Below are 57,671 nucleotides of genomic sequence, written 5' to 3'. Positions count from 1 at the left end.
TGAAGAGGTACGGGCAGAACTCAAAAAGATACTGCAGTTCCTCCCGGGATTTGGCACAGTAAGCGAAGGGAACGGGCATCCCGTCTATGTGCTGGAGAAGCCTGTCTCGGCAGAAGCGCGCGGTTCTGAATGGAAGGTGGACGGCATCATGATCGGGGAGCAGGAAGCCTCGATCAGGCTGAGGGGAACAGGCGGACATGCCCCCGACAAGATCACCCTGTCTACGGGCCAATCCGATAAGGAGCGCTATGAATTTAAGCACGGCACGTTCACCAGCTCAAGCAATGGGTGGAAGGCATCATATACGTATCGGGGAGCCATTCCGTTTTCCGGTCATGAGGCCGTATTCGTAGAGCTGCCAGTGGCTGTTATCGGTCCCTTGCCGCTTGTGTTGGCCAAGCAGGCTGGCAATCTAGACGGTCTTGGCCCGACCGCAGCAAAAAACGGCGTCACGATTACGGCAGTGACGACCCCGATGGCGCAGAAACGGATCAGGGTAAACCTGCTGTCCATCCTGCCTGACGGTCTTGAACTAGACTCCTTCGGCATAGATCCGCTCAATAAAAGCGAGGAGACAAGGCTGAAGCTGACAAATGAACGAGGCGGCAACCTCGAGATCCAAAAAGATTCAATTTTTGCCAATCAGAACGAGTTTTTCTTCACAGGGTCACCGCAGGATTTAGAGCGTTACCGCTTGTCGATCCCGTATATTCGCGTCGCCGATAAACATGCACCGCAACAGCAGGTAACAGTGCCTGTTCCTTTACAGGAAGGATCGGCAAATATTGATCAAACAGTGCTCCTGGCAGGCTTTCCTGTCGATTTTACAAAAGTGGAGCGAGTCGATTCCGAGACTGTCCGCGTGCACGTAAATGTCCGCTTTGATTCCGGTCTGGCGAAGACGCTGCAAAGCTTCAAGGTCTATACACAGAACGCCGACCGGATGTCCTATATGTGGAAAGCAGCCGAAGATACGGGAGCGATCGAATACTTGGAGCTGGAGGTGCAGCCTGGCATGGAGGAGCTGACCTTTTCCATCGGGGAACCGCGCTACCTCTTGAAGGGCCCGTGGCAAATGGTGATAGAATAAGAGCCTGCCCTTTCATCTTCCCCCTTCTGCAACGCAAAAATGGGTGCCCATTGTCAGATCTGACTTGTGGGACACCCATTTTATTCAGATTGTACTGTACAGTGAAACACTATTTCGTTCCTTGTCGTACATGACGCCCTTCCACTTTTACCCGGCCTGTGAGCAATTTGTCGATGACGTCGACGAGCAATCCATGCTCCACCTGATGAATCCGGGCGCTCAGGCTCTCGGCTGTGTCATCCTCCAGCACCTCTACAGGTGTCTGCGCGATGATCGGACCGGTATCCAGTCCGGCATCGACCATATGCACCGTTACCCCCGTTATCTTTACCCCGTAGGAGAGTGCCTGGCCGACGGCATCCTTGCCCGGAAACGCGGGGAGCAGCGACGGGTGAAGGTTGATCATGCGCCCCTCGTATGCCTGAAGCAGCGTATCTCCGACCAGCCTCATATATCCGGCCAATACGACAAGCTCTACTTCTCTCTTCTGCAGCTCGGCGACGATTTCCCGCTCGAAAGCGGCCTTGTCCGGATATGCTTTCGGATCGAACACAAACGCATCTACGCCAAGCCGAGCAGCCCGTTCCAAAACGCCGGCGCCCGGTTTGTCGCATACGAGCAGGGCAATCTCGGCTCCCGCCAGACGGCCGCTTTTTGCCGCTTGCACGACCGCTTCAAAATTGGAGCCGCTGCCAGATGCAAAGACGGCTATCCGCTTCACCACGCCACCCCGTTGTATACGACCTTTCGTTCCCCGGCAGCGATATGGCCGATCCGGTACGGCTGCTCGCCCGACTGCTTCAGCGTCTCCATCGCCCGCTCGGCATCCTCCGGCTTGACGACCGCGATCATGCCGATCCCCATATTGAAAGTGCGGTACATGTCGCTCCAGGAAATATTCCCGGATTCCTGCACCAGGGAAAAGATCGGCAGCACCGGCCACGTCCCGACGTCGATGACCGCCTGCGTCCCTTCCGGCAATACGCGCGGAATGTTTTCCGTAAAGCCGCCGCCGGTGATGTGGGCCATCGCTTTCACCTCGACCGCATCCAGCAGCGACAACATCTGTTTTACGTAGATGCGTGTAGGAGTCAAGAGCTCCTCGCCCAATGTTTTGCCGAGGACGTCCATATGCTCGCTCAGAGAAAGGCCGCGGTCAGCCAGCAGAACCTTGCGGACAAGCGAAAAGCCGTTGCTGTGGACTCCGCTTGCGGCCAGCCCGATCAGCACGTCGCCCGGCTTCACCGAAGCGCCGGTAATCAGCTTGTCTTCGTCAGCCACGCCTACCGTAAACCCGGCGATGTCGTACTCGCCTTCCGCGTACATGCCTGGCATTTCCGCCGTTTCGCCGCCGATCAGGGAGCAGCCTGCCTGGGCGCAGCCGTCGGCAATCCCCTTGACGATGGCTTCGATTTTCTCCGGAACGACCTTGTCGCACGCCAGATAGTCGAGGAAAAAGAGCGGTTCCGCTCCTTGCACCACTACGTCGTTGACGCACATGGCCACCGCGTCGATCCCGATCGTGTCGTGTTTGTCCATGGCAAAAGCCAGCTTCAGCTTGGTGCCGACTCCATCCGTTCCCGAGACGAGCACCGGCTTTTTGTATTTGGTCGTATCGAGACGAAACAGAGCGCCGAACCCGCCCAGATCAGTGAGCACCTCCGGCCGGAATGTCCGTTTGACGTGCTTTTTCATGCGCTCGACCGCCTGATTGCCCGCCTCTATATCTACTCCCGCTTGCTTGTATGCATCACTCATGGTTTCTCCTCCATCGGTAGAGGTTGGTTGTTGGCTTTGCAAAAACACGCAGCTTGCCTGTCAGCACTTATCTGCAGGCAGCGCCGCTTCGTATTCCACTTCTGTCGGGTAGTCTCCGTTGAAACATGCCAGACAGTGACCGCGGTTGGGAGAGCCATCCTCGCGGCCGATCGCGTCGATCATGCCTTCGATTGTCAAAAAGCTGAGCGAATCGGCGCCAATGAATTGGCGGATTTCTTCCACCGATTTGGACGAAGCGATCAGCTCGTCGCGCGTCGAGGTGTCGATGCCGTAAAAGCAGGAGTTCATGACCGGCGGCGAACTGATGCGGACGTGGACTTCCTTTGCCCCCGCGTCTCGGAGCATTTGCACGATCCTGCTGCTCGTCGTCCCGCGGACAATCGAATCGTCAATCATGACCACCCGCTTGCCTTCGACCACCTTGCGAACGGCTGACAGCTTCATGTACACGCCGCGCTCGCGCAGCTCCTGGGTCGGCTGGATAAAGGTGCGTCCCACATAGCGGTTTTTGATCAAGCCCAGCTCGTAAGGAATTCCCGTCGCCTCCGCGAAACCGATTGCGGCAGAAATGCTCGAATCGGGAACGCCGGTCACGACGTCGGCTTCCACAGGCGCTTCGAGAGCGAGCTGTTTCCCCAGACGCTTGCGGGCCATGTGGACGTTGATGCTGTCGATGTCGCTGTCCGGACGGGCAAAGTAAATATATTCAAATGTGCAGATCGAGCGTTTGGTGTTTTCGGCAAATGTGGACTCGCGGACGCCGTCCTCGTCGACCACGATCAATTCGCCCGGCTGAACGTCCCGCCAGTACTCTGCGCCGATGATGTCAAACGCGCACGTCTCCGACGCCACGCAAATCGCATCGCCGAGACGCCCCAGCGAAAGCGGACGCAGGCCGTTGGGATCGAGCGCGATGATTAGCTGTTTTTCATTCATGACGAGAAGTGCGTAGGCTCCCTTGATATGCTGCAGCGCCTCGCGGACAGCCTCGGTCAAATCGCTGCTTTTGGAACGGGCGATCAAGTGCGCGATCACCTCAGTGTCGCTGGTCGTCTGAAAGATCGAGCCTTTTGCCTCCAGCTCCTTTCTGAGAACCGAAGCGTTGACCAGGTTGCCGTTGTGAGCCACAGCCATGCTGCCGTGAGCGTAGCGGAAAAAGAGCGGCTGCGCGTTCTCGATCTTGCTCGAACCCGCAGTGGTGTAGCGTGTATGACCGATGGCAATGTTGCCGCGAAAGGTTTGCAGATCCACACCGGCAAACGCTTCCGCCACCAGCCCCATCCCCCGGTGTTTGTACCAGCGCTCGCCGTCGGAGGCGCAGATGCCTGCGCTCTCCTGACCGCGATGCTGCAGGGCGTGCAGCCCCAGATACGTCAGCGGGGACGCTTCCTTGTGGTTGTAGATGCCAAAAACGCCGCATTCTTCGTTCAGTTTGTCCCAGATTACCCGATCAAACATGGAATCGCATCCTTCCATGCGGCCTTCAAAGCTGTCAGCGGTGCGTGTACAGCTTCGACCCCGTTGATGTTCACCACCAGTTGCTCTCCGCCAGTCTGTCCGATTGCCTGCGCAGGCACGCCCATTTCGCCGGCCAGAGCCAGCACCTCATCGGCCTTTTCCGTGGCGACACTGATCAGGATGCGGGACTGCGATTCGCTGAACAACAGCACATCCGCTCTCAGATCAGAGGACAGGGAAACTGTCGCGCCGATGTTTTCGCCAAAGCACGCTTCCGCAAGAGCCACGCCGAGGCCGCCTTCCGACAAGTCGTGTGCCGATTTGACCAGCCCGTTGCGGATGGCGTCCAGCACCAGCTTCTGCACAGCCGCCTCTTTTTTCAAGTCCAACTGAGGCGGACGGCCGGAAATCGCGCCAGTCGCATATTTTTGATACTCGCTTCCGCCCAGCTCGGCAAAGGTTTCGCCGAGCAGGATGACGACATCTCCCTCAGCCTTGAAATGCTGCGTGGTGATATGATCCACATCCGTGATCAGGCCCACCATCCCGATCGTCGGGGTTGGGTAGATGGCATCGCCGCTCCGCTCGTTGTAGAAGGAGACGTTTCCTCCGATGACAGGCGAATTCAGCGCCAGGCACGCTTCGCTCATGCCGTCAACGGCTTTTTCAAATTGCCAGAACACTTCCGGCTTTTCCGGGCTGCCGAAGTTCAGGCAGTCTGTGACCGCGAGCGGCTCGGCACCAGAGCAAACGACGTTGCGCGCCGCTTCCGCCACGGCGATGGCACCGCCCACCTGCGGGTCCAGATACACGTAGCGTCCGTTGCAATCCGTGCTCATCGCCAGCGCCTTGCGGGTACCGCGAACCATCACGACAGCGGCGTCGGAGCCTGGCTTGACGGCTGTGCCTGCCCGGACGATGTGATCGTATTGTTCATAAACCCATGCTTTGCTCGCGACCGTCGGCTGGGCCAGCAAAGCCTTGAGCGTTTCATTCAAATCCTTCGGCTCGCTGATCGCCGCCACCGGGTCCACCTTGGCATTCGCCTCGTAATAGGCGGGAACCCTGGAAGGGCGATGGTACACAGGAGCGTCATCCGCCAGCGTTTTCACCGGCACCTCTGCGACCACCTCGCCGTGATGGAGCAGTCTGAGCAGGCCGTCATCCGTCACTTTTCCTACGACGGCAGAAGCCAATCCCCATTTGTCAAAGAGAGCGATTGCCTCTGCTTCTTTGCCCTTTTCCACGACGACGAGCATGCGCTCCTGGGATTCGGACAGCATCATTTCATACGCGGACATGCCCGCCTCCCGCTGCGGCACCAGATCGAGGTTCATCTCGATTCCATTGCCCGCCTTGGAAGCCATCTCCGCGCTGGAGCAGGTCAGGCCGGCCGCCCCCATATCCTGGATGCCGACGACGATTCCGGTGTCGATCAGCTCCAGGCATGCCTCGAGCAGCAGCTTTTCCATGAACGGATCGCCTACCTGCACAGCGGGGCGCTTTTTCTCCGATTCTTCATTCAATTCCTCGGAAGCGAAGGTAGCCCCGTGAATGCCGTCACGGCCGGTGCTCGCTCCCACGTAAATGACCGGGTTGCCGATGCCGCTGGCCACCCCTTTTTGAATCTTGTCGTGGTCGATCAGACCGACGCACATTGCGTTGACGAGCGGGTTTCCTTCATACGTAGGGTCGAAGTTGACTTCGCCGCCTACAGTCGGAATCCCGATGCAGTTGCCGTAGCCGGCAATCCCGGCGACTACGTTTTCAAACAAGTATTTGACGCGCGGGGTTGTCAGTTCCCCGAAGCGCAGCGAATTGAGCAAAGCGACCGGACGCGCTCCCATCGAGAACACATCGCGGATGATGCCGCCTACTCCTGTTGCCGCTCCCTGGTACGGTTCGATGGCAGAAGGGTGGTTGTGGCTTTCGATCTTGAAAACGACAGCCTGATTGTCGCCGATGTCGACGATGCCGGCGCCTTCACCCGGTCCTTGCAGGACGCGCGGGCCGGTCGTCGGGAAGCGGCGCAGGACAGGGCGGGAGTTTTTATACGAGCAGTGCTCCGACCACATCACGCTGTAGAGCCCTGTTTCCGTCCAGTTGGGCTGGCGTCCCAGAATGTTGACGACGCTCTTGTATTCTTCGTCTGTGAGACCGATTTCGCGATAAAGCTTTTCTTCGGCAATTTGCTCGGCAGTCGGTTCTTTATGAGTGAGCTTGGACACTGTTTCGTTCCCTCCATGTCTGTAGAATCGAGGTAAACATGCGCCGTCCGTCGGCAGAACTCATCCATTCGTGAACAGCGCGCTCCGGATGGGGCATCATGCCCAGCACGTTGCCTTTTTCGTTGCAGATGCCAGCGATATCCTCCAGTGAGCCATTCGGGTTTTCCCCGTGATAGCGGAACACGATCTGATTGTTGGCTTTCAGTTTTTCCAGTGTTTCTTCGTCACAGTAGTAGTTGCCCTCGCCGTGTGCGATCGGGATCTGGATGACTTCACCCGCCGCGTAATCGCGGGTAAAGGCGGTGTCATTGTTCTCGACGCGGAGCGCGGACAGCTTGCAGCGGAATTTGAGCGAACGGTTTCTCAGCAGCGCTCCCGGCAGAAGCCCTGCTTCGGTGAGAATCTGGAAGCCGTTGCAGATGCCCATGACCAGCTTGCCTTGCTCGGCCGCCTTGATGACCTGCTCCATCACCGGGGAAAAACGGGCGACGGCGCCGCAGCGCAGATAATCGCCGTAGGAAAAGCCGCCCGGCAGCAAAATGACATCGTAGCGGGACAAGTCGTTTTCTGCGTGCCATACGTAGTCGACCGGCACTCCCATCACGTCTTCCACTGCATTGTACAAATCCACGTCAGCATTGGAACCGGGAAATACGATAACGGCTACACGCATCGCTCAGCCCTCCACAATCTCGAAGCGATAGTCTTCGATGACAGTGTTGGCAAGCAGCTTCTCGCACATTTCGGAAACCCGTTCCTCCGCTTTGCTCAGGTCGGAAGTATCCAGCTCCACTTCGAGATACCTTCCGATGCGAACGTCCTTTACCTCGTCGAATCCAAGCGAATGCAGCGCTCCTTTTACTGCATGGCCTTGCGGGTCCAATACGCTTTGACGCAATGTAACGTAGACGACAGCTTTATACATGTGCCTCTCCTCCCAATCGTTTGAGCATTTCCTGATACGCTTCCTCTACTTTGCCGAGATCGCGGCGAAAACGGTCCTTGTCCAGCTTTTCTCCCGTCTCGGCATCCCAGAACCGGCACGTGTCCGGCGATATTTCATCGGCGAGGAGAATCTCTCCTTCCGGTGTACGACCAAACTCCAATTTAAAATCGACGAGAAGGATGCCCCTCTCCCGCAAATACGGCTGCAATACGTCGTTGACCATCAATCCCAAACGCTCCAGTGCAGCCAAATCTTCTTCGCTGGCGATACCCATCACCTTGATGTGAGAAGGATTGACGAGCGGATCTCCGAGCGCGTCGTCCTTGTAGTAAAACTCGACGACCGGCTGAGGAAGCACAGTGCCTTCCTTCATGCCCAGGCGCTTGGCCAGAGAACCGGCGGCGATGTTGCGCACGACAACTTCCAGCGGAATGATCTCCACCTGCCGTACCAGCTGCTCCGTGGGCGACAACAGGCGTATGAAGTGATTGTCGATGCCGCGCTGTTTCAACATCGTGAAAAAGATTGCGGTAATCCGGTTGTTCAGTTCTCCCTTGCCGGTGATGGTCGCTTTCTTTTCTCCGTTAAAAGCAGTGGCGTCATCCTTGTACTCCACCCAATACTGATTGTCCAAAGACGTACGATAGATACGCTTTGCCTTGCCTTCGTAAAGTTGTTCTCGTTTTTCCACTTCCGGAGCCACCTTCCCCCGATGATATGGGTTTGATCAAACCAATTCACGAACGATTCAATTTCATTTAAACATAATTATACGCCATTATCAACGGGAATTAACAAATATACCTTCGACAAACGTTCGGGAATTATTGTATAAAAACATCATTTTCTCTCTTAATATTCGTTTACATTACATCCACACCAGCTTTACATTCCTTCACTACAATGGAAATGGGACTATCTGACTACGCAATTTTTCAGGGGGACAAACATGATCAAGAGACAATCCGTTTTTACGCCTCTCGCAGCTCCATTCGCCCGCCTGCACAGGAACATACGGCTACAGACAAAGATCACCGTTCCGCTGCTGTGCCTGCTGCTTTTTTCCTCCATCATCATCGGCGGCGCGTTTTATTCCCAAGCCAAACAGATGATTATCTCCCAGATGGAAGCAAGACTGGACTCTGAAACCGAAAAGATTACGGAAAAAATCGCGCTGATGAAGTTCACGTTTGCCTCCGACGACAAAACATACAAAAAACGGCTGCAGTACGAGCTGCGACAGCAGCAGGCCGGTCTGGCCCAAAAAGGATTGGACATCCAGCAGTTTGTGGTCCGTGACGGCCGTTTCGAACCGATTGAAAACATTACGAAACGGGCGATTGACTTTCCCGGGGAGCTCGCCGCGCAAATACAGGCCCAGCGCTTTGGCGTTACCCATATAAATGCAGGCGGGGCCGTACATACACTGGCTTTCAGTCACTCGCCCGAAGAAAATTTCATCTACATCATTGCCGTTCCGCAAAAGCAGTACCTCGCTCCCCTGGACCAAACAGGGAAATTTATCTTGTTTACCATCGCAGTTTGCCTGATCCTTTCCTTGATTCTTTGCTGGTTCATTGTTCGCGGCATCACGGCACCCTTTCAGACTCTGATTGCCAACATGCGCCGGGTTAGCTCCGGAGATCTGACCCAACGGACCGACCTCAGCCATGAAGGGCCGGAAATCCGCTCCATCGCAGACAGCTTCAATCACATGGTCGAACAGATGGCGGATATCGTGACCGAGATCAAGCGGATGATTGTCGAATTAAACAGAGACGGTCATGAAATTCGGCTCGCTGCCGAGGAGGCCGGAGAGCGCTCTTCGCTGTTGGCCCTGCGCCTCGATACGGTGAACAAGGGCGTCGAGGAAACGGCCAGCTCCACAGAATCTGCCACCGCCTCTTTTCAACGGATGAAGACGGACATGGATGAACTGTTTAAGGAGATCGCCTCTGTCCTTGCATCAGGAAAAGAGATGGAGCAAGTGGCGCTCAACGGCCAGGAAAGGATCGACGATCTAACCTCCATGATCCGCCGCTTTTCCGGGAGATACGAGCAGCTTTACAACCGGATGTCCGCCCTTCGGGAGCAGTCTGAATCGATTGGAGCCGTCGTCGGGCTGATCCAAAACATTTCCAAGCAGACAAAGCTGCTGGCGCTGAACGCCACGATCGAAGCGGCAAGGGCAGGTCAATACGGCCGGGGCTTCGCCGTCGTCGCGGACGAAGTAGCCAAGCTGGCCGGGGAGTCGGAAACAGCAGCGGTCGAAATCTCCCACATGATGCAAAGCATCCGGGGTGAAGCGCACTCCGTTTCTGCGGAAACGACAGAGGCTGCCGGACAATTGCAGCAAAGCATGGAAAAGCTGCACGAAGCGGAGAAAGCCTTTCTTCTGCTCAGGCAGACGATCGACCGGACCGCCGTACAGCTGGAGGCTGCAAGCAAAGGCTTGTCCGGTATCTCAGATGATTTGGATGAAGTCGATGCTACACTCGAAACGTTCGTCGCTGTCTCCCAGGAGACCAGGACAAGTACGGAAGAGATGCTGCACACGTCCAGGGAGCAGCTGGCCTCGATCGAAAAGTCGCGCAGACTGGCAAGCGAACTGTTGGCCCTGTCTGGCCGCCTGCATGAGCTGAGCGACAAGTTTCGGGTTGCGTCATGATAATTTCGCTTCCAACTGCAAACAGTAAGAGGGAAAATGGACAGATCGGGAGGGAATATCATTGCGGGATACCTATATTCCGGTTACTTCGGCGGCAAGCGGCATCGGCCAGGAGATCGCCTCTGACGTGTTTGCCCTTTGCATACAGGTCGTAAACCTCTGCTTTGTCGGAGAACCTCACTCCGGGCAGTGGGTGCTCGTCGATGCCGGGATGCCCAAGTCGGCTCCCGACATTGCGGCTGCGGCTGAAAAACGCTTTGGCTCGGGAGCGCGACCAAAGGCAATCGTCCTGACCCACGGCCATTTTGACCACGTCGGCGCGGTGATCGATCTGGCCGAGCGGTGGGATGTCCCTGTATATGCCCACGAGCTGGAAAAGCCTTATCTAGATGGCACCTCCGATTATCCCGAACCGGATCCGGGCGTAGAAGGAGGTCTGGTCGCGAAGCTGTCGCCGCTGTTCCCGAACGGAGGCATCGATCTGGGCAGCCGGCTGCAGACCTTGCCGGCAGACGGAACCGTTCCGTTTATGCCGGGGTGGCGCTGGATTCATACGCCCGGCCACTCCCCCGGCCATGTCTCTTTGTTTCGGGAGCAGGACCGGGTGCTGATCGCCGGGGATGCTTTTGTCACAGTGAGACAGGATTCTCTCTATAAAGTGCTGACGCAAATGACCGAGATTACCGGCCCGCCCCGGTACTTTACGACTGACTGGGAGGCCGCCCGGGAGTCAGTGGCAAAGCTGGAAGCGCTGCGTCCGTCGATAGCCATCACGGGTCACGGTCTGCCCGTCTCGGGTGAAGAGCTGGCAGAAGGACTGGCGCGGTTGGTGCGCGACTTTGACAGCATAGCGCTTCCCGATTACGGGCGGTATGTGCCTGAGCGCTCCGTTCAGACCGACTCTGCGGGCCAGGGGGATCATGCGCTTTTTTAGCAAACAGAAAAAACGCGGGGAATTTCCCGCGTCAGATTCAAAAAGCCCCTTTCGGATGGTCTTACCCCTGTCAAGTAGACAGACTTTAATAAGCCCTTTCATTTCAATGTTAGTTAAGCTGCTTGAGCTCGGTATTGTACCGGGCTCAGGTTGTTTAAGCGGGTCTGAAAACGTTTGTGATTGTAAAAACGAATGTAGTTATGAATGGCGTTCTGTACTTCTTCATCCGTTTTGAAGTTGTGTAAATACAGACACTCTGATTTCAGATGGCTGAAAAAGCTCTCGATACAAGCGTTGTCCAAACAATTTCCTTTTCTGGACATACTCGCCGTGATGTTATATTGTTGGAGTAGTTGGTTATATTGTCGGGATGTGTATTGGAATCCTTGGTCGCTATGCAACAGGACTCCGTTCACATCTCCTTTTTTTATGGCAGCCTTGACCGTATCGATCACCAGCCGCAGATCGTTTCTTTTGCTCAACTTGTAGGCAACAACTTCGTTGTTGAACAGATCGTAAATAACAGATAAATATAGTCGACGTCCGCTGAAAATTACGTAAGTAATATCGGTTACCCATTTTTCGTTCGGACGTGAAGCAGTAAATTCACGGTTCAGTTTATTTTCGGAAATCACGACCTTCTCTTTGTGGCCGAAATGTTTTCGCTTCTTCCGAATACAAGCCTGGATGCCTAGTTCTCTCATGAGCCGATACACCCGCTTATGATTCACGTGAATCCCATACTTTTGACGAAGCCACACCTTCACTCGCGGATAACCGTATATTTTGTTTACCTCTTGATGACACTCCAAAATCTTTGTCTTCAAATCCTCATCCTCCACCAACTTGCTAGACAGACTCTGTTGTCGGGCTACCCACTTGTAATAACCACTTCGCGAAACACCTGCGAGAGAGCACAACATAAGAATCGGATATCTTTCAGACAGTTCCTTTATAATGGCGTAGGCTTTGGCTTGTTCTCTTTGATTCTTCACCGCCTTTCGAGTCCGAGCCACTTTTTTAGATACTCATTTTCTGCTCGTAACCGAACATTTTCCTCTTCCAAACTCATGGGGTGTTTCCGCGGCCTTCCTTTCCGAAATCCTCTGGACTTGCCTCGTTTTTCTTCAAGCCCCTCCAGCCCTTCATTCTCAAAGTGTCTGACCCATCTCATCACGATTTTATGACTCGGTATACCAAGCTCTCTTGCGATTGTGGTGCTTCCAACTCCCTCTTCGAAATAGAGCCGAACAGCTTTTTCTTTGATTTCTTTGGAATAAGTCGTACGTATTTTCCCCATAGAAAAATCCCCTCCAAGTAATGAAGTGCACCCCTTAGAATGGACATTGGATTAAACCCCTGGTAAATCCGATGAAATTTAAGGGGTGCATTTTTTATGGTGAAAAAGGGGCAAACGTTTAGAAGTTATTCTCACGAATTAAAGGTGGAAGCCATACGACTGCATATCGAAGAAGGATGGACATACCGTCGAATCATGGAGCATCTGGGGATTCCGGACCGCCACCGGCTTAAAGTATGGATGAAAAAATATAAACAGTTAGGCGAATTTGGGTTGATGGATCAACGAGGTAGACGTGAAGAATATGTTGATCAAGATCGATATGTTAAAAAGCTAAAACGAGAGAACTCGATGCTAAAAAAGTGTTTGAAAATCTGGATGCGGGAGGTGCAGCCCATAAGTATGAGGCGATCAAGCAAGTAGCTGGTGAGTATACGACTAGTGAACTTTGCAAGCTGTTTGGAGTCTCAAGAAGTGGATACTATGCATACTTGAAACGGCAACAAGCGGACCGGGACAAGCCCGTGAAAGACCTCATCAAAGTAGTTTATAAGAAGTATGATGGTAAATATGGGTATCGACAAACCCAGCTGTTTCTCTTACGAGATCACGGGGTATGGGTCAACCATAAGAAGGTACTACGTCTGATGCAAGAAATGAAGCTCCGTTCTCGAATACGCCGCAAATATCGAGGTCACTATGCTTCAACCGAAGGTGGACGAGTCGCTGAGAATGTGATGCAGCGGAATTTCAAAGCGGATGCACCTAATCGAAAATGGGTAACCGATGTCACACAGTATCGTGTCGCGGATACGTGGCTCTACCTGTCTGCTATTAAGGATTTGTTTAATAATGAGATTGTGGCTTACCACATTGGAGTTCGCAACGACAATCAGTTGGTCCTACGGACCTTTGAGAAAGCCTTTAAAAAGACGAAAGACGTGACTGGACTGATCGTTCACAGCGATCAGGGATTCCAGTACACGTCCTACGCTTACCACGACATGTTGCCGAAGGTTGGCGCCCAAATCAGCATGTCTCGGAGAGGCAACTGTTATGATAATGCCTCGATGGAGAGCTTCTTCTCGCATCTCAAAACGGAAGGGCTCTACCCTTATGATATCCGAAGTGTGGATGAGGCACAAAGGCGAATTGAGGAATATATTCAATTCTACAACCAAAGTCGACCACAACGAAAATTAAAAAGGCTGACGCCTGTTGAATTCAGACGTCAGCTGTCGGTCTAACGGTCGGGTTTTTTCTTACTGTCCACTAAATGGGGTCTTGACCATAAACAGTAAGGGACTTGCTTTTTCCTGTCTACTTAAAGGGGATAATATCAGGATGAAACGGGGCTTTTCAATGGTTTAGTATGAATCTGTTTTGATTACAAATCCAAATGGGTGTTCTTGATCATCCTTATAGGCATTGATTCGAAAACCTCTGTAAACTGTTTTACTCTTCTTAGGATTCGAATCCAGCGCAGAAGCGAAGTGCTTCTCTAATTTGAATTGATAGTGATTGTCTTCATGGGTATAGGGCACCTCCTTGATCTCTTTATCCGTATATAATTGTTTCCCCTCTGAATCGAGGAGAACGTCCAAAATCGCTATATGATCGAATTCTGTACCGCCAAAATCAATGGTAACTGTCTCGCCGCTTTTGTAGTATGCAATCTCTGGATGAACCGTTGGATCAAACGCAAATGTGAATTGGTCTTTGAAATTTTGTACACCTTTCAAATCATGCAAGGGAAAAGTATCCTCTCCGATCATTATATTTTTTGCCTCTTTCCCGACTGGATTCTCAACGACTGCACTGTTTTCTTCCTTCGTCTCAGAGGCATCCCCGCATCCGCTGATTCCTGCCAGGATCAAAGCCACTAGCAGGAAGCCTTTGAAGCTGTTCATTTTTTTCATCTCCCCTTCTATTAATTTATTCCGAATTGAAATGAGCCCCTGCGATAAGTCTGGCGACCTATCTGTTTCGATTGCGTCCCACGATATCCAAAGCTGTACCGTTACCAGAATCATGCTCCAGAATTTTTTCCGAATTTCTATGGCTTCCTCGCCACTGATGTATTGTCCCGGCAGCTCGTGAAACAGCAGGAGATATTCCAGAAGCTCCGGATCGTCCGGCGACAACTCTGCTGCCTTTCACGTGTGAGAAAGAGCCGACTCATAATCGCCCTCATAATGATTGAGTGCCATCGTTCTCCAAGCCCGCTCCCTTTTTGTGATACACTATCTAATAGAAAGAATGCGTGAAAGGATGGGATTTGTCATGTTGCCGTTTGAATTGTCGTTTCCGACTCGCATATTGTTTGGAACCGGGGAAATCGCAAAGGTTGGACAGGAAGCAAAGAGTCTCGGGCAAAAGGCGCTGCTCGTCACCGGCGGAAGCTCCGCAAAGCGAACGGGCTTGCTGGACAGAGTGCAGGCCTTCTTGAACGAACAGCACGTTTCCCATGTGCTCTTTGACAAAATCGAACCGAATCCCCGTACTTCGACCGTCGATCAAGGAGCTTCCCTTGCCCGCGAGCACGGTTGTGATTTTATCATTGCCCTCGGCGGAGGTTCGGTGATGGACGCGTCGAAGGCGATCGCGGCTGCCGCTTTATCCGGCCGCCCGATTTACGATTACATGCGCGGAAATCCGAGCGGAACCGCAAAGGATCTGGTCCCTGTACAGGAGGCCTTGCCGCTCATGGCGATCCCGACAGTCGCGGCGACCGGCTCCGAAGCCAACAACATCAGCGTACTGACGCACTGGGACACACATGAAAAATCGTCGATCAACGGGCCTGCCCTGTACCCGCGGGTAGCGATCCTGGACCCCGCCTTGACGTACACCGTACCCGCGCATGTGACGGCTGAAGCGTGCGCCGATATTTTTTCGCACATGTTTGAATCGTATTTGATCAGCGCCCCGGGCACACATGTGCAGGATGGAATCACCGAGTCGCTCATCCGTCTCGTCGTCGAGCACTCGCTGACAGCGATTCGCCAGCCGGATCACGAAGAGGCCCGTGCGACGCTGCTATGGGCCAGCACCCTTGGGATCAGCCCCTTTGCCATCGGCGGACGCGGGGCAGGCATGCCGCTCCACCAGATCGAGCATCCCCTGAGCGGCCATTACGACATGGCTCATGGACGCGGGCTGGCGATCCTGTCGCTGCCTTATTTTGAGCAGATCATTCTGCAAGACCGTCCGGAACGGCTGGCGCGAATGGGACGGGAATGCTTCGGCGTATCCGAAACGGATGAGCTGGCAGCAGCGCGGGCAGCGATCAAGGCCGTACAACGTTGGTATGAGGCGATGGGCATCACACAGCGTCTGTCCGATTTCGGCGTCGACAAACATGCTCTGGAGGAGCTCGCCCGCGAGTCGATCGTCATTGGCGGCAGAGGAGCCGGCTATCTCCCAAGCTCCCGCCCTCTGTCCGAGCAGGATGTAATCTCCATCTACGAAGCATGCTTGTAAACGCCTGACGCTGGCGTTCGGACCAGGGCCGCTTCGCTATGCATACCTCACGAGCGGTTTTTTAGCGGCCCGGTAAATCGTAAATATGCTCGTCCTAACGACTGGCACGGCTGTTTCGGCTATGCGATAATATGATGGATAAAAATTTTTTTACTATGGAGGTTACACACAATGGCAGATCCGCGCATTAACGAGCTAGCCAGTCGCCTCATCCGTTACTCGCTCAACCTGCAAAAAGGGGAAAAAGTCCTCATTGAAAATACCGGCATCCAGGTGCCGCTGGTGCGCGCACTGGTGCGGGAAGCGTTCGCTGTAGGCGCACTCCCTTTGGTAACGCTGAAGGATCAGGAGATTTTGCGTGCCTTGAAGCAAGGGACAAGCAAAGAGCACATGGAGCTGATCGCCAAGCATGAGCTCGCCCGCATGAAGGACGTCGATGCCTACATCGCCGTTCGCGCTTACGACAATATCAACGAATTTGCAGACGTGTCCGAAGAAAAGATGGGCCTGTATTCCCGCCACTGGTATCAGCCAGTTCACACGAACGAGCGTGTACCGAACAAGCGCTGGGTCGTGCTCCGCTACCCGAACAAATCAATGGCCCAGCTGTCCAACATGAGTCTCGAAGGCTTCGAGGACTTCTACTTTGATGTGTGCAACCTGGACTACTCCAAAATGTCCAAGGCGATGGACCCGCTCAAAGCGCTGATGGAGCGCACAGACCGCGTCCGGATCGTCGGACCGAAAACGGACCTGTCCTTCTCGATCAAAGGCATCCCCGCGATCAAGTGCGACGGAAAGCGCAATATTCCGGACGGCGAGGTATATACCGCACCGATCCGCGATTCTGTGGAAGGAACCATCTTCTACAATGCCGCCTCCAACTACCACGGCATCTCGTTTACCGATGTCCAGTTTACGTTCTCCAAAGGAAAAATCGTCGAGGCCACCAGCTCCAACACGAAGGCCCTGAACGAAATCCTGGATACGGATGACGGTGCCCGCTATATCGGCGAATTCGCGATTGGCTTTAACCCGCACATTCTGCACCCGATGCTCGACATCCTGTTCGACGAGAAGATTGCCGGCAGCTTCCACTTCACCCCCGGCAATGCCTACACCGTGGCAGACAACGGCAACCGCTCCTCGATTCACTGGGATTTGGTGCAAATCCAGCGCCCAGAGTACGGCGGCGGTGAAATCTGGTTTGACGATGTACTGATCCGCAAAGACGGACGGTTTGTCTTGCCGGAGCTGGAAGGTCTGAATCCGGAGAATTTGGTGTAAAACTTTTTTACACAGCAGAAGACTGCTCGCTTGAGGTGGCGAGCAGTCTTTCTTATTCTCTTTCTTCTCCGTTTCTTTTGGCTTTTTTCGGGCCTTTTGCTTTTTTGAGGCCTTTTTCTTTTTTGGGGTCTTTTTCCTTTTCGGGGGGTCCTTTGCCTTTTTTTAGCTTCTTTAGCTCTTTTAGCTTTATTGGCTCTTTTGACTCTTTTGGCCCTTGAGGCCCGCTAAGGCCACTTTTGCTTTATTCCTTCCCTTCCGTCTGAACCAGCTTGCTCCCTTGACTTACCTGCTCCTCCCCCGCGCTTGCCTCTGACACCGCACCGGGAAACATGCTTGCCAGCTTCTGATAGGTCGGCGGAAACTCTGCCTGGTAGCGAAGGTAGGTGGGAATCGGGTAGCGAATGCCGCCCCGGTTCGTACCCTCCAAGCCCTCGACCAGCTCCGCCGCGTCGCGGAAATGAAAGCTGAAAGCCATCTCGTGATCCTGTGTTTGCGCAAACAGCCTGTCGCCATAGCAAGGGACGATCACCTGCGGCTCTCCGGTCTGCAGCGGCTTGATCGCTATATCGGCGCAGTCGGCCCGGCTGGAAAACGTCGACGGGATCGATCCGCCCCGTTTGTACAGCATTCCCGCCACCAGACGCATGACTTGGGCGGAGTTTCCGTAAATGACGACCACGTCCGGGTCAAAAGGAGCACGCTCCAGCGGAAACGAGACGTAATACCCGCTCTCTTCCCGCGAAAGCTTGGGTACATCCTGCTCGCTTTTGGCGCCAGCCTCCAGAGAATCCGTGTACATGCCACAGGCGAGATGACCTTCGGAATAAAACGGAAGCTGCTCCTCATAGCCGAATGCCACCTGGGCGATCGGACAGGAGAGATCCGCGCCGTTCATGGCAATCGTCCAGCCGTAGCGACGGGAAAAGCTGACCGCCTGGCAGATGGTGATGAGATAGCCCAGATCCTGTGACGGGCGCTTTGCTTTTGCAGGCAGCTCGCTCTGGCTTTTGACAATTTTAATCCCCACCGGAAAAGTGTCAGGACGAATAAACGATTGGATGGCTTCACGCAATTGCTGTATGCTCATAACTTTTCCCCCCGGTCGCTTTTTTTGAATATTTCTGCAATGTTAGTCAAAAAACCTGTTTCTTCCCCACAAATTACGGGATGATGCCAAAACATATGCACATTACAGAATTGTAAGGTGAGGGAAAGGTAAATCGATTTATTGTCGGCTGTTTGTATAGTACCTTTGTTAGTAGAGAAAGTTTGACACTTGGTGGAGGAAACGAAAGAAATGAAGAAGTTGGGGATTGTCGTAATAAGTATCGTATTGTTGCTGCTGACCGGCTGCGGGCGCCAGTCCTCCCCTGAGCAGGTCCAGGGCCTTGGAAAGGCTGAGGCTGCCGCCATCGCCCAAGCGGCGGTGAAGAAATTCTTTCAAGCCGAAGTAGATATAGAGGACCGGGAAGTGACTTTGGAAGATCCCGACTCCTTGATTGACAGCGATACGCACCAGCCTATCTACCGAGGAGTGCCCGTCCATGCCGTTCTCAAGCGAAAGCCGCAGGACGGAGAAATCGCGGCCTTCCATGCGGTTATAGACCCAAAGACGAAGCAAATCCTTTCCCTTTCCATAGATCGAATGAACAAACAGACAACACAGACAACATCGCTGTCGACCGAAGAGCTGGAGCGGATCGCGGCTGATTACGTCCGCTCTCGGGCGCTTTTGAGCCCGCAAGCCGTGAAATTGGTGAAGTGTTCTCCCGTCAGCACGGGCGACCGAAAGCAGTACTTTTATTTTACAGACGATCAGTATACCGTGGCTGTCGGGGTTGATACAGAATCGCGGCAGATCGTAACCTTTACGTTTGACTGACGGCTCCCGGAGGGCCGTCAGTCGTTCACTTTCCAATAGCGATCCTATTTTTTTGAAATCCACGGCTCGATAAGCGCATTTACCACAAAGTCTCATCACCTCTCCTCTGCACTACGCATCCTGTACAGAAAAAAGGACGCGACTGCTCGCGCCCCCTCCCTTTTACTTTGTTTACCACGACGCGATGCAGCTGTCCGTCCGCATGTCGGTCCCGCCGATCAAGACGCCGTTTTCATCCCGCCAGATGATCTGGCCGCGGCCAAATCCGCCGAAGCCCGTCACCCGCTTGATGTCATGGCCCTTTTTCTTCAGCTCCTGTGCGATCTGTTCGGGAAAATGCTGCTCGACCTCCACCGTTCTTCCTTCCACCCAGCGCCATCGCGGAGCATCCAGGGCGGCCTGCGGATTCAAATGAAAGTCGACAGTGCTCATCACCACCTGCACGTGACCCTGCGGCTGCATGTATCCGCCCATGACCCCGAATGGTCCAACCGGTTTCCCGTCTTTGGTCAAAAAGCCAGGAATGATCGTATTGAACGATTTTTTCCCCGGCTCCAGCCGATTGTCGTGCGCGGGATCAAGCGAGAAGTTGTTCCCCCGGTTTTGCAGAGCAATTCCCGTACCCGGAACGACAATCCCTGATCCGAATCCCATGTAGTTGCTCTGGATAAACGAAACCATATTTCCCTCGCCATCCGCTGTCGCCAGGTAAACCGTACCGCTGGCAACCGGTTTGCCGGGTTCGGGTATTCCGGCATGCTCCCCGATCAGGCTGCGGCGGTACACTGCATACTCCTCGGCCAACAGGTCCTCCACCCTGACGCTCATCCTGTCCTCCTGCGTGATGTAGCGCAGTCCATCGGCAAAAGCCAGCTTGATCGCCTCAATTTGCTTGTGGCAGGTTTCGGCCGAATCCCTGGCGTCAAAATCGAAGCCCTTCAGCATATTCAGCGCCAAAAGCGCGACCAGCCCCTGACCGTTCGGCGGTATTTCCCACACATCGTAGCCTCTGTAGTTGACGCTGATCGGCTTGACCCACTCGGGCCGGTACGCAGCCAAGTCGGCCAGACGAAGATACCCGCCAGATTCGCGGGAAAAGGCGTCGATCCGCTCAGCCAATTCCCCGCTGTAGAAGCTTTCTCCCTCGGTCTCGGCAATCTTCCGAAGCGTCTTTGCGTGTCCGGGCGAGCGCCAGATTTCCCCTGCTTTCGGAGGACCTCCTGCGGGAGCAAACGTGGAAAACCAATGGGCGAATTCCGGGCCCGTACAGAGCTGCTTGAATTTGTGATAGGCCACTTCCCAAAAATGAGCGAGTGTCGGCGACAGCGGATAGCCTTGTTCCGCATAGTCGATTGCCGGCTTTAGCACGACTGCAAGCGGAAGCCTGCCGAATCTTCTGGAAAGCTCGACCCATGCTGCCGGCGCACCTGGTACTGTTACCGGAAGCCATCCGTACGTCGGCATTTTCTCATGCCCCTCCGCTTTTACGGCCTCGATGGAAATGCCGTTTGGCGCCGGGCCGCTTGCGTTTAAGCCGTGAAGCGTGCCTTTCGTCCAGACAAGCGCGTACGCGTCGCCGCCAATCCCGTTGGAGGTGGGCTCTACGACAGTCAGACAGGCGGCGGTGGCAATCGCGGCATCGATGGCATTTCCGCCTCGCTTCAGCATATCAAGTCCCGCCTGGGCCGCCAGCGGCTGCGAGGTTGCCACCATCCCGTTTCTGGCATAGGCTGTCATCCGGCGGGACGCATACGGGTATTCCATCGGGTCAAAGAATGTCATAAGACGTGCTCCTTTCAACTGGTCAGTTGATAAAGAAAAACCCGTACGCCATCGCGAGCAGAATAACCAGGGCGGGATGCAGCTTCCACTTTTCCAAGAGGAGAAAAGCGGCGACCGAAAGGATAGCGGTCTGCATCCACCCGATCCCTTCGACGGCTCCGAGCAGGAACTCGTAGGTCATGATCCCCAGCAGCACCGTCACGATCGGACGAACCGATTGCGTCATCGCCTTTACCTGGGGGGCATCGCGAAACAGGTTGAGAGCGCCGAGCAGCGCAATCATGGCGATAGCTGTCGGAGCTACGGTAGCGAGAAGGGCGACCGCCGCTCCGGGGACGCCTGCCACCTGGTAGCCGACATAGCCCGCCAGCTTGGTCGCGATCGGGCTGGGAAGCGCATTGGCGACGGCCAGCACCTCGCCGAACTCCTGCATCGTCATCCAGCCGTAGTGGTCGACGACTTCATTCTGAATCAGCGGGATGCTTGGCGGCCCGCCTCCGTACCCGAGGATGTTGGAGATGAAGAACGCCCAAAACAGTTGCAGGTAGATCATGCTTCTCCCTCTCCTTCCCCTCCGCTCCGCTGCTTGCGGACCGCCCAGGTGGCGTAGCCAAAGGAAAGGGTCAGGGCGATGCCCACCACGATCCCTGGATGCAGATCAAGAAACAGCAAAGCCACTACCGATAAAAGCAAAGCGGCAGCGGCTCCGCTCTTGTTCTTGCTCCCCTGCCAGCCCTTTTGCAGAAACTCCCAGGTCAGTACGGCCGTCATCACAGCAATGACTGGCTGGATCGCCTGAATCATGCCGTATATGCCCGGGGCGTCCTTCCACTGATAGATCACCTGCAGCAGCGCAATCATCGCCAGCACAGTGGGCAGCACCACCGCACAGTTGGCGACCAGCGCGCCCATCCAGCCTTTTACGCGGTAGCCGATATATGCGGCCAGCTTGGTTGCGATCGGGCCTGGAAGCGCGTTTGCCATCGCCAGGTTGTCGGTAAAATCCTCTTCGCTTACCCATTTGTATTTCTTCACGCATTCGGTATAAAACAAGGGGACCATCGTCGGTCCTCCTCCATAGCCAAAAATCCCGATTCGAAAAAAGGCAAGAAACAACTTCCAATAAATCATGCTGTCCTCCCTTTCTGTTTTCTGCCTTCCATTTCAACGAAGATATGTATGAGATGATTTCAATAATTTCAATTCATGAATGACATTCATGCGGACAATACCGGAAATCTTGTTCAGCCTGCCCAGTAAAAAGCCGGACAGCTCCTCGTAATCCCTGTGCAATACCTGGATCATGATCTGATATTCTCCCGAGGTCAGGACGATCTGCCGGACCTCGTCAATAGCCTGCAGCTCGGCTGCCGCTTCATCGAGCCTGCCTGCCTCGACTGCCAACTGGATCAACGATGACAGCGTCAGTCCCGCCTTGGCCGGATTCAGTACGCCGATCAGACTGAGCACTTCTTCCTCCTGCATCTGCTGTACCCGCATCCGAACTGTCTTCTCTGTCACCCCCAGTTCCTTGGCGATCTGGGTAAACGGCAGCCGCGCATTCCCCTGCAAAGCTTTGGCGATACCGTAATCCAAATCGTCCAACTCAAAATATCGTGAACCTTCCAAACTCGTTGACATGCTCCCCCTGCCTTTTTCTACTCGTTTTCGCTTGATCAGCGCCTATCACACGAAGATATGCGCCGGACAAGGACGATAATCAGATTTTTAGTTAGCATAATATGGAACCTGCCCAAGCGCAATATTTTCCCTAAAATTCTGATAAGCCCGCCTGCCTGAACAGACGAAAGCAGGCGCCGCATGCGGAGCCTCTCTCCGCTGCGACGCCTGCATATCGTAGCTCTTGGACGTTACTGCATGGACCGCTTCAGGTTGAACAAGTAGCGGTTGCGAATAATCCAGAAATAGACAAATTGTACGAGAACAAAGCTCGCCAGCACGATCGCCGTCGGCTTTACCACGGACGCGATCATCATCAGCTTCAGAAGGCTGTTTAGCGAGACAAACGCGACGGCACTGTGTACGATGGCCACGATGATCGGAACGAAGAACAGCAGCCCGATCTGCGTCGTCACGATGCGGGAAAGCTCCTTCTCGGAAAGGCCAATCTTTGTTATCGCGCCGTATTGTCTGCGGTCGCTCTCCAGATCAGTGTACAAACGGAAGTACAAGAAGCTTCCTGCCGCTACGAAAAACAGAACGCCGACAAACAATCCGATGAACAAGCTCGTGTTGGCCATTTGCTTCAACTCTTGATAGATCGGAGCGCGGGCTCCGAAGGAATACGCCCCGTCATGCTCCTCGGAAATTTCTGCTTCCAGCTTTTCACTCAGTTCTTTCGTCTCTTTCCATCTGTCCACTTGGTAGAAATAGTTGTGTTCAAAATTGCTCTCTTTTGCTTGGGCATAAACGCTGTCTGCCACAATCACCAACTGATTGCCGCTCAAGGATCTTATTACCGAAAACCCTTCGATACCTCTGGGCTTCAATTGTTGACCGGCGACTGTCAACGAGCCGTCTTCTGCACCGCTTACATCCTCGCCCGGCCAGCGTTGATAGTAGACAGCTTCTCCGTCGCCTACCTGCACCTCATCCGCGTCCGCGGCACGGGCCGCGCGATTGTACTCGGTGACCCCGACAATCGATACCCCTTGATGCTCTTCTTTGTTAACGGACAGGTACTTTGTTGTTACCTCCCATTTTTCAAACGGAAAGCCGGCGTCTTGCAGCGCTTTCTCAATCCTGGCCGTTGTCGCTTCCCGCTGTTTCGCGTCTGCGGTGGTCAGATATTCAAACGCATACGGATTCGTCCTCACGGTTGTCTCCGTGATCGAGGAGGCCAGGGCAGCCAGTGTCCCGATCGCGCAAAACGCCACGGTAGAGACGATACAGACGAGGAAAAACATGCGGGCGTTGTCTTTCATCCGATAAGCCAGGTCAGACAAGGTGACCAGGTTGGTCTTGCTCCAGTAAAAATGTCGGTTGCGCTTCATCAGCCTGATCAAAAATACGCTGAGCTGCGTGAACAGCAGATAGGTCCCGGCGATCGTCAGCGCGATGACTGGAAACATCAGGACCATCACAAACGCGCCTTTGGCCCAGATCGCCAGCGCATACGCCATCACGAGGAGAGCAGCTGCGAGCAGAGACAAGAAAACCGATGCTTTTGGTTCCTGCTTCGGACGCTGGCTTCCTTGCAAAAGCTCCAGCAGGTTGCTTCGTTTCAAAAACAGCACCGTAAAGACGGAGATCGCCACAAACAGGCACAAGAAGCAAACAATGGTCAGCACCATGGCGTCCAACGGAAGATAAAAGGGCAGCGGTTCCACATCGAGCAGGAACCCGGCAAATTGGAAAAACAGTTTACCCAGAACCATCCCGAGCCCGATTCCAAACACAATGGACAGCGATCCGATCATCATGTTTTCCATAAAGATCAGCCTGTTCCTCTGGCCTTGCGTCATGCCGTGCATCATTAAAATGCCGAACTCTTTTTCCCTTCTTTTCAAAAACGCTCCGACACAATAGAAGAGAAAGAAGAAGGCAAACAGAAAAATAATGTACTCCGCCGCCACCATCCCTTGGGCGACAAAGCGGTGAATCTCGCCGTTTTCAACGCCAGGATGGTAGATGAACATCGCGTAGATGAAAAAAATCATCACCGAAAACACACTGCTCAGAAAAAATGCGGCATAGGTTCGCTTGTTCCGGGAAACGTTGTTAAACGCGAATTGACGAAAGGTCATGCGTATTCCCTCCCAGAAGCGACAGCGCATCGATGATTTTCTGGAAGAATGCCTGTCTGCTTTCTCCGCGATACATCTCGTTGTGTAGCTGGCCGTCCTTGATAAAGATGACGCGGTGGCAATAGCTGGCCGCAAGCGGGTCATGCGTGACCATCATCATCGTCGTGCCGTCGTTTTTGTTGATCGTCTCCAATGTTTCCATCACGTTGCGGGATGCTTTGGAGTCTAGGTTGCCGGTCGGCTCGTCAGCCAGCAGGAGGGAGGGCGTATGAATAATCGCCCGGGCGATGGCTGTCCGCTGACGCTGGCCTCCCGATATTTCGTACGTCCGCTTTTCCAGAATGTCCACGATCCCGAGCTTTTCCGCGACGGTCTGAAGCTTTTCGTCCATTTCAGCGACGCTTTTGCCGTCGAGGGTCAGCGGCAGCACGATGTTTTCGCCAACTGTCAGCGTATCGAGCAGATTGAAGTCCTGAAAGACAAATCCCAGCTCTCTTCTGCGGAACAAGGCGAGCTGGTTCCGTTTCAATTCATGCGGATTGGTGCCATTGAGCAGCACCTCGCCCGACGTCGGGGAGTCAATCGTCGAAATCATGTTCAGAAGCGTGGTTTTCCCGCTTCCGGACGGACCCATGATGCCGACGAACTCCCCTTTTTTAATTGTAAAGTCGATGTCGGTCAACGCCCGATACGTGACCCTGCCGCCGTATATTTTGCTGAGGCGCTTTACATGCAGCATATCCATGTGCGCTTCTCCTTTCATTTCATGCCTGATCTTATAGATAGGTAGCATCCTTTACTGCTTACCACTATACGGAAAGCGCGCATGTTCATCCATCGAATTAGCTTTCATCCAGCTTACGTTCTTGTAAGGTTGGCACAACAGCCGAAAAGACGATGCGGACTTTTGTTCCCACACCAACCTCCGACTCCAGCTCTACGGAATGATGAAGGCGTCCGCAGATCTCCTTCACCAAGTAAAGCCCCATACCGGTCGACTCCGCGTACTTGCGGCCGTTTTCTCCGGTGAAGTACGGTTGATACACGCGCTGGATATCCTCCGGCGGAATGCCGATACCGCTGTCCTCTACCTCCAGGACTGCAAGCTGTCCCCTGGTATACGAGCGGATCGTCACCTTGCTGCCCTTTTTGTCCGAGTAGCGCACTGCATTCGTCAACAGCTGGTTTAGCACAAAGGAGAGCCATTTTTCATCCGACTCTACCACCAAGTGTTCATCTACAGCCAGCTCGGGATACACCTGATTGCGTATAAACAGCCGCTTGTTCTCCGACACAACGCTCTGCGCCAGCTTTCTGAGAGACACCGGCTCGATCAGGTAATCCTGCTCAAAACGGTCCAACCTGGCGCTGTACAGAACCGTCTCCAGCCCCCTTTTGATCCTGTCCACTTCTTCACGCACGCTTTCAATCCGCGGATCGTCATCGTCCTGCAGCAGGAGGTGAATGACAGAAATCGGGGTTTTCATCTGATGGACCCACTGCTGGATAAAGGTCGTATGGTCCCGCTGCTTGGTCTCATACGTATGGAGCTGCTCTTTGAAGAGCCGGTACTGGTTTTGGAACGTTTGATCCATCGCCTGTCCGAGCGGAGCATTGCCATGCGTCAGCGTCAGTTCCTCGAGGTTTCGAATTGGCGTGCTCAGCCGCTTGTATACGTACCGGTTGGCCAGATAGCGGATCACTAAAAAGCACCCGGCGAAAAAAACGCACAGGAAAATCGCATAGCTGATCAAAGAAGGATTCCAGTAGCCGTCCAGGCCGAAAATCAGGATCAAGAGGAAGAGCTGAATGAAAAACATCGCCAGAAATGCCCATTGGTCGCGCAAGAACAGCTTCATTCCGCATCCTCCCACGTGACCTTCAGGCGGTACCCGGAGCCGCGGACAGTTTCAATCGCCCCGTCCAGCCCCAGCTCCTTCAGCTTGCCGCGCACACGCGTGATGTAGACGTTGAGCGTATTTTCATCGACGAACTGCTCATCCCACAGCTTTTCCAACAGGCGCTCGCGGCTGACCACCCGGGGATATTGATTGAGCAGCGCCTCCAGAAGCAGTGCTTCCTTTTTGCTCAGCTCTACTTTTTCGTCCCCCATCATCAATTCCATCCGCTCCAAAAACAGCCGCAAGCCTGCTACCTCAACGGTTCGCTCCGTTTCCTGGGGAGCGTACATCCCGTAAGCGCGCCGCAGCTGACTGCGAATCTTCGCCAGTACGACATCGTAATCAAACGGCTTGGTAATGTAGTCGTCCGCTCCATTCTCCAATGCCATCACCTGATCCATCTTGCTTTCCCGCGCGGAAATGAACAGGATCGGACAGTTCGACACCTGGCGAATCTGGCGGCACCAGTAAAACCCGTCAAACTTGGGCAAATTGACATCCAGCAGGACCAAATCAGGCTGGCCCTGGGAAAATACATCCATCACCCGGTCAAAATGGTCCACGTTTATCGTTTGGTACCCGTATTTTTCCAACTGCCCTTGAAGCAGCTGGTTAATCTTCGGATCGTCTTCCACGATCATGATTGTCGACATTGATCATCCGCCTCACTTCCGTCATCTCTATTTTTACTATACCAAAAAAACGGGACAGATCCTGTGATCCATCCCGTTTTTTCTATGCTGCCTCCCGTTCTCTCATACACGAGACATCATTTTTTGCAGCTTTTTGATCCCGCGGAAATGCAGAATTTTTACTGACGCTTCCGTCTTTCCGAGAATCTCGGCAATTTCGTTCATCCTCAAATCGGCCAGGTACCGAAGGGAAATCACATTGCGCTGGTCGGCTGTCAGCGTCTTAACGTTTTTCCACAGGTCTTCATGAGACTCTTGGTTCAATACCCGTTCCTCCGGCAGCTTTTCGCTTGTGACCAGGCTGGAGAACACCTCTTGGTCCGCCGGATATTCCCGTTTTTTGCGAAGGTAGTCGATCAATGTATTGTGGGCGATCCGGAAAATCCATGCCCCGAAAGGATGGCGTCCGTCGTACTGGTCGAGCTTGGAGTACACCTTGACAAACACAGTCGTCGTCAAGTCCTCCACGTCCCAAACATTGCGGACGCGGTAGCGGAAATAGCGGTAAATTTTCGCCGAATATTCTTCATATATGTGCCCGTGGTCGGTTGACTCAAGTTTTCTCACAGTATTCATGGTCCTTGCTCCCGTATGTTCGTTTTTTCCTGTATGAAGGTTCGTATGAATTGTCTTTATTGTAAAAGGCCCGGGAGATTGGAACCATCGAGTTACATTTCATCTTCCTTACAGTTTTGTAAGGTGGGAGCTGCGTTGAAGGCCGGAGAGTTATTCCACTTCACAAACTGGGATTCTCCTTGGACACTCGCTTGCATGGGGCTTAAAGAAATCACTGTTAAGCTGAGGAAGCTTAAAAACGCAAACGTGAAATCTGTGTGAATGACAAAAAGCGACATTCTTTTATGATGCAAATATGTTAATTTATTTTTGTAAAATATTTGAAAGGATGCTACTAATGAGAAATAACTTTTTGAAAGCATCGTTACTCTCTTTACTAGCAGTGGGCCTTTCCGCAAGCTCCTTGTTTAGCAGTACACCGATTCTAGCCAAAGATACCCCCTCAACATTTGAGGATCTCCCACAATTCGCAACGAAACAAAGCGTAAATATTATGCTTTACGATGAAGACGGAAAAATCGAAAAAGAGTTTCATGCCGATGGGCTTGAAGTGACTTATCATTATCAAAACGGGATCATGACTGAATCCGTGGATAACAAAGGGAGAACACAAAGATACAAAAAGCGGGACAACTTCGTCGAAATAACCGAGTATGAAAACGGAAAGGAACTTTTTACTCATAGTCTTTCTCAGAGCGATTATAATTTTCCGGAATTTACAACCCTCGATCACGAAGACCGTGAGAAAGAAAAATTGGACAACCAGATCAATCTGGAAAACAAACCAAACGATGAAGACTCCTTACATATCGAAAGTAAAACCACCTACGAAGATTATTTTGTGAATGGAGTCCTTATGAACAACCTAGTTCCTGGTTCTTGCCCCTGCTCATCAGGTGCATCAGACAAATTTATCAACCATAACTCTATGACAGAAAGGGAGATTCAGTCGTTTTTTGAAGAGAAGGGTTCCATTTTGAAGGATCCTGTGCAAATTTGGAGGAAAGATTCCAACGGAAAAGTTTATAATACCAACAAAACCATCCTTCCATCCAAAGCTATCTACGACGCTGCGCAAACACACAGAATGAATCCGAAAGTGGTTATTGTCACCCTCCAAAAAGAGCAAAGCCTTGTTTCCGCAAAGCCCGGAAGCGAACCATACTCGTCTCGCCGTTTTTACTACGCGATGGGGTACGGTGCCACGGATGGTGGAGATTTGAAGGGAACCAGCGGTTTTGATATTCAGATCGATAAAGGAACAAAACTGTTTAAGGATTTGTGGTATCAATCTCCAGGCGGTAGTTACCCCGTTCTGTTTGAAAACATCAATTACGGAAGCACCAAAACCTCCAATGGTGTCACTTATAAAAACTACATCTGGGTTAAAAATTATGGAACATGGGCTCTCTATAAATACACGCCTCATACCCTGGATATTAAGCAACTTCCAAATATTAAAGGAGGAAACTATTTGTTCCAGAGTCTCTTCAAATCATATTGGGGAGCAGACTGGGATTGAGTTAATAAGGCATGCCCTTCGCTATAAGCGAGGGGTGTTTTCAATATGAGGGAGGTAATATCTGTGAAAAGTAAGCTCTTGCTAATTTTCATATTCGTACTGTTCCTATCGGGCTGCACTTCCCAAGAAACTACACCAAATAATGCCCCACAAGAGACACCCGCCCAATCCTTGGCAAGTCAATTTCCGGGGACAAACTTACACGCCATACAGGAGCATATTTACAATTCAGACTCTATAAAAGCCCAGCCGGAGTTAGCCGCGATATGGTTTGAAGAAAATGAGAAAAAAAGTATGCTCCAATGGTTGGAAACAGCCACAGAAATTACTACTCTTACTCAAAAGATTAAGAAGATTGGATGGTATGACTTCGAATATCAAATTGGCAAACAGGTAGTAGATAGAAAATACCTAGCATACGTTCAAGATGAGAATGGCCGATTCTATGTCAAGCCCTTTGAAGTAGTGAAGGAGTTGAATCTGGAGGAATTTACAGAAGAGTCTATTGAGCCGATTTTACAGATACTAGGCAAAGATAACTGGTTTGTTGTAGAAGAGGCACCCTTTTAGAACAATACAGATTAGTGCCTGCAACCAATTTTTTGAGCTGTCATAGCAACGCCAGAATGGGGTCTGTCAAGATTTTTGTGTAAACTCAATCAACCGATATATGAACAGGTTTCATCCCCCTAATTGGGACATCTTTTTCGGAGCCAATAGAGTCAAGGGCGTGAGGCGAAGCGAACCCTTGACGCGTTGGTGGAGAAAAAGATAATCCCTTCGGGGATGAAGCCTTTCATTTGTTAACGGATGTACGGCTGTACCCGATCTTCAAAGAAAACGGATAGCTGTAAGAGAATCTGGCCCCAGTTCTGAACTCGTCCCGTCCACTTTCGTAGAACATCCATGGTTACGAGATATAACATCTTCAAAAGGGCATCATCTGTGGGAAACATGGCTTTTCCTTTTGTCACCTTTCGAAGCTGTCGATGATAACTCTCGATCACGTTAGTTGTATAAATCAGCTTTCGAATCTCTGGAGGATATTTAAAGAAAGTGGCAATCTCGTCCCAGTTATTCCGCCAGGAACGAACCATCAAGGGATATCTACTGCCCCAGGTTTGTTCAAACTGATCGAGTTCTTCCAACGCGGCTTGCTCCGTTGGAGCCTTGTAGATAGGTTTTAGCTCGGACGTGATCTTTTTGAGATCCTTATAGGAAACATACTTGATGGAATTTCGGATTTGATGGATAACACATTTCTGAATCTCCGTCTTCGGATAACATGCAGAGATGGCTTCTGTAAAGCCACGAAGATTATCGACGCTTGTAATGAGAATATCCTGGACTCCACGATTTTTCAGTTCGTTGAGGACATGCAGCCAGAATTTTGCCGATTCATTCTCCCCAATCCAGATCCCAAGCACATCTTTATGACCGTCAAGGTCAATACCAATGACCATATAGGCGGCTTTATTGACGATAGCTCCGTCCTGTTTTACCTTAAAGTGAATGGCGTCAAGGAAAACAACAGCATAAACCGCTTGCAAGGGGCGATTTTGCCACTCTTTGATCATCGGTACAATCTTATTCGTTACATTTGATATGAGCGTTGGTGAGACTTCGATGCCATAGAGCTGCTGCAGATGGTCTTGGATATCGCGTGTGGATACGCCTTTGGCATAGAGAGCAAGAATTTGATCTTCGATCCCTGTAACATTGGATTGATGTTTCTTTACAATGTTTGGTTCAAAATCACCCTCTCGATCTCGAGGGACTTGGATGTCGACATCCCCGTACTCAGAACGGACGGTTTTCTTGCTATACCCATTGCGACTGTTGGTTGTCCGCTTGTTTTTCATGTCATGCTTGGCGTATCCAAGAGAGGACTCGATTTCAGCTTCCAGCATTTCTTGGATTGTGTCTGCGAATAGATCCTTTAACGCTGACTGTACGTCGTCCACTGACTTCATGTTTTTCTCTTTGATCCACTGCTTGATCTGCTCTTTTGACATCATAAAAATCTCCCAACCTTTCTACTCCTAATTGTAGTTTAGAGGTTGAGAGTTTACACAAAATATTTTACAGACTCCCAGAATGTAAAGCAAAGGAGGTGTCCCTTGGTACCAAAGACACCTCCAACAATTGCAAAGCATACTGGTATTAACGTCAACATTACCCCCGACATTTGCCGGGGGTGTTTATATTTTTCTTTTATTCCTTCACATTGCCTTAAGACAACCTTCTCAAAGCTTGAGCCACTCCGCAAAATACGTCTCCGTCACCGGAAAATACGCTGTGGCGAACCGGACAAACTCCTTTGTATCCACCTCTTGGTAGGAATACCGCTCGCAGTAGGCCTTCAGAAAACGCCAGCCGTCCTCTGCAGTGCCATAGGTGGAGATCAGCTCCCATAGACGCAGGGGCGGCACGGAGTAGAAATAAGCATAGGTTTCGCCCTCGTATTGGTCGAGCGGCAAATTTGACGGTTTGTCAATGGCAGTTCGGGCGGCCTGTTTCATAGCGGCAAACACTTCCTCCTCCGATTGCTTCCTGTAGTCGAGGAAAAACATCGCGGAAGCCAGCTCGGTCAAGCCTTCATCCAGCCATCTGTCATGATAGGCGTCATTGGCGATCATGCCGTAGAACCACTGGTGCCCGATCTCGTGGACGACGGTATGCTCCAGCGACGAGCCGGTCTTGTTCGCGGCTACCGCGACCACTCCGGGATACTCCATATCCACCCTGCCATCGAGCAGAATGTCCAGCTGCTTGTGCGGGTACTTGCCGATTTTCTCTGAGAAAAACGGAACCGCTTCCGCCGCTGTCCGCAGGGCTTCCTCCATTTTCTGCCGATTTGCCTCCTCGCCGATGACGCGTATCTGTACGCCATCCACCGTTTCCGAAATGGACGTGACATCTTTGACCACGGCCGCAAATGCTTCCCGGACGCGTGAAATGGCAACCTCGCCGCTTTGCCGCGCTTCCGCCGGGTCTTCGTCCGAGGAGCTGACGAACTGATAGCCGGGCGGCAGATCGTAGGAAACGGTGAAGTCGGAGTAGCCTGTATGATAAGACTCCCCGTTGATCCGGTACTCTTGCTTGTTCCAGCCATTGCGGTACGTGGCGAGCATCGGATAAGCCTGGGCCAGAAAATAGCGCTGCCCCATTTTGTCGAAGCGCAGTCCTTCTTCCGGCACAGTAAACGAGTACGATACGTGCACCGTCCTGACTTCGCCCGGAGCCATTTTCTTATCCAGCGGGATCGCCAGTGTATCGGAGGAAAGCTGGTATGCCGCCTGCTTTTGATCCAGCTCGACCTTGTCAATGTTCACATCGGCAGTGCCCTTCACCGCTTCAGGCTTGTTTTGTTTCGTAAAAACGTTGGGGATAAAGTAAAACACCAGCTGATCCCAGTTATCTTTGGAAAGGTTCTCCACCCGTATGTCCGCTTTCGCCGCAAACCTTCCTGATTTGTCCATGCGGAAAAACAATTGGTAGCTGGCCTTGCTGCCCTCCGGTACGGGCTCGGGAGCAAAGCCGGTCAGGTCGCCAGCTGCTTTCTCCTGCTTAGGCGGCGTCCCCGTTCCCTCTTTCCCCTGATTGGACCCTCCCTGTGCCGGGTCTGGATTTGCAGATGGCACTGGCTGTTCACCGGGTGCTTGCCCGGGTGCGGCCCCTTGCTCAGTCGAAGACGCTTGCCACAGCCGAACCGCGCTGATCGTCGCCCCGGCCACACAGCCGATGAGGAGCACTGCCATCATGGCGCGCAGCACACGCTCTGTCCGCCTGCGGTTTTTCTGAGAACCGCGCAGCCCTTCTGCCGGGCGGAACCGCACGGCCATGACGGCTGGGAATATCGCCCCGAGCAACCCTACGAGGACGGGAATCAGCCCGGCACTGAGCAAGAGCCACATGTCTTCCGCCGGAAACTGACGGTACAGCATAGCGATCACGAGCACTCCCAGCCCGATCCCGCCGATAGCAGCCAATAGCCCGCAGAGCAGCCCTTCCGATAGAATCAGGCGGAATATTGCTCCATTGCGCCAGCCCATCGCTTTGAGCAGCAGCAGCTCCGCTTTTCGATCCATGACGTTCTGCCAAATGATTTCCGCTGTCGTCAACACGGCGATCACCAGCGCGAGCACCATCGCCACGTAATGCTCCTGCCCGATCTCCACTGCCACATATTGCCCGAGCCATGACGTATACATCATCCCTTGCAGGCGGAAAGTGACGAAGCCGAAAAACACCAAAAGACCGGTCGGCACCGCGATGGCAAACACGGAAAGGAGGCTGCGGCGAAAGCGAAGCAGCAATTGGCCAAGCGCCAGCGAGAAGCTGCTTTGCACCCGAATCAGGCGGCGTGAACCCGGCTTTAGCTCTCCCGTCCGCATGAGCACCAACGGGGATACCCTGCTCACGAAAAAAGCAGCCGGAATTGCGGCCAGTACGTAAATAACGATCCCGAACAAACCGATGCCGATCACACGCCCTAATGGAACGTTTGCTCCCTGCTGCAGAACAATCATCCCGACAATGGCCCAACTGATGAGAGTCACAATGCCTCCCAAGAGGCAAGCCTCCAGAAACAGGATTCCTGCCACGTGCCCGGGACGCCACCCGACTGCCAGCCACAGTCCGAATTCGTTGGTACGGGCGTACAGCGTCACCAGGTTGGTCGCAAAAACGTAGGTGACAGCCATCAGCATGACAATGCCCATGATGCCGGAGAAGCCAAGCGAAACCTCGCGAAAGAGCGTAAACACGCTGCCCAGCTTCACAAAAAATTGCTCGATCCAGCCCATTGCCGGATAGCTGCCGTTGGCGGGAACATGCACAAGGACAGGCTGCGGCGAGGAACCAAGCGTAATGTCGGCGATCAGCCCGGTTCGCTGCTCAATCTCCCTGGCCACTTCCTCCAGCTTTTGCTGGCTGGCTTCGCTGACACCCTCCACTCCCTTTACCTTGATCCGAATCGATGCGATCGGCTTGTCTCCCATCAGCTGTGCCGCTGCATCAATGGTCGTGAGCATCAGGGGCGGATTGGTGAGCAAACCAAACGGGTTGAGCGAAGGACGAACGGAAACAGGCGGATTCACCGGCCTTCCGTCTTTGTCAAGGACCAGGCGAGCCTCCGCAGGCCGATACGTTTCCATCGGCAGCTCGTCAATCGGATCTTTGGAAATGGCCAGCTTCTCCGGGTCGTAAAAGCCTACCCAATACGGCTCGATCAGGTGGCTCCAGTTCCAATTGTCCACGAACCGGAAAGGGCGAAAGGAATAGCGGAAATCGTCCGGCATGTACCCGTAAAACTCTTGTATGTCCTTGGGAATCTCCGGCTTGACAGCTTTTACGCCATAAGCGTAGTTCCAGCGCTCCGGATAGGGACTGGCTGTCTTTTCAAATGCAAGCGGGCCCGGCTTATCATTTAGCGTGTTGCTCATGTAGGCCCAGCGATTGTTATTTTGATAGCGGAGAAACGGTTTTCCCGTTTGGATGTCAACTCCCGAAAGACTTGCGAACAGCAGTGCATGGGCTTCTTTAGAACCGAAGGCGTATTCGATCGGCTCTCCTTCCGTCTCTAACTGATCCAGATACGACGCGCCGCCCTTGCTCGCGACCTCCTTCATGGTCTGGTCGGCCTCTTCCCTGGTGGAAAACGGCAGCTTCAATCGTTCATATCTGCTCACAAAACTGAAATCGGCGTCTATCCGGTTGCTCATCAAAATAGGGAGCTTGGTCACCTTCTGCCCTTCCCCGGCATCGTCCGTCTCCGCTTTGTCTTTCTCTGTGAAATAGCGGCTTTCCCCGATTGGCATGACAGCCTGGTCTAATCCGACCAAACGCGCTTCTTCCACGGGATCAATGCCCACCAGAAGTTGATTGAAAAATCCCCAGAGATCGAGGATCCATGACTCTACACCATAAAGTCGGCGTGTTTCTTCTTCGTCACCGGGCATACTCCAAAGTCCATTTGTATAATATCGGGTACGTTCAACTGAAGGAATGACATGCACTCCGTCGTTACTGTAGGTTACCATAACGTGGCGATAAATCCCCGGCTCTTTTGGCTTTTCAATTACTTTTCCATACGTAAATGTGGTCCCCGAATAGCCAATCGGCGCAAGCGGAGCGGCAACCTCCACGTCCGGCAAACTCTTGATCCAGGCGTAGTCGTCAAGACTGATCCCCCCGTACAACCCGTTCAAATAATTCGGCTCCAGCAGTTGGTCCTGTTCCGTCACGCTGCGTGTCCCTTCCGGCCGAACCACGATATGGTACGCGGCCTTCCAGCGCTTTTGCAAAATTTCCTGGGTTGTCCCGTTGTTGCTCTCGGTGACGCCCACAAAATAGCTGAGCGTCGAGCTGATGATGAGCATGCCGACGAGCAGCAAAAGAAAGCGCTCCGGGTGGCGCCACCAGTTTTTCCATATATAACGAATCATGAGCTCACCTCATCGTGTCGGCTATCATACTGCCATCCCGCATTTCGATCCTCCGGTCGGTCCGGCCAGCCAAATGCTCGTCATGGGTGACAAAGACAATCCCGCTTCCATGCTCCTGCTGATATTTTCGCAACAGTTGAAAGACCATCTCCCCGTTGTTCGAATCGAGATTGCCTGTCGGTTCGTCGGCAAGCAGCCATTTCGGCCGATTGACCAAAGCCCGGGCGATTGCCACACGCTGCTGCTCGCCACCGGACAATTGAGAGGGCAAGGCATTCTGTTTATGCGATAGGCCCACCCAATCAAGCAGCTCCTGTGCCCTGCCCTTTTTGTCGTAGCCGACTTTTCGCGGAAACAAGGGGGACATGACATTCTCCAAAGCCGTTAGCGTCGGGAGCAGATGAAAGTGCTGGAATATAAAGCCGATCTGGGCAAAACGAAAGTCGGCCAGCGCATTTCCTCTCAGCTTGCTGACATCCACATCGTCGTAGAAAATAGTCCCTGCAGTAGGCACGTCGAGCGTTCCGATCAGTTGCAGCAAGGTGGATTTTCCGGAGCCTGACGGACCGACGATGGCCGTAAACTCTTTATGATGCAGGGTAAGATTTACATCGCGGAGCGCGGTGGTTGCTACTCCGTCACCGCTATAGGTTTTGGCAAGGTTTTTGATTTGGATGGTCATGGTCATGGCGTCACACTCCTCTGCTTTTTCATCTGTAGCTTTCAGGCCGCATTTTCCGGAAAGCCGATGCGGTTTTATCGTGCGGATTGCTCTTCATCGGGTCATTGCGGTAAGCAAAGGTACTGCTCACATACGGAACCTGTTTTCCATCTGTTTCATTTCCATGTAATAGCAGAGTAGTCCAATCCCCAGAAATTGTAAATACCTTATTCGTCCTGCTCTTGTGGCAGAAATGGTGAACGCTCCCGAGAACAGTCGGGAGCGCCTCTTATGTATGGAAGGTTGATCCACCTGGTTTCCTTTGATCCATGCAACAGCCGGATAAGTCCGCGACCGTTCTTCCTAACCCACTTTAACGACTGGCATATTGAACATGGATTCGATATCCCGATAGTCTTTCACTTGCTTGATGTCACGGATCATTCTGTTTTCACCGACCAAAATAGCAGTCGGAACGGTATGAATCTGGTATTTCTGCATGATCTCATCTGAACGGATGAGATGAATACCCTCCGGAATCTCCATGCCCTTTTCATAGTAGATCGGGTTTGCGACCACAATAATCCTCACATGCGGGTACTGGTTTCTCACATGCTGCAGCTCCGATATGACAGCCTTGCAGGTCCCGCAATGATCGTTGGTAAAAAGCAGCAATGTTTGTTCTGCCTGTTGATCATTCAGTTCGACGATGTCTCCCTGCTGATTTTTTCCCGAAAGAACGGCGCTGAACCGCCAATGGATAAGGACGCCATTTCCACCTGTTTGTCGCTGATTCGAAACCGGTTTAAAAATTGAACGACCAACCGAATAAAGAAAAGCAAGATGATGGATTGAACAAACACAACAACCCACAGCAATACATTCGAGATCGCCAGACTATTCATTTTGATCCCCCTTCTCTGCTTACTGCCTCCGCAAAAAGAGCCGAACCTTGGCATATATTTCCCAAACCCCGTTGATCATCGCAAGAAACAACAAGGCCACCCACGCCATCAGCACATTTTGGATAACGGAGAGGTTGAATAACCGGCTAACCTCGCCTATCCACAAGCTTTCGATGCTGCCCCATTGGGACGGTGAAAAAAACACCCACCCTGCCAGCAGCATCAACAGCAGATTGCGAACAACCAAAAGCCACGAAATGCGATGATTGCCAGCCACACCGCCGCAGCCGCATGAAATCTCTCTTCGTCCGCGAAACAAATTCAGGGCAATCGCAAACGAATAGAGGATCAGCAACAGAACGGCAAGAGAAGCGCCAAACGTTTGGAACAACCCCAAAAACAGCAATACCCCCGCCAAAAGCTCTACCGCTGTCTCCGCACGAACGAATAAATGGATGGAAGAGGCGGGAAGAATGCGATACTCTTTCACGATCACGCTATGCTCCTGCATGTTTTTCCACTTGCTCATGCCTGTACTTAAAAAAAGCGTGCCAAGAAACACTCGCAACACAAATGTCAGCTCGTCCACCCGACTGCCTCCCTTTCCCCTTCCCTTTCCGATGAGAACCATTGCGCCTGCATCTGGTACATCTGGTAATACTCCTGTCCAAGCGCCATCAATTCCTCGTGGGTGCCCATTTCGACGATTTTCCCTTCCTTCATGACGATGATTCGGTCTGCCATCCTCGAGGCGGCCATCCGGTGGGAAATAAAAATCGCGATTTTGTTTTCCGTAAGCAGCTTGAACTTGCTGAAAATATCCATTTCCGCGATCGGGTCCAGCGCCGCTGTCGGTTCGTCCAGAATGACTACTTGACTGTCACGAAAAAGCGCCCGCGACAGCGCCACCTTCTGCCATTGCCCGCCGGAGAGGTCTTCCCCGTCGGCGAGCAGCCTGCCCAAGTAAGTCTCATACCCTTCCGGAAGCTTGCGAATGAAGGCGTCCGCCCCGCTCAGCTCTGCAACTTTTCGGATGCGGTCCAGATCATCTATCCCCGCGATGTTGCCAATCGCGATATTTTCGCGAACCGACAGATCATAGCGAATAAAATCCTGGAAAATTACAGTGATATTTTTATGCAGCTCATTTTCGTCGATGTCCGCAATGCTTCTGCCATCGATTTTGATTTGCCCGCTCGTAGGAGGATAAAGCCCCATCAGGCACTTTACCAACGTGGTTTTCCCCGAGCCATTCTGACCGACAATCGCAATTTTTTCATGCGGGTGGATATGAAAGGAAATGTCGGAAAGAACCTCTTTATCACCCTGTACATAGCGAAAGGAGACCTGATCGAATGCGATCCCCTGTCGGATTGTGGACGGAAAAGGCTCGTTTCCGGCAGCAATCAGGATTCTCTCATCCTCGCGCTCAAAAAATTGATAGAAGTCCTTGATAAACAGCTTTTCTTCATATAGTTTGGCAAACAGCATGGAAATTCTCGTGAACGTTTCCTGCGCCCCCTGGACCGCCTGTATGATTGCGACGAATTCGCCAATGTTCATTTTTGCTGTCCGGGCCAGCCATATGACCGAGACAGCGATTCCCATGTAAAAGAAAGCGGAAAACGCCTCCAAGCCCACTTCGGAGCCCTGCTGCTTCTTTTCCAGGCGAAGCGTTTCTCCCGTGTTCTGCATAAATTTTTCCGCCCATCTCTCGCGAAAAAAAGAAGCCAGGCCGAACAATCTGATTTCCTTTGCCGACTTGCGATCCTGCAACAGATACTTGTAGTAATCTGCCGCACGGGCTACCGGGCTTTGCTTGAGATGCAGGCGATATCTCCTCTGGCCGAACTTCGCCTGGATATAAAAGATAGGGATCGTAGCCACCAGACTCAGGATCACCAGGCGCCAATCGATCACAATCAAAAAAAGCGCGTAGGAAAACAAGCTGATGCCGGCTTGCAACATATCAATGACACTTCGCACCGGAGATAAAAATCTGGCTCCCCCGCCCGAGATGCGCTGCAGATGATCATGGTAGTCGGGCAGGTCAAAATACATGACCGGAACAGACGAGGTTTTGTCCAAAATCATCTGCTGCACGTCGAAATCCAACGTGCATTCCATTTTCTTATCCAGGTATTCCCGAATATTTTTAACTGCTGATGATAGAATACTCAGCATGAATTGTCCAACCAACAACAAGAGCAAAAGTGCGTATTCCTTCGTGCTGCTTTGAATAAACCGTGTGACCTCGTTGATCAGTTCCTTTGACACCCATAAGGTGAGAAACGGGAAACAACCGGTTACGACGCTCAGTGTGACAGATAGGAAGAGCCACCACTTTCCTTTTTGCCACACGTACCGTAATGCCTTGGCAAGATATTTATTGTCCATCTTTTCCACCTGTCTCAAGGCTGACGCGAATTTGTTCGACATCCTTCACCAAAAAATGAACCAGCAGAAACTCGCGCTGTATAACCCCTTTTGGATCGATGACAAAGAAAGTGGGAAACCTCGTGATGCCCAATCTTTTTAGAACCGCTTCCTTGACCGGAACAATCTCGGCCCATTTGCTATAGTCGGCCCGGAATTTTTCAAAGTAATCAGCCTGATCTGCTTCCGCCAGGCAGACAAACGGAATTTGCAGACTCCGATTCTCTTTCAAAAATTCAGCCAACGCCTCATGACAAGGATGGCAGGTAGGCGATGAAACCAAAAGGACCGCGTACGTATCTTTTACGACATCAGGCAGTTCAATCGCATCATGGATCGGCATGCCTACAGAGTGATTCACGGATTTCGTTTGCTGTGCAGGTTCCGGAAGGTAGGAAATCTCCAGCTTCAATCTTTTTACATAGTTCAAGATATTCAGCGATAAAAGAGTCCATCCCAAGGCTAAACCTATATACGCAGCGATCATGTCTACCCCCAAAAGAATGGCTGTTGCCACTTGCCAATGATGAAAAGGAGGCCACATCTGAAGGCTCTCCTTTTCATCAGCAATGCAACTTATGAAATTTCCCTATGAAAGCAAATCTGTCAACTCTTGCTCATCCAATCAAATCTAGCAGCATCTTACCTTTGACTCCGAACACCGTTCGCCATTTCTGGTGTCGTATGTGTACTTGATGTAGGTTTTGTTTCCCGTAGTTTGGCAACCGGACCAAGTGACATACTCGCAAACATACTTCGGGCCAGCAATGAAGCCGGAGTCAGCGCAAGGCACGTACATTGGCGACACGCCAAACAGATTGGAAATTTTTTGGAACATGATGATTCACCTCCCTGATTTTTATACTAGTACAAAAATACTGAATTGTAAATAAATTGAATCTATTCATCTATTTACAATTTCTATCATTTTTCGACATATCCTTGCTAGATTTTAATCATCCCACCATGTACGGGATGAAATCCTTTTGCCAGAGAACGTTTAAAACATGAAAAACACCCCTTAACGCAGCAGTGGCTTACTGGTTACCCAATGGCTGCTGATCAGGAGTGTCTTTATCCTTCTTCTTTATTATGTCAGGTCTTCAAATCACTTTGTTCTTTTTCAAATCAAGCCTAACCGCTGGAAAATCGTATCCACATGCTTCAAATGGTAGCGGTAATCGAAACAATCATCCAGCTCTTCCTTGCTCAGCGTCGAGGTCACGGTCTCGTCCTCCTCCAAAATCGCTCGGAAGGAACGCTGCTCTTCCCATGCCTGCATCGCCCGCGGCTGTACGGTGTCGTAAGCCTGTTCGCGGCTCATGCCCTTTTCGATCAGCTTCAGCATTACTTGCTGCGAGTAGATCAGGCCAAATGTGCGGTCCATGTTGCGCTTCATGTTTTCCGGGAATACAGTCAGGTTTTTCACGATGTTCATGAAGCGGCGCAGCATGTAGTTCAGAAGTTGTGTTGCATCCGGCAAAATGACGCGCTCGACCGACGAATGGGAGATGTCGCGCTCATGCCAGAGCGGAACGTTCTCGTAGGCGGAGAGCATATGTCCGCGAATCACGCGGGCCAGACCGGAGATGTTCTCGCAGCCGATCGGGTTGCGCTTGTGCGGCATCGCGGAAGAGCCTTTTTGGCCCTTGGCGAAAGCCTCCTCCACCTCGCGCATCTCGCTTTTTTGCAAACCGCGAATCTCGGTGGCAAACTTGTCCAGCGAGGTAGCGATCAAAGCCAGTGTCGCCATGTATTCGGCATGACGGTCGCGCTGCAGGGTCTGGGTGGAGATTGGCGCCGGTTCCAGGCCAAGCTGCTCGCATACGTACTTCTCGACGAACGGGTCGATGTTGGCGTAGGTGCCGACAGCGCCGGAGATTTTGCCGTACGCGATTTCTTTTTTCGCCGAGCGGAAACGGGCGAGGTTCCGCTTCATTTCCTCGTGCCAGAGCGCCAGCTTCAGCCCGAACGTAGTCGGCTCCGCGTGGACGCCGTGGGTGCGGCCCATCATGACGGTATCCTTGTGCTCCCGGGCCTTGTCTGCCAAAATCTGAATGAAGTCCTCCAGGTCCTTTTCCAGAATCTCGTTTGCCTGGCGAATCAGATAGGAGAGTGCCGTATCGACGACATCGGTAGAGGTCAGGCCGTAGTGGACCCATTTTTTCTCCTCGCCCAGCGTCTCCGACACCGCACGGGTAAAGGCCACCACGTCGTGACGGGTTTCTTCCTCGATTTCATAAATACGCTTGATGTCAAAGCCGGCGTTTTCACGCAGCTTTTTCACGTCTTCGGCGGGGATGACGCCCAGCTTGGACCACGCTTCGCAAGCGAGAATCTCTACTTCCAGCCATGCCTTGAATTTGTTTTCCTCTGTCCAGATGGCACGCATCTCCGGTCTTGAATAACGTTCGATCATTGTTGTCCCTCCGCTTTATTCGTCCATATTTCCAGCCGTTCGATTTCTGCCAGCGCCTCTTCCACTGTGGGCGCCAGTACGTTGATATGGCCCATTTTCCGCTTGGGCTTGCTGTCCGCTTTGCCGTACAGATGCAGCTTGGCGGTACGGGGCAGGCGTTCGATCCGCTCCAGCACAGGCTCCAGGTGCTCTCCCAGTATATTGGCCATGACCACCGGTGACAAGAGCTCCGTCGATCCCAGCGGCAGATTGCAGACGGCCCGCACATGCTGCTCGAATTGCGATGTGACGCAGGCGTCCATCGTATAGTGTCCGGAATTATGCGGGCGAGGCGCCAGTTCATTTACATAGAGTTCCCCGTTTGCTGAAAGAAACATCTCGACGGCGATCAGTCCGACCACGTCGAGCTTTTCCGCGATGGTGCGGGCGATCTCTTCAGCCCGTACGCGCACCTCTTCGGGAACGCGGGCCGGTACGATGGAGAGGTGCAGAATATTGTCCACATGCACGTTTTCCGCCGCCGGGAATACAGCCAGCTCGCCGGATGGATTGCGGGCGGCGATGACGGACAGCTCCATGACAAAGGGGACGAATTTTTCCACGATCAGCTCTGTCCCTGCTTTGGAAAGCGTTTCGTACGCTGTGTCAATCTCGTCCATGGACCGCAATACCCACTGTCCTTTCCCGTCGTATCCGCCGGTTGCCGTCTTCATCACCGCTGGCAAGCCCAGTTCCCCTACGGCCTGCCGCAGGCTGTCTGCGCTGTCGACGACGCGAAACGGCGCGACCGGGATGCCCAGATCGCGGATCGCTGTCTTCTCGCGAATGCGATGCTGCGTAATGCGCAGCAGGCGGCTTCCCTGTGGCACATAGGAACGGGATTCCAGCACCTCGGCCACCTGCGCGTCCACGTTTTCAAATTCGTAGCTGATGACATCGCTCGCCTGGGCAAGCTCCAAAGCCGCCTCCACATCGTCGTAGCGGGCGACAATTTGTCTGTCTGCGGTCTGTCCGCACGGCGCATCCTCCGTCGGGTCCAGCGTAACGAATCGATAGCCCATGGCTCGTCCAGCAAGTGCGATCATGCGTCCCAATTGACCTCCGCCCAAAATGCCAATGGTCGCTCCGGGCTTTATCGGATTGTTCTGTTTCGGTAGTGTCTCGGTTCGTTTCATCATGCCAGATCACTATCCCCCAATACCTTGTCGCGCACGGCCTCTCTTCTGGCCACGAAGCGCTCCTGAATTTCGGGGTACTTGATCCCGAGAATTTGCGCGGCCAGCAGTCCCGCGTTGACTGCACCGGCTTTGCCGATGGCAACGGTAGCCACTGGTACACCGCCCGGCATCTGGACGATCGAGAGCAGAGAATCTAGTCCGTTCAAGGTAGACGATTTGACCGGAACGCCGATGACAGGGAGTTCGGTCTTCGCTGCCACCATGCCGGGCAGATGGGCCGCACCGCCCGCTCCCGCGATAATGACTTCCAGCCCCCGCTGCTTCGCCCCTTCGGCATAGGCAAACATCAAGTCAGGCGTTCTGTGAGCGGATACCACTTTCTTTTCATACGGAACCTGCAGCTCCTCCAGAATAGCGCAGGCATCCTGCATCGTTTCCCAATCCGACGTACTGCCCATGATGACACCAACCAACGGTTTGACCATTGTCTACTTCGCCCCTCTTCCGTCAATGTCCTATCTTATCATAGAAAACGGGGCCACTGCTTCACATAGAAATGAACTTTGGCCACTCGTTTCACGCCCATTCAACGACAAAACCCAACCGATCCTTTCACAATCATGAACAGGAGCGCCTGGGCTTGCTATCTTTTTCAACATGTTTAGTGTAACAGGGGAAAAGCTGGACTGTCAACAGACAAACCGAACGATAAACAATGGTAAATGAAATAACATTCGCCTTTAGAACATCCGAGAAAGCCTTCCTCTTTTCATCCAGGCATCCGCCTCGCTCTTTTTTTCCAAATCCAGCCTGAGCCAGTAGTCGACAAACGGCGCCGCATTCTCTCCGGCAGCTTCTGAGAGCATTTTGACAAGCTCCCCTCCAGTTGCCTGGCTGTATTGATGGTTTTGGACGTACTCGCGCAACATTTGATGCAGCCGGTCTTTCCCCCACTCCGACCGCAGCGTCCACCACATCATCCCGCCTCTGGCATAGACCAGATCGCTGTAGCTCTTCCAGTCGGGAAAACGGTCCAGCGGCAGCCAGACATCCAATCCTTGTTTTGCGTAGGCATCCGACTGCCTGGCCCGTTCCCTCCGGTAGGCCAAATAGCTTCCGCCGCCAGACACCGGACCATCCTCCAGGAACGCCATCGTGGCATAATCGGCGAGGCTTTCGTCTACCCATGCCTCGCGAATCTCGTCGCTCCCGACCAGACCGTAGAACCACTGATGGGCCGTTTCGTGCGCCACTACCGCTGTCCCCATCCCGTTTGGACCATATTGTGAAGCAAAAAAGTCCCCCTGGATAAAGGAAATCCCGGGATACTCCATCCCTCCGAAAAAGCCTCCTGTCTTGACCACGTCGTATTCCGAATACGGGTACCTGCCAAACTGCTGGCCAAAATAGCGGATTGACTCGGCCGCTGTCTCGTGAAGACGGGCTACTGTTTCCGGATCGTCCCCCTCCTGCCACCATGTCCGGATGGTGGTCCCGTTCACCTGACTGGTCGTCTGCCTGTAGCTGTCATCCATCACGACCAATGCAAAATCCCTGATATTCCACGCATCAATCTCGTAGGCTGCTTCTTTTTGCGGACGTTTCCGCGTGACGACAGCCTGGCTTTCCGTCCCGCTCGTCGCCAAAAGGTAGCCCTCCGGCAGATGGACCTTCAGATGGTAATGAGCCATCTCGCTATAGAACGGGTCGCCCATCGGATAGTACGGGTCCAACCGCCATTCTCCCTTTTCGCGCACTGCCAGCATCGGCAGCCAATTGCCCAGCCACATGGCGTGACCGTTGTAGGACAGGCGCCCATTGTTGCGAGGGAGTTTGATCTGAAATTCAATCTCTACTTCCCTCAGGCGGGAGGTTTGCTTGCCGGATTGAACCGTTCCAGCGGACCTGACATCGGACTGGTTCGGGTTTACTTGCTCTTGTGTAATTTGCTTATCGCTGGTCTGCCTGGCGTTGGTCTGCTCTTCATTGCTTTGCTGCTCTTCATTGGTCAGCCGCTTTTCATTCGTCTGCCCGCCATTGGTCTGCAAAGTCTCAGGCAACGCTACCTGCAAAATGTTCTCCGTCGGTCCCGCCGTCCGAAATGCAGCAGTCTTTCCATCTGCACGGACATCCATGATCCGCATTCTTCCCGGTTCTGTCTGCTTTCCGAGAATCTGCTGCCAGTTGGGATCGCTCAAATCTGCCTGGGGATGAAACGCATTGGGGTACAGGTGAAACATCGCCTGACTGTCCGTTGAAAAAAATCGAACAGACAGCTTCCCGGAAACGGTGTGATTTTTCGGATCAATCCGGACGTCTCCGGTGTACGTCGTATGCGCCGGAATCTGCTCCGGCTTCACGGTATCGGCCCTCGCCTGATCCTTCCACGGCTGTGCCAACAGAAGAGCCGTCAAACCTGCCCCTGCTGCTGCCAGGAGCATCCATCCCTTCCGTCTCATGAGCGATCCCCCTCATATCTTACCGCTTTGCTGCCCGCTGCCGATCCAGCCAGGCCTCCGCCGCCTGTTCTTGACTTCTGTCCAGCAGCAGCCAGTATTTGATAAATAGGCTGGCATCTTCACCGGCTTCTGCCGTCAGCGCTTCCACCCATCCTTTCCCCGTCGCGATCCCGTGCTGATGGGCAGCCACAAAGCGCCTCAGCATTGCGTGAAGACGCTGTTCTCCCCACGCTTCCCGGAGCAGCCAGAGCATGGTCGTCGTCCGGGAATAGACCAGATTGCTGTAGCTCTCGTTATCAGGGAAACGGGACAGCGCCATCCACGGCTTGAGCCCTTTTTTGTCATAAAAGCCTGTCGTCCCTCTGACCATTCGGCCCACTACCTGCTCGCCGGCCAGCTCCGGATAGGCATTTACCATAAAGGCGAGGGAGGCGTATTCTGCCAAGCCTTCGTCAAGCCATGCCTCTTCTACCTGATTGTTCCCCACGAGACCATAAAACCACTGATGGGCCGTCTCGTGAACAACTGTGGGGATCGATGACAGGTGATCGCCCTGGTAGTGGGAGCCGTCCAGAAAAACGATGCCTGGATACTCCATGCCATTGATATTGCCGCCGATTCTCACCGTATCGTACTCCGGATACGGATAGGCGCCAAACTGAGCCTGAAAGTATGCGAGGGCTTTCACCGCCGCTTCGTGGTTCCGCTTCACTTGTCCCGCCGAATCACCCTGACGCCACCAGCTGCGTACCCATGTATTCCCTACAGGCGTCTCCGCATGCTGATAGGTGTTGTCCATAATGACGAGCGAAAAGTCTCGAACCCGCTTTGCCTGCAAGCTGTAGGTGATTTCACCCGTCTGAAGCTCTTTTCCCGCTATATTCCGGTCCGTCGCCGTACTGACGAATTGGTACCCGGCAGGGATCGTCAGTTGTACCTGGTAATTCGCCGTTTCCGTATAAAAAGGATCACCCACCGGTCCATAAGGGTCCAGATGCCAGCCAGAGGCATCGTACACCGCCAGTACCGGCAGCCAATTTCCGAGCCAGATCGCATGCTCGTCATACGACATCCGCCCCATGTTGAGGGGCAGCGTCATCTCGAAATCCAGCTCCAGGTCGATTGGTTGGGTAGTTGCTTGGGCAGTCGCTTGGGCAGTCGCTTGTAAACCTGCTTGTGTACTTGCTTGTGCGTATTGTAGTTCGCCTTCTTTAGCGCTGACAGCCTTTCCGAGCCCTACCTTCACGACCGTTCCGTCGATCTGATAGGAAGCAGGCTTTCCTTGGACGACCAGTTTGGTAATATGATACGTTCCGGGCACGGCATTTTTTCCTAAAATTTCTAGCCAAAGCCCCCCTGATTTTTTCTCGGTAAACGCCAAAGGATACAGGTGCAAATACACATAATCCGGGTCTCTCGGCGCAAACCGGATGTGGACGCTGCCGGTTGCTGTCTTGCTTGCCGGATCGATTTTCACATCAGCCGCATAAGAAGTCATGTCCTCCGTCGCTTGCCCCGCCGTCGGGGACACGGCAACGCTCTTTTCCAAGCTGTCGGCAGCATTCTCGCTCTCGCTCATACCGCTATTTTTTGCCGCAGCAAGCCTGGTGCCTCCAGGAGTATCTCCCGCACCTGCCGAAGCCGCGGCCCGCTTTGCAAAAGCCGCTCCTCCGGCAGGAAAAATCCCCACAAAACTCATACTGACGACCAATACCACATAGACAGCTTTCACCGAAACGAGCCTCTCCACCCGGCTTCTCACCGCATCTCCCTCTTTTCTTGTCTTCTATCCTACACGATCTCCACTGTTTCGCTAAGCCTGCATTTGGGTAAAAATGGAGGGCCAGTCCTTTTCATCTTTGATGCGAATTGTCCGCTCCTCGCCGCTGATCATATTCTTGACGACCACCGTCCCGGCAGCCCGCTCATTTTCCCCGAAAATCAGCACATACGGGATTCGCTCCTTGTTGGCGTAGTCCAGCGCTTTTTTCAAGCGGCGTCCCATGAGCTCTACCTCTACCCGCAGACTGGTCGATTTGCGAATGAGGTTTGCCAGTCCCAACGCCTCTGCTTCTGTCCCGAGCGGAATGACAAAAACATCTGCACTGCGGGCTTCAAAAGGGCTGTCGCCCATCGTGAGTGCCGTCAAAATGACGTCCAGTCCATATGAGATGCCCACGGCCGGATACTCCCGTCCGTCCCCCAGAAACTGGCCGATGATCTTGTCGTACCTCCCCCCGCTGCCAATGCTGGAGGTGATTCTGCCGTCCTTCAAAAAGATTTCGTACACCGTACCCGTGTAGATGCTAAGGCCCCGGGCCAAAAAGGGGGTAAACCGAACCTCTCCGGCCACACCCGCTCCTTGCAAAAGGGCAAACAGCTCCTGCAGCTCGGCTGCGCCCTCCTGTACCAATTGCTCGTCGTACCTGTTTGCCAATCCATCGAGACTCCGTTCCCCATTGCGCAAAAAATCGGCGATCTTCGCTATTACCGGCTCCTCGATTTGCCGCTCCCGCAAATCGTCGCAGACGCCATCTACTCCGATTTTTTCCAGCTTGTCGAGCGATAGCATCACATCTGCTGCCTGCTCCTCCGCGATCCCCATCACCTGAAGCAAGCCGGACAACAGCTTGCGGTTGTTCACCTGGATGTACACGTCCAAACCGAGCCGCGCAAAAGCCTCAAATGTCATGCTGATCAACTCGGCTTCGGCCAGCATGGAGGTCGTCCCGACGATATCTACATCACACTGGATGAACTCGCGGAACCGCCCCGGCTTGACCGGACCGTCGCGAAACACCTTGCCGATTTCATACCGTTTAAACGGCAGCCGCATTTCAGGATTCATCCCGACGACTTTGGCGAGAGGGACGGTCAAATCATAGCGCAGCGCCAAATCGCGTTCCCCCTGATCGGTCAGCCTGTACACCTCTTTGAGGATTTCCGCCCCTCCCCCGTATTTCGAAGCGAGCAGATCGTAATGCTGCAGCATCGGCGTCTCCAGCGGCTTGCAGCCGTGCGAGGCAAATACTTCCTCCAGCGTCCTCCGGATCGTATTGCGAAGCCCCTGTTCCTCCGGCATAAAATCCCTTGTCCCTTTGACATTGCGCAAAATCCCTTCCATAAACTGTTCCTCCTTTTCATTTGCTTCCCAGTCTGCTTCTTTTCCTTCTCCGGAAACGGCAAAAAAGCCATGCGGAGACATCAAATGCCCGCATGGCTTTCCTTCTGCCACCGCAGGCACCAAGCACAAACAGCGCTTGCACCTGCGGAAAATTTCATTTCCGTAGATACAAACGCTCTAATGATGGTGATGCAGTTGAAGGAATGTGCGAAGACCGATCATCGGTCCATCCCTCCTGAGCAGAATTTTTCCTATCATACAACACGCAGTAGCCGCGGCGCAAGAATCAAGCTTGTCCCCTGCACAATAAAAAACCGGCTGCCGCCACTCAGGCGACAACCGGTTGACCTTTTGTCCATCTATTCTCTCAGGAAGATAAAATACGCCAGGAAGACGAAGAACAGCCCGTACATGACTGGATGAACCTCGCGGCCTTTGCCCTTCAACACCTTGATCACCGGGTAAGTGATGAAGCCTGCCGCGATTCCGGAAGCGATGCTGTAGGTCAGCGGCATCATCAGGACCGTCAGGAACGCCGGGAACGCTTCGTCCATTTCGCTCCACGCGATCTGGGCCATGTGAGACGCCATCAGTACACCTACGATCACGAGCGCTGGCGCTGTCACAGCTTCCGTCACGACGGAGAGCAGAGGGAAAAAGAACAGAGCCAGAAGAAACATGATCCCGGTTACAACTGAGGCAAAGCCTGTCCGGCCGCCCGCTGCGACGCCTGCCGTCGATTCGACATAGCTGGTCGTAGTCGACGTTCCGAGGATCGCTCCCGCCATACCGGCAATCGCGTCGGAAGCCAGTGCGCTTCCCGGACGAGGCAGCTTGCCATCCTTCAGCAAGCCTGCCTGGCTCGCTACTCCAAGCAGTGTTCCTGTCGCATCGAAAAAGTCAACAAACAGGAAAGTGAAAACGACAATCAGCATTTTCGCGCTAAACAACGTAGAAAAATCGCCAAGATACTGGAAAGCTGCACCAAAGGTTGGAGCAAGGCTTGGCGGCGTGTCGACGACCTGTTTCGGAAGTTCCACAATCCCGAAAATCATCCCCACGATCGCCGTCACAACCATCCCGACGAAAATCGCGGCATTTACCCGGCGAGCCATCAGGACTGCCGTCAAAACCAGACCGAAAACAGCCAGCAAAGCATTTTTCACAGCCAATACCTGCGCGGCATCCATATCCGGATGGAAGGTCAAATGGCCGAGTGTCACGACTGTCGCGTCACTGGCGATAATAATACCCGCGTTTTTCAAACCGATAAATGCGATAAACAGCCCAATCCCAGCGGACACCGCGTACTTTAGCCCCTGAGGGATGGAGTTTACAATCGCTTCCCGAATGCCAGTGAGCGACAGGAGCAAGAAAATCGTACAGGAGACAAAAACCCCCGCCAAGGCCTGCTGCCAGGGAATCCCCATCGTCAGAACAGCTGTATACGTAAAGAACGCGTTGAGTCCCATCCCCGGCGCCTGGGCGATCGGCAAACGGCCGACAAACGCCATGACGAGTGTACCAATCGCTGCTGCCAGCGCTGTGGCTGTAAAAATGGCGCCAAATTCCGGATAGTTCGCTTTCAGCTCAGGCGGCAGATCGGCCCCGCTGAGGATGAACGGATTGACAGCCAAAATGTAGGCCATTGCGAGAAATGTAGTGATACCTGCAATCGTTTCACGACGATAATTGGTGCCTAGCTTGTCAAATTCGAAGTACTTCCGCACCGGAATGTCCCCCCAGATATTTTTCGGTAAATAAAAAGCCGAGGCGCAACCATACACCTCGACTACCGAACAAAACAGACGGGAAACCATAAATAAAATGAGTACCTTAACGTTTCAATATCCCCGTTGATGTCTTGTTCGTAGCCAGGTCGTTTGCGGCGACCTCGTAGAAACTCCCGAGCCCTATTCCCGAGAATATACGAACCTTCCTTATTTACCTTTTCACAACGAAAAGTTTAGCAGGAAGAAAAGAGGTTGTCAACGAAAAATACGAACGTTAAAAATCTCTGATCAATCAATATCCGGTTTTATTGCACTTCAGATGAGGACCTTCCTGCCATTCTCACAGCTTGTCCCCAATTCCGAACGAAAATTTACTCCCACTCGATAGTTGCTGGCGGTTTGGACGTGATGTCGTACACGACTCGGTTCACGTTCTCCACTTCATTGACAATCCGGGTGGAGATTTTCTCCAGCAGATCCCACGGAATCCGAGCCCAGTCTGCAGTCATTCCATCAATGGAGGTAACGGCCCGAATCCCGACTGTGTAGGAATACGTACGAACGTCACCCATTACTCCGACACTTTTCATATCCGGCAGTGCCGTGAAGTATTGCCAAATTTCTCGATCCAGACCTGCTTTCGCGATCTCTTCGCGCAGGATAGCATCCGATTCACGAACGATCTCCAGTTTTTCTTCTGTAACTTCGCCCAATACACGAATGCCAAGACCTGGTCCCGGGAACGGCTGACGCCATACGATTTCATCCGGCAATCCGAGTTCTGTTCCCAGCTTGCGGACTTCGTCCTTAAACAGTGTTTTCAACGGCTCGATCAAGGTGAAGGTCATATCCTCTGGCAGCCCGCCAACGTTGTGGTGAGACTTGATGGTGTGGGCAGTAGCCGTACCGCTTTCCACGATGTCGGTATAGAGTGTGCCCTGGGCAAGGAAATCCATGTCTTTCAGCTTGCTTGCTTCCTCGTCAAACACGTAAATAAATTCGTTACCGATGATTTTGCGTTTTTGCTCTGGATCGGTTACGCCTTTCAATTTGTTTAGGAAACGTTCGCGAGCGTCAATTTTGATGACATTCATCGAGAATTTATTCGCGAATGTCTCCATGACGCCTTCCGCTTCTCCCTTGCGGAGCAAGCCATGGTCTACGAACATGCAAGTCAGTTGATCGCCGATCGCCTTGTGAATCAAAGCCGCTACGACCGAGGAGTCGACCCCGCCGCTCAAAGCGCACAGAACCTTTTTGTCTCCAACCGTCTCGCGGATCTTTTTGATCTCATCGTCGATAAACGTGGTCATGCTCCAGTTGCCTTCGCAACCGCAAATCTCAAACAGGAAGTTGGCGATGAACTCGTTTCCTTTTACCGTATGGCGCACTTCCGGATGGAACTGTACCCCGTACAGCTTGCGCTCAGGATGGCTGATGGCTGCCACGGGACAGCTGTCGCTGACTGCATCGATCCGGAAACCGGCCGGCAGCTCCACGACCTTGTCGGAGTGGCTCATCCAGACCACTTCATTTTCTCCCCATTTTTCGTACAGGCTGTGCGGTTGCTGCAGACGAAGCTCGGCTTTTCCGTATTCCCGTTTGCCGGCGCGCTCCACTTTTCCTTCCAGCATGTGGCTCATCAGCTGCATGCCGTAGCAAATCCCCAGTACCGGCACATCCAGATCAAAAATAGCCGGATCTACTTTCGGTGCGCCTTCCTCATACACACTGGCAGGTCCGCCGGAGAAAATAATCCCCTTTGGCTGCATTTCCTTGATTTTTTCAACAGGTGTATTGTAAGCGACCAGCTCGCTGTACACCCCAAGATCCCGTACGCGACGGGCGATCAACTGGTTGTATTGTCCCCCGAAATCCAGTACGACGACCATTTCCATTGGCTTGCTCATGAGATCCTCCTTCTCCTGTTTCCGCCAGGTTGTTACCGATAATTTCACCTTGGCCAAGCTCATGCACCGCGAAATTGGGAACGTAAACGCATTTTCGTTTCCCAACCGTCCAAGGTTGTAAAAAAACCGGGACCATTGCCTCCGATAAAACAAAACGGAGGCAGAGTCCCAGTTTGTGTACACTTTTGCGGTTGCATGTACAAAAATCCGAAGTCCTCACCTCGTAGTCGCCCGATTTACGGTCGAGCGGTAGAAACTGTCAGGCCAATTCCTGATACTATACGAGTATTCGAAGGAAATTCTAGCAGACTGAAGGTAATAGTTCAAGGCTTCAATTGCTGGGTAAGCCGATCAATCAGTTGCTGTGCAATCGAACGGGCCTTTTCCTCCATTTCCCTGCACCCATAATAGAGACGCTCATACAGGTGAGTGAGGTACTGTAGGTCTTGACGTTTGTCACCGGTCAGAGCAATTCTCTTCACGTACTCCCGCAAAGTCTCACCCGGTTCCCGGCGTGAATGCAGATGCTGAATCATCTGAAGCAGCAGTTTATATCGATCCGAGTAGTGCTCGTTTGGATGACTTCTCATTTGACGCTGAAGCCACCAATACGTGATAACCCGTTTCTTCCTCCAGGCCAGATAAGCACCGGCTGCCAGCAACACAAGCGCTGCCGCTTTTGCTTGCCACGGCATTTTCCAGCTTGCCTGTGTGGGGCTGTCGGCGCCCTCAAGCTCGTCTAGTCGGTTGTTTCTCCGTTCGGCTGCCGTATTTTCTTGCAGATTCGGAACCGGCAGGGTTACCGATTGTTCCGATGAGTTCAGATCGTATTTGATGCGAACAGGGGACAAGAAAGTGCTGGTCGCTTCAAACGGAATCCAGCCTTGTCCAGGGAAGTAGACCTCTACCCAGGAGTGAGCGTCCTTGTTTCGAACTTCGATGACATCGTTGCCATTGCTGTCAGTGCCTACGCGGCTGCCCGGAGCAAATCCCTTGACCCAGCGTGCCGGTATCCCGATCGATCGCAGCATGACCGCCATCGAGGTCGAGAAATGGTCGCAGTAGCCCCTGCGGCTGTCAAACAGAAAGTGGTCTACGAAGTCCTGCCCCGGTGCCGGTACGGGCACATCCTTGGTCTCGTATTTATAATCTCCTCCCGTACGGAGGTAATTCTCGATCGCGCGCACTTTTTCATACGGAGTGTTTGCGTTCTTGGTGACATCCAGAGCCAGCTCCTTCACTCTGTCGGGCAACTCGCCAGGAAGCTGCAGGTAGCGTTGCTTGATGTCAATCGGATAGGTGGAACCGGCTTGCATGATTGCCTTTTCGCTGACAATCGGCACTTCCGCTTCCAATTCATATTTCTCCGGCTTCAGCAGAAAACGGCTCGGCAGTGATCGCTTCTGTCCTGTGCTTTGAGATTCTGTCGCTTGTTCACCCTGTTCTTCTGTCGGCTGTACTGCCCGACCACTTGCAGGCTGCCCGGTTGGAGCTTCTCCCGGCTGTACCGCCTGACCACTTGCAAGCTGCCCGGTCGGAGCTTCTCCCGGCTGTACGGCCTGGCCACCTGCGGGCTGCCCGGTCGGAGCTTCTCCCGGCTGTACGGCCTGGCCACCTGCGGGCTGCCCGGTCGGAGCTTCTCCCGGCTGTACTGCCTGGCCACTTGCAGGCTGCCCGGTCGGAGCTTCTCCCGGGTGTGGCACGCCTCCCTCTTCTGGCTCGGCTTCCTCCCTCGGAGCTCTCATATCTACTCTGCCGGCCCGTACCTCCACTTGCTGGCTTGCTCTGTCATAAACCATCGTGGCGTTATCAGGCTCGATGCTTACAACCTTTTTCAACTGCCCTGGATAAAACATCGTAAAATACGGTTCCCCTCTGGAAAAATCCATTGTAGCCCGCACTTCCTTTGTTTCCGTTCCATGAAACAGCATTTGCTTCCACTGATGGGTTTGCAGGTTCAAAATAGGCTCATACTCCCGCTCTCCCTTTTGCCAGCCGCGTCCTGTGTAAATATCCTTGGAGTCGCCGCGCCAGTACGTCCGCTCATTGGTGATAGCAACAAAGACTAGCGCCTCATCCTGTTGGAAGGGGCCACCGAGGTTTTCGTCATTATTGTCGTAGCCGACCTTTTTCATGGTGCCAACTGGCCCTTCCTCGCCTCCGGTTAAAAAGGCGATCGGATCCGGCCAGACGGCATCTTTTTTCGGGCCGGCGTAGGCGACACTTACTACGATGGCCAGAATCAATACCGGGGCGATCAACGTATTCCACAGCGTCCAACGCTTTTTGCCCGCAATCGGGGCCCGCTTGGATATGGCTGTCAGATGGGCGACAGCCAGCAGCATAAACCCGTAGATCAGCGTTCGGATGATCGCACCGTCCGCCTCATAAGGCAAAAACGTATCCAGCACTGCCAAGTACAGCTCTGTCAAAAAGACAAACCAAAGGCCCTGCCGCTGTTCCAAAACTAGATAGGTGACCATCGAAATCAGTATGGCCAGCATGAGATCAAATAGCAGGTTGCGGGAGATCAGAGACATCGAAATCCAATCCTGCTGAAAAGCCAACGGCACATCGCGCACCAGGCTTGCATACATGTTGTAAAGCCATTCCGTACTCAAAAACGACGATGTGAAAAAGTCGGAATGAATGATCCATAAAATACCGAGCAGCTTGAAAGGAAAGGTCAGCCATCGGTATGGAACGACCAGATCGAGTAACAAAACACCTGCAACGATCATGTAGAATGGCCAAAGTGTTCCGGTATCGGTCAGCTCGCTTAAAGGCAGCAGCCACTCCCTCAGCATGAGAAAAAGAAACAAGGCAGCAAGCCATTCCATTCCTTTGGGGCGTCTCCAAACACTCATTACGAGGCACCTCCTATCCGCTTCCCGTCTTCCACATCATCCAGGTGCACCGATTTGCACGTTACCTTGCTCGCCACCAGCATTTGAATAGCTTGCTTCTCCTCCGGTGCCGGAACCGCATGTGCATGAATCCGCAGTAGATGGACATGCCGCCCTTTTTGAGACAACTGTACCAACCTGGCTACCAGTTCTTTGTCGACGCGTGGCGTGATCACGACCAGTGTGACGCCTGGAGGCTGCTCCAACGCTTCCCGCCCCACAATCCGGGCAAAGCTGTCCACACCTTCCGCCATCACCCGTGCCAGTTGGTCAAAAATCCGGATAAAATGCGTATGCGAACAGGCTGGTTGTATCGCGATTCGCTCTTTTTGCTTGTACGTCAAACCGTAATGATACTGATTGCGATTGGCATAAGCGACGAGACTTGCGGTCAGTTTTACGGCGGCCTCGAACAATTGCGGCGTTTGATCCTGGTAGTGAGCCTTTTCTACATCCAGAAAAAAGACCACCTGGTTCATCGCCTGGTGTTCAAATTCTTTTGTCTTGAGACCGGTCCCGCGTGCCGATGCGCGCCAATGAATTTGGCTCAGTCTGTCTCCACGGTGATATTCACGGACACCTCGCACTGCCGCTACGTCATCAGAACGGCGATGAGCGACGTGTACAGTCCCGCTAAAGCTCCCGTCACCCAGTGCCCAATGCGTCATTTCCCGATACGACGGGTATACGAGGAAATCATTGAAGACCGGGACCGTCTTTTTCCGTTCAACAAATCCAAAAAAGTCTCCCCCGCCCACCACACATTCGGTCATGCAATAATAACCCCGCGGCAGGCCGGGTATGACGTATTTAAACTCTATTTCTCTTTTAAACCAAGGAAAGACTAATTGCCGATGCGGCTCAAATACACCAGCCAGCCGGTCTGGCAGCGGTTCTATCACTACGTTCCAGCCCAAAGGAAACCAGAAACGGCGGCGCAAACGCACCGTTACAACGACGTCTTCGCCTTCCTGAAGGCGGTTTCGGTCGATTTCCCTGACGACCTCTAACGAGCGGAACATCATGAAAAACACGCACAATTCATAAGCCAGAAACACCAGGCTGCTGTAAAACAAAAACCAACTGGCAAACCCGCCCTGGAACATGGCAAATACAAACGTAATGAGGACAAGTGCAGCGGTTTTGATCTTCCCATAGCGTTGTTGTTTCATGCACGTTCACCGCCTCAGCTAACCGGAACACGCGTTTCCGATAGAATCGCCGATAGGATCCGGTCGATCGTAGCTCCCTCCAGCCGAGCCTCCGGTTTCAAAATAATCCGATGAGCAAATGTCACCGGCACCAGTTCTTTGATGTCATCCGGAATCACATAATCTCGCCCACGCACGAAAGCCAACGCCTGGACCGCACGGAAAAGGGCAAGTGACCCGCGTGGGCTGACGCCCAGGTACACCTGATGGTGTTCTCTCGTCCGCATGCACAAGCGTACCAAGTACTCCTGAACGCCTTCAGACACTCGGACAGTGGCGACCTGCTTTTGGATTTGAGACAGCTCTTCTGTTGTAACGACGGGCTCCAGGCTGTCGAGCGGGTTTTCCCCGGAGAACCTGTTTAACATCCGCACCTCTTCCTCCAAGGTCGGATAGCCAAGACGCAGCTGCATCAAAAAGCGGTCTAACTGCGCTTCCGGCAAAGGAAACGTACCCTCGTACTCCAAAGGGTTTTGGGTTGCCATTACAAAAAACGGGCTGTTTAATCGGTAGGTATTGCCGTCAACGGTAACGGAACGCTCCTCCATTGCCTCAAGCAGCGATGACTGTGTCTTTGGAGAGGTACGGTTGATCTCGTCAGCCAAAATGACATTGGCAAAGATCGGTCCGGGACGGAACTCGAATTCCATCGTTTTTTGATTGAAAATCGCTACGCCTGTTACATCTGTCGGCAGCAGGTCGGGAGTAAACTGGATTCGTTTAAATTCGCCGCCAATCGATCTCGCCAAAGACCGAACCAGCATGGTTTTACCGACTCCAGGGACATCTTCCAGCAAAACATGGCCATTTGCCAATATGGCTGCCACGCATAGTTCAATAATGGAGCGCTTTCCAATCAGTACTTTTTCAATATTAGCAATCAACTTTTCCACAGAGGGATGTGGATGATCGAGTTTAATCGAGTTCATGGATGACAACTCCTGTTCCAACGTATTCTACCTTTTCGGCAATCACGTGTAATAAG

Annotated in this window: 49 protein-coding genes and 2 riboswitches (1 of these 51 running past the window's edge); of the genes, 10 read left to right on the top strand and 39 right to left on the bottom strand. The window is 52.9% G+C overall.

Annotated features, from left to right (window positions below):
* Nucleotides 1-1,090, top strand: partial view of a hypothetical protein gene (locus NST37_RS03580; RefSeq protein ID WP_339186266.1) — the 3' portion only. 392 nt of this gene lie to the left of the window's left edge; the window shows 1,090 of its 1,482 coding nt (coding positions 393-1,482); its start codon lies off the left edge, out of view; it ends in the stop codon at nt 1,088-1,090.
* Between the two features lie 109 nt (nt 1,091-1,199).
* Here the strand turns inward: NST37_RS03580 and purN are convergent, their stop codons facing one another.
* Genes purN through purC form a run of 7 tightly spaced genes read right to left on the bottom strand, consistent with a single transcriptional unit; the run spans nt 1,200 to nt 8,192 of the window.
* Nucleotides 1,200-1,811 carry a phosphoribosylglycinamide formyltransferase gene (gene purN / locus NST37_RS03575; RefSeq protein WP_172921205.1) on the bottom strand — a complete coding sequence of 204 codons (612 nt, stop codon included), beginning with the start codon at nt 1,809-1,811 and terminating at the stop codon, nt 1,200-1,202.
* A complete protein-coding gene (purM, locus tag NST37_RS03570) occupies nt 1,808-2,848 on the bottom strand; it encodes a phosphoribosylformylglycinamidine cyclo-ligase (protein WP_003389453.1) in 1,041 nt (346 codons plus the stop codon). The genes purN and purM overlap by 4 nt, the downstream gene beginning before the upstream one ends.
* Before the next feature lie 60 nt (nt 2,849-2,908).
* Nucleotides 2,909-4,327, bottom strand: a complete 1,419-nt coding sequence (gene purF / locus NST37_RS03565) for an amidophosphoribosyltransferase (protein WP_024983536.1) — start codon at nt 4,325-4,327, stop codon at nt 2,909-2,911.
* Nucleotides 4,312-6,555, bottom strand: a complete 2,244-nt coding sequence (purL, locus tag NST37_RS03560) for a phosphoribosylformylglycinamidine synthase subunit PurL (RefSeq protein ID WP_003389457.1) — start codon at nt 6,553-6,555, stop codon at nt 4,312-4,314. The genes purF and purL overlap by 16 nt, the downstream gene beginning before the upstream one ends.
* Nucleotides 6,536-7,228: a phosphoribosylformylglycinamidine synthase subunit PurQ gene (gene purQ / locus NST37_RS03555; RefSeq protein WP_003389458.1), complete on the bottom strand. Its 693-nt coding sequence runs from the start codon at nt 7,226-7,228 to the stop codon at nt 6,536-6,538. Before purQ ends, purL begins: the two co-directional genes overlap by 20 nt.
* A gap of 3 nt (nt 7,229-7,231) precedes the next feature.
* Nucleotides 7,232-7,480: a phosphoribosylformylglycinamidine synthase subunit PurS gene (gene purS, locus NST37_RS03550; protein WP_003389459.1), complete on the bottom strand. Its 249-nt coding sequence runs from the start codon at nt 7,478-7,480 to the stop codon at nt 7,232-7,234.
* Nucleotides 7,473-8,192 carry a phosphoribosylaminoimidazolesuccinocarboxamide synthase gene (gene purC, locus NST37_RS03545; protein WP_031932028.1) on the bottom strand — a complete coding sequence of 240 codons (720 nt, stop codon included), beginning with the start codon at nt 8,190-8,192 and terminating at the stop codon, nt 7,473-7,475. The genes purS and purC overlap by 8 nt, the downstream gene beginning before the upstream one ends.
* A 258-nt stretch (nt 8,193-8,450) precedes the next feature.
* Here purC and NST37_RS03540 point away from each other — a divergent pair, with 258 nt between their 5' ends.
* A complete protein-coding gene (locus NST37_RS03540) occupies nt 8,451-10,169 on the top strand; it encodes a methyl-accepting chemotaxis protein (protein ID WP_039070057.1) in 1,719 nt (572 codons plus the stop codon).
* A gap of 61 nt (nt 10,170-10,230) precedes the next feature.
* Nucleotides 10,231-11,103: an MBL fold metallo-hydrolase gene (locus NST37_RS03535; protein WP_339186263.1), complete on the top strand. Its 873-nt coding sequence runs from the start codon at nt 10,231-10,233 to the stop codon at nt 11,101-11,103.
* 113 nt (nt 11,104-11,216) lie between these two features.
* On the opposite strand, the gene NST37_RS03530 is transcribed toward NST37_RS03535, so the two are convergent.
* Together NST37_RS03530 and NST37_RS03525 are read right to left on the bottom strand one after the other, a co-directional pair.
* Complete coding sequence (locus tag NST37_RS03530) at nt 11,217-12,098, bottom strand: IS3 family transposase (protein ID WP_339185500.1); 882 nt, start codon at nt 12,096-12,098, stop codon at nt 11,217-11,219.
* A complete protein-coding gene (locus NST37_RS03525) occupies nt 12,095-12,403 on the bottom strand; it encodes a transposase (RefSeq protein ID WP_339185498.1) in 309 nt (102 codons plus the stop codon). The genes NST37_RS03530 and NST37_RS03525 overlap by 4 nt, the downstream gene beginning before the upstream one ends.
* Nucleotides 12,404-12,499: 96 nt before the next feature.
* On the opposite strand from NST37_RS03525, the gene NST37_RS03520 reads away from it, so the two are divergent.
* Both NST37_RS03520 and NST37_RS03515 read left to right on the top strand, forming a co-directional pair.
* Entirely contained in the window at nt 12,500-12,826 is a 327-nt protein-coding gene (locus NST37_RS03520; protein ID WP_024985204.1) for a helix-turn-helix domain-containing protein, read from the top strand.
* Nucleotides 12,766-13,650, top strand: a complete 885-nt coding sequence (locus tag NST37_RS03515) for an IS3 family transposase (RefSeq protein WP_155808033.1) — start codon at nt 12,766-12,768, stop codon at nt 13,648-13,650. Before NST37_RS03520 ends, NST37_RS03515 begins: the two co-directional genes overlap by 61 nt.
* Nucleotides 13,651-13,770: 120 nt before the next feature.
* Here NST37_RS03515 and NST37_RS03510 read toward each other — a convergent pair whose 3' ends face one another.
* Nucleotides 13,771-14,547 (bottom strand): hypothetical protein, encoded by a 777-nt coding sequence (locus NST37_RS03510; RefSeq protein WP_024984821.1) that lies wholly within the window; start codon nt 14,545-14,547, stop codon nt 13,771-13,773.
* Between the two features lie 139 nt (nt 14,548-14,686).
* On the opposite strand from NST37_RS03510, the gene NST37_RS03505 reads away from it, so the two are divergent.
* Both NST37_RS03505 and NST37_RS03500 read left to right on the top strand, forming a co-directional pair.
* A complete protein-coding gene (locus tag NST37_RS03505; protein ID WP_003389466.1) occupies nt 14,687-15,886 on the top strand; it encodes an iron-containing alcohol dehydrogenase in 1,200 nt (399 codons plus the stop codon).
* Between the two features lie 171 nt (nt 15,887-16,057).
* Nucleotides 16,058-17,173, top strand: a complete 1,116-nt coding sequence (locus NST37_RS03500) for an aminopeptidase (RefSeq protein WP_172921209.1) — start codon at nt 16,058-16,060, stop codon at nt 17,171-17,173.
* Nucleotides 17,174-17,414: 241 nt separating this feature from the next.
* Here NST37_RS03500 and NST37_RS03495 read toward each other — a convergent pair whose 3' ends face one another.
* Complete coding sequence (locus NST37_RS03495) at nt 17,415-18,260, bottom strand: DUF169 domain-containing protein (RefSeq protein WP_039070059.1); 846 nt, start codon at nt 18,258-18,260, stop codon at nt 17,415-17,417.
* 210 nt (nt 18,261-18,470) lie between these two features.
* Here NST37_RS03495 and NST37_RS03490 point away from each other — a divergent pair, with 210 nt between their 5' ends.
* A complete protein-coding gene (locus NST37_RS03490; RefSeq protein ID WP_039070060.1) occupies nt 18,471-19,055 on the top strand; it encodes a hypothetical protein in 585 nt (194 codons plus the stop codon).
* Nucleotides 19,056-19,226: 171 nt separating this feature from the next.
* Here the strand turns inward: NST37_RS03490 and NST37_RS03485 are convergent, their stop codons facing one another.
* From NST37_RS03485 to NST37_RS03445, 9 genes are all read right to left on the bottom strand, one after another.
* Entirely contained in the window at nt 19,227-20,837 is a 1,611-nt protein-coding gene (locus NST37_RS03485; protein WP_039070061.1) for a gamma-glutamyltransferase family protein, read from the bottom strand.
* Between the two features lie 22 nt (nt 20,838-20,859).
* Nucleotides 20,860-21,390, bottom strand: a complete 531-nt coding sequence (locus NST37_RS03480) for a chromate transporter (RefSeq protein ID WP_024984816.1) — start codon at nt 21,388-21,390, stop codon at nt 20,860-20,862.
* Nucleotides 21,387-21,968 carry a chromate transporter gene (locus tag NST37_RS03475; RefSeq protein ID WP_339186261.1) on the bottom strand — a complete coding sequence of 194 codons (582 nt, stop codon included), beginning with the start codon at nt 21,966-21,968 and terminating at the stop codon, nt 21,387-21,389. The genes NST37_RS03480 and NST37_RS03475 overlap by 4 nt, the downstream gene beginning before the upstream one ends.
* 33 nt (nt 21,969-22,001) lie before the next feature.
* Entirely contained in the window at nt 22,002-22,478 is a 477-nt protein-coding gene (locus NST37_RS03470) for an AsnC family transcriptional regulator (protein WP_024984814.1), read from the bottom strand.
* Between the two features lie 230 nt (nt 22,479-22,708).
* Complete coding sequence (locus NST37_RS03465; protein WP_339186258.1) at nt 22,709-24,604, bottom strand: ABC transporter permease; 1,896 nt, start codon at nt 24,602-24,604, stop codon at nt 22,709-22,711.
* Nucleotides 24,579-25,349 (bottom strand): ABC transporter ATP-binding protein, encoded by a 771-nt coding sequence (locus tag NST37_RS03460; RefSeq protein ID WP_003389475.1) that lies wholly within the window; start codon nt 25,347-25,349, stop codon nt 24,579-24,581. The genes NST37_RS03465 and NST37_RS03460 overlap by 26 nt, the downstream gene beginning before the upstream one ends.
* 97 nt (nt 25,350-25,446) lie before the next feature.
* Nucleotides 25,447-26,463 carry a sensor histidine kinase gene (locus NST37_RS03455; protein ID WP_039070064.1) on the bottom strand — a complete coding sequence of 339 codons (1,017 nt, stop codon included), beginning with the start codon at nt 26,461-26,463 and terminating at the stop codon, nt 25,447-25,449.
* Nucleotides 26,460-27,158, bottom strand: a complete 699-nt coding sequence (locus NST37_RS03450; RefSeq protein WP_003389477.1) for a response regulator transcription factor — start codon at nt 27,156-27,158, stop codon at nt 26,460-26,462. Before NST37_RS03450 ends, NST37_RS03455 begins: the two co-directional genes overlap by 4 nt.
* Before the next feature lie 102 nt (nt 27,159-27,260).
* Entirely contained in the window at nt 27,261-27,773 is a 513-nt protein-coding gene (locus NST37_RS03445; RefSeq protein ID WP_003389478.1) for a sigma-70 family RNA polymerase sigma factor, read from the bottom strand.
* Between the two features lie 337 nt (nt 27,774-28,110).
* On the opposite strand from NST37_RS03445, the gene NST37_RS03440 reads away from it, so the two are divergent.
* Nucleotides 28,111-29,295 carry a hypothetical protein gene (locus NST37_RS03440; protein WP_227278014.1) on the top strand — a complete coding sequence of 395 codons (1,185 nt, stop codon included), beginning with the start codon at nt 28,111-28,113 and terminating at the stop codon, nt 29,293-29,295.
* A 63-nt stretch (nt 29,296-29,358) separates the two neighbouring features.
* The gene (locus NST37_RS03435; protein ID WP_024984810.1) at nt 29,359-29,865 is read left to right on the top strand and encodes a hypothetical protein; all 507 of its coding nucleotides are present in this window, start codon (nt 29,359-29,361) and stop codon (nt 29,863-29,865) included.
* A gap of 233 nt (nt 29,866-30,098) precedes the next feature.
* Here NST37_RS03435 and NST37_RS03430 read toward each other — a convergent pair whose 3' ends face one another.
* From NST37_RS03430 to NST37_RS03340, 19 genes are all read right to left on the bottom strand, one after another.
* Nucleotides 30,099-31,313 carry an IS256 family transposase gene (locus tag NST37_RS03430; protein WP_251247396.1) on the bottom strand — a complete coding sequence of 405 codons (1,215 nt, stop codon included), beginning with the start codon at nt 31,311-31,313 and terminating at the stop codon, nt 30,099-30,101.
* Nucleotides 31,314-31,541: 228 nt separating this feature from the next.
* Nucleotides 31,542-35,744 (bottom strand): FtsX-like permease family protein, encoded by a 4,203-nt coding sequence (locus NST37_RS03425; protein WP_339186255.1) that lies wholly within the window; start codon nt 35,742-35,744, stop codon nt 31,542-31,544.
* 4 nt (nt 35,745-35,748) lie between these two features.
* On the bottom strand, nt 35,749-36,432 hold the full coding sequence (locus NST37_RS03420) for an ABC transporter ATP-binding protein (RefSeq protein WP_122957559.1): 684 nt from the start codon (nt 36,430-36,432) through the stop codon (nt 35,749-35,751).
* 336 nt (nt 36,433-36,768) lie between these two features.
* Nucleotides 36,769-37,017: a hypothetical protein gene (locus NST37_RS03415; protein WP_339186254.1), complete on the bottom strand. Its 249-nt coding sequence runs from the start codon at nt 37,015-37,017 to the stop codon at nt 36,769-36,771.
* Between the two features lie 86 nt (nt 37,018-37,103).
* Nucleotides 37,104-37,310: a hypothetical protein gene (locus NST37_RS03410; protein WP_339186253.1), complete on the bottom strand. Its 207-nt coding sequence runs from the start codon at nt 37,308-37,310 to the stop codon at nt 37,104-37,106.
* A gap of 19 nt (nt 37,311-37,329) precedes the next feature.
* Nucleotides 37,330-37,899, bottom strand: coding sequence for a MauE/DoxX family redox-associated membrane protein (locus NST37_RS03405; RefSeq protein ID WP_003389486.1), 570 nt, complete (start codon nt 37,897-37,899; stop codon nt 37,330-37,332).
* On the bottom strand, nt 37,887-39,707 hold the full coding sequence (locus NST37_RS03400; RefSeq protein WP_172921214.1) for an ABC transporter ATP-binding protein: 1,821 nt from the start codon (nt 39,705-39,707) through the stop codon (nt 37,887-37,889). The genes NST37_RS03405 and NST37_RS03400 overlap by 13 nt, the downstream gene beginning before the upstream one ends.
* Nucleotides 39,697-40,290: a hypothetical protein gene (locus NST37_RS03395; protein WP_172921215.1), complete on the bottom strand. Its 594-nt coding sequence runs from the start codon at nt 40,288-40,290 to the stop codon at nt 39,697-39,699. The genes NST37_RS03400 and NST37_RS03395 overlap by 11 nt, the downstream gene beginning before the upstream one ends.
* A gap of 579 nt (nt 40,291-40,869) precedes the next feature.
* Nucleotides 40,870-42,165, bottom strand: coding sequence for an adenylosuccinate lyase (gene purB, locus NST37_RS03390; protein ID WP_003389489.1), 1,296 nt, complete (start codon nt 42,163-42,165; stop codon nt 40,870-40,872).
* Entirely contained in the window at nt 42,162-43,343 is a 1,182-nt protein-coding gene (purK, locus tag NST37_RS03385) for a 5-(carboxyamino)imidazole ribonucleotide synthase (protein WP_003389490.1), read from the bottom strand. Before purK ends, purB begins: the two co-directional genes overlap by 4 nt.
* Nucleotides 43,340-43,828: a 5-(carboxyamino)imidazole ribonucleotide mutase gene (gene purE, locus NST37_RS03380; protein ID WP_003389491.1), complete on the bottom strand. Its 489-nt coding sequence runs from the start codon at nt 43,826-43,828 to the stop codon at nt 43,340-43,342. Before purE ends, purK begins: the two co-directional genes overlap by 4 nt.
* Before the next feature lie 255 nt (nt 43,829-44,083).
* Nucleotides 44,084-45,802 carry a M1 family metallopeptidase gene (locus NST37_RS03375; RefSeq protein ID WP_339186251.1) on the bottom strand — a complete coding sequence of 573 codons (1,719 nt, stop codon included), beginning with the start codon at nt 45,800-45,802 and terminating at the stop codon, nt 44,084-44,086.
* Between the two features lie 19 nt (nt 45,803-45,821).
* Complete coding sequence (locus tag NST37_RS03370) at nt 45,822-47,564, bottom strand: M1 family metallopeptidase (protein ID WP_003389494.1); 1,743 nt, start codon at nt 47,562-47,564, stop codon at nt 45,822-45,824.
* A gap of 51 nt (nt 47,565-47,615) precedes the next feature.
* Nucleotides 47,616-48,926 carry a histidine--tRNA ligase gene (locus NST37_RS03365; protein ID WP_024984802.1) on the bottom strand — a complete coding sequence of 437 codons (1,311 nt, stop codon included), beginning with the start codon at nt 48,924-48,926 and terminating at the stop codon, nt 47,616-47,618.
* A 359-nt stretch (nt 48,927-49,285) separates the two neighbouring features.
* Nucleotides 49,286-50,656, bottom strand: coding sequence for an NCS2 family permease (locus tag NST37_RS03360; protein WP_003389497.1), 1,371 nt, complete (start codon nt 50,654-50,656; stop codon nt 49,286-49,288).
* A 121-nt stretch (nt 50,657-50,777) separates the two neighbouring features.
* A riboswitch (purine riboswitch) is annotated at nt 50,778-50,879 on the bottom strand.
* 151 nt (nt 50,880-51,030) lie between these two features.
* On the bottom strand, nt 51,031-52,569 hold the full coding sequence (guaA, locus tag NST37_RS03355) for a glutamine-hydrolyzing GMP synthase (protein ID WP_003389498.1): 1,539 nt from the start codon (nt 52,567-52,569) through the stop codon (nt 51,031-51,033).
* Between the two features lie 204 nt (nt 52,570-52,773).
* Nucleotides 52,774-52,874: riboswitch (purine riboswitch) on the bottom strand.
* Between the two features lie 18 nt (nt 52,875-52,892).
* Nucleotides 52,893-55,436, bottom strand: coding sequence for a transglutaminase domain-containing protein (locus NST37_RS03350; protein ID WP_339186249.1), 2,544 nt, complete (start codon nt 55,434-55,436; stop codon nt 52,893-52,895).
* Nucleotides 55,436-56,647 (bottom strand): DUF58 domain-containing protein, encoded by a 1,212-nt coding sequence (locus tag NST37_RS03345; protein ID WP_024984799.1) that lies wholly within the window; start codon nt 56,645-56,647, stop codon nt 55,436-55,438. The genes NST37_RS03350 and NST37_RS03345 overlap by 1 nt, the downstream gene beginning before the upstream one ends.
* Before the next feature lie 14 nt (nt 56,648-56,661).
* The gene (locus NST37_RS03340; protein WP_024984798.1) at nt 56,662-57,615 is read right to left on the bottom strand and encodes a MoxR family ATPase; all 954 of its coding nucleotides are present in this window, start codon (nt 57,613-57,615) and stop codon (nt 56,662-56,664) included.
* Nucleotides 57,616-57,671 lie beyond the last annotated feature (56 nt).

The sequence above is a fragment of the Brevibacillus sp. FSL K6-6036 genome (assembly GCF_037964015.1).
GTDB classification, from domain to species: domain Bacteria; phylum Bacillota; class Bacilli; order Brevibacillales; family Brevibacillaceae; genus Brevibacillus; species Brevibacillus borstelensis.
This window is presented reverse-complemented; position numbering and strand designations above follow the sequence as displayed.

Coding starts and splice junctions, on each gene's coding strand:
- purM (WP_003389453.1), bottom strand. CDS start 2,848: ATGAGTGATGCATACAAGCAAGCGGGAGTAGATATAGAGGCGGGCAAT.
- purF (WP_024983536.1), bottom strand. CDS start 4,327: ATGTTTGATCGGGTAATCTGGGACAAACTGAACGAAGAATGCGGCGTT.
- purQ (WP_003389458.1), bottom strand. CDS start 7,228: ATGCGTGTAGCCGTTATCGTATTTCCCGGTTCCAATGCTGACGTGGAT.
- purS (WP_003389459.1), bottom strand. CDS start 7,480: ATGTATAAAGCTGTCGTCTACGTTACATTGCGTCAAAGCGTATTGGAC.
- NST37_RS03540 (WP_039070057.1), top strand. CDS start 8,451: ATGATCAAGAGACAATCCGTTTTTACGCCTCTCGCAGCTCCATTCGCC.
- NST37_RS03525 (WP_339185498.1), bottom strand. CDS start 12,403: ATGGGGAAAATACGTACGACTTATTCCAAAGAAATCAAAGAAAAAGCT.
- NST37_RS03520 (WP_024985204.1), top strand. CDS start 12,500: ATGGTGAAAAAGGGGCAAACGTTTAGAAGTTATTCTCACGAATTAAAG.
- NST37_RS03505 (WP_003389466.1), top strand. CDS start 14,687: ATGTTGCCGTTTGAATTGTCGTTTCCGACTCGCATATTGTTTGGAACC.
- NST37_RS03500 (WP_172921209.1), top strand. CDS start 16,058: ATGGCAGATCCGCGCATTAACGAGCTAGCCAGTCGCCTCATCCGTTAC.
- NST37_RS03495 (WP_039070059.1), bottom strand. CDS start 18,260: ATGAGCATACAGCAATTGCGTGAAGCCATCCAATCGTTTATTCGTCCT.
- NST37_RS03490 (WP_039070060.1), top strand. CDS start 18,471: ATGAAGAAGTTGGGGATTGTCGTAATAAGTATCGTATTGTTGCTGCTG.
- NST37_RS03485 (WP_039070061.1), bottom strand. CDS start 20,837: ATGACATTCTTTGACCCGATGGAATACCCGTATGCGTCCCGCCGGATG.
- NST37_RS03480 (WP_024984816.1), bottom strand. CDS start 21,390: ATGATCTACCTGCAACTGTTTTGGGCGTTCTTCATCTCCAACATCCTC.
- NST37_RS03475 (WP_339186261.1), bottom strand. CDS start 21,968: ATGATTTATTGGAAGTTGTTTCTTGCCTTTTTTCGAATCGGGATTTTT.
- NST37_RS03470 (WP_024984814.1), bottom strand. CDS start 22,478: ATGTCAACGAGTTTGGAAGGTTCACGATATTTTGAGTTGGACGATTTG.
- NST37_RS03465 (WP_339186258.1), bottom strand. CDS start 24,604: ATGACCTTTCGTCAATTCGCGTTTAACAACGTTTCCCGGAACAAGCGA.
- NST37_RS03460 (WP_003389475.1), bottom strand. CDS start 25,349: ATGGATATGCTGCATGTAAAGCGCCTCAGCAAAATATACGGCGGCAGG.
- NST37_RS03455 (WP_039070064.1), bottom strand. CDS start 26,463: ATGAAGCTGTTCTTGCGCGACCAATGGGCATTTCTGGCGATGTTTTTC.
- NST37_RS03450 (WP_003389477.1), bottom strand. CDS start 27,158: ATGTCGACAATCATGATCGTGGAAGACGATCCGAAGATTAACCAGCTG.
- NST37_RS03445 (WP_003389478.1), bottom strand. CDS start 27,773: ATGAATACTGTGAGAAAACTTGAGTCAACCGACCACGGGCACATATAT.
- NST37_RS03440 (WP_227278014.1), top strand. CDS start 28,111: ATGAGAAATAACTTTTTGAAAGCATCGTTACTCTCTTTACTAGCAGTG.
- NST37_RS03430 (WP_251247396.1), bottom strand. CDS start 31,313: ATGATGTCAAAAGAGCAGATCAAGCAGTGGATCAAAGAGAAAAACATG.
- NST37_RS03425 (WP_339186255.1), bottom strand. CDS start 35,744: ATGATTCGTTATATATGGAAAAACTGGTGGCGCCACCCGGAGCGCTTT.
- NST37_RS03420 (WP_122957559.1), bottom strand. CDS start 36,432: ATGACCATGACCATCCAAATCAAAAACCTTGCCAAAACCTATAGCGGT.
- NST37_RS03410 (WP_339186253.1), bottom strand. CDS start 37,310: ATGAATAGTCTGGCGATCTCGAATGTATTGCTGTGGGTTGTTGTGTTT.
- NST37_RS03400 (WP_172921214.1), bottom strand. CDS start 39,707: ATGGACAATAAATATCTTGCCAAGGCATTACGGTACGTGTGGCAAAAA.
- NST37_RS03395 (WP_172921215.1), bottom strand. CDS start 40,290: ATGTGGCCTCCTTTTCATCATTGGCAAGTGGCAACAGCCATTCTTTTG.
- purB (WP_003389489.1), bottom strand. CDS start 42,165: ATGATCGAACGTTATTCAAGACCGGAGATGCGTGCCATCTGGACAGAG.
- purK (WP_003389490.1), bottom strand. CDS start 43,343: ATGATGAAACGAACCGAGACACTACCGAAACAGAACAATCCGATAAAG.
- purE (WP_003389491.1), bottom strand. CDS start 43,828: ATGGTCAAACCGTTGGTTGGTGTCATCATGGGCAGTACGTCGGATTGG.
- NST37_RS03375 (WP_339186251.1), bottom strand. CDS start 45,802: ATGAGACGGAAGGGATGGATGCTCCTGGCAGCAGCAGGGGCAGGTTTG.
- NST37_RS03365 (WP_024984802.1), bottom strand. CDS start 48,926: ATGGAAGGGATTTTGCGCAATGTCAAAGGGACAAGGGATTTTATGCCG.
- guaA (WP_003389498.1), bottom strand. CDS start 52,569: ATGAGCAAGCCAATGGAAATGGTCGTCGTACTGGATTTCGGGGGACAA.
- NST37_RS03350 (WP_339186249.1), bottom strand. CDS start 55,436: ATGAGTGTTTGGAGACGCCCCAAAGGAATGGAATGGCTTGCTGCCTTG.
- NST37_RS03345 (WP_024984799.1), bottom strand. CDS start 56,647: ATGAAACAACAACGCTATGGGAAGATCAAAACCGCTGCACTTGTCCTC.
- NST37_RS03340 (WP_024984798.1), bottom strand. CDS start 57,615: ATGAACTCGATTAAACTCGATCATCCACATCCCTCTGTGGAAAAGTTG.